A 57,671-nucleotide genomic window follows, 5' to 3' on the forward strand; every position below is an offset into this window, starting at 1 on the left:
AGACACCTCTTTCCTCGATTGGTTGGATTCTAATCGGTTCCTTTATTTGATATTTTTTCATTCGCTTAAATGCCAGCTGTGTGAAGTACATTGCAATAAAGGAGAGACCACTTCCTAAAAATAAAAATGACAGACCTGGAATAACCAGACATACAAATAAAAAACTCCAAATCGTCATAAGCATCCAAAAGGTTTGTAAAGGAAATAATGTCCCAATTTGAATCGCAGCTTTTATTTGTTGATAGATTTTTCTTTTAGCTGATACCAGTAGGCCAAAAACATATAACAAAACTACGATACCTAGAATAAAGACGGTTGCACTACTACTTAAAATGACATAATAGATAAAACCACTAAAATTCTGTACTAATGAAAAATCAATGTAAAGAGCAATTCCGCTTAATAGGACGAAGCTTCCAATTATATTGCTTTGAATAAAATATTGCTTATATGCACCCCAATATTCTTTCCACACTACAAAATCGTCCTCACGATCTATCCATTTTTTATTGATCGCAAACATGGCTGTAATGGCTGGAAAGATTCCTGCTATAATCCCACCTATTATAGTAAAAATAAACGCTAAAATGTTGAGATAGGCCAATCGATATATCCAATCACATAGCCTAAAAATTCCACTAGTTGTATGGAATTGCATGTCGTTCACCTTCTTTCCTACCATTCATTTTAAGCGTTTTCAACAAGGGGTTATAGCTCTATTTTTACTTTTATCATGTGCATTTTTACTTATATAGCTAAAACACACTAGGAATTCCTTAAAAGGATCCTAGTGTGTTTTCCTTACTTTTTCTTTAATTCTGCTATTGCATCATCTAATGAGCTCCTTGCTTCAGCCACATCTAAAATAGTAGATTGAGGATTTTTTAATACCCTTTTGGCTTGTAACAATGCTTTATGGAATATCTTCCAGCTTTGTTTCGTATATTTTTTACGATTTTTATCTTTGTGAGTATCGTAAAGCTCTTGTAATTCTGCTTTATCGACTTCGATCTTATTTTTACCTGTGATGATATCCATACCATCAAAGGTAAATTCGCCTGCTTTTATATAAACTTTTGCAGAATGCTCCTGATCCTTTAAACCCCTAATGGAATAAGAGGTTTGACGATCACCTTTTGCCTGTATTCGATAATCATCATCAACTAAAACACCATCAATATAAACATCAACTATGGAATCCGAGGTAGCACCAAACAAATTGAATCCAGAGCCATTAAAATGAAAGATCATACTACTATTACTTATTTTATCTGAACCATCTGATATAGGGTCATTGGTTTCTACTTCTGCTTTTGTAAAACTAGTCCAGCCATCCTTAGCAACTACTCGTAATGTGTGTTCTCTTTCCTCTAGATTTTCAGCAGACCACACCATTTTTTCCATACTGCTATTGTTTAAGTAGTTCCCTTCAGCAACTAATTTACCGTCCAAATAAATATCTGCTTTTCCATTGTTTGGATTTGCCTCACCGTATAATCGAATGCCATGACCTTTGAACTTAATTTCAAATGCTTCGCCATCCGAACCCCATGCATTATTGCTATTGGATGACCAATCACCCTGATAATACACCTTGTTTAAGTCCCCTTGTTGCTTAGCAATATCTTGATGCGTGATCGTCACTCCATTCCAGACAGGAATCTCTGTACCTGCGCGCATGAGTGTACGATTAAAATGGCCGTACCCTGATTGTAAAAACTCCCAGTCTCCAATATAGCTAATTGGATTCCATTTATCTTTTTGACTTAATGCTTCTTCCTCTGAATTCATTTTCTTACCTTGTGCATTATCATATTTTTCAGAGGTATAGGTATATCTTTTCAATTTATCGATATGCAAATTATCAAATAATGTCTGATAATATCCTGAACCAATGGCTACTCTACCAGCCATTACCGTTGCATCCTCATCTATAAAGCTATCAATTTCTTTACCATCTAAGTAAAGCGTAAAATTATTCTCTTTTGCCTCAAAAGCTAAATGATGCCATTCTTTATTATTAAAGCCTTTCAGGGTACCACTTTTTTCAATATTTCCTAATTTCCATAATTCATATCGACCATCTGCATAGATACGAGCATTATAAGGTGCAGAGGAATCGGACCATGCTGATTTCACCTGGCGTAAACCAATCAACACATAGTTTTCTCTACCTTCTACTTGCTGTGTATCGGTATCCAATAAAAAGTCAAAGGAGGCCTTATAATTTACCCAACGGAAATCCCCTAATACGGTATGTGGATTGACGTCAGCTGCTGATCCGTCTTCTCCTCCCCAGACGGACCATTCTGCTCCAATCATATCTGGAGTAATTTTTTGCATGAGCATATTTCCATGTGGTTCTGCATTTGGAATATCACGGTTAAGTTTTGTCTCTTTAGTAACCACTTCAAATGCACCGATTTGATCAGTTGTATACCTAGGAGTACCCCCTCGACGTTCTACATAATCTCTACCTTTTTCATCAATGGAATAATCGTCATATTCAAAATTATCCTTATAAGGTAAAGGCATGATGGTATCTTCGGTTAAATCTACTGGATTAGATTGATAGGTGAAATCACTAACCTCTGATTCCTTATCTAATGTAGATATCGTGACAATCGAATATGGCTTGACCTCTACTTCATAGGTGCCCTCTTTTGGTGTGATAACATCTATATTTTGAAGCCAATTTTCATCATAACTTTCATCCTTATCTGGTCCGCGTGTTTCCCAAACGTATACAGGGGCGTTTTGCTTATTACTTAAATTCTTTGTCTGAATCTTGTATTTACGTGTTAGATTCGTGTTGTTGGCAAATACAGTTGTATAATCATCTGTCTTCGGATCCTTTAAAGTTAAATAGTTATGGGTACTTGTATCAACATCTACCCCTCCATCAAAAAATTCACCATCACTATATGTCGCGTCCTCGACGTACATCCAACGTTCATTTTCCTTTGTTGATGGGTCGTCTTGTTCAACAAAATTCATGACATGACGGACCCCCGTTATACCACCATCTACTTCATAAAAGCCTGACCATGGATCAAATGCGCTGATCAGGTGCTTGGGATTGTATTGGGCACCTTGATAAAAAGCTGCTACAGCAGGTTGAAAATCAAAGGATACCGCATTCAGTGGATAATTTCCTGCTCCGGTCCAGGAGTAAACGGAAATGATACGAGATGTTACGTCTATAATCCCAGCCCTTCCTCCAAGCCCATGATATTGTGGCTCCATGTTATCTCGGTATCGAGCATTAATCATTGGGGCAATTCCTTCCGAAACCCATAATTCCTTTGGTTGTTTACCTTCTGCTATTAATTGCTCTTGCAACTGATTTAATTCACCAGATCCAGTTAATCCATAGTGGCTACTAATCACATCAATTTCATCGATTAAATCAGGCTCGTCAAGTAATACTTGACTAATTGAAGATGTGTCACGATAACCATCTGCCGCTACTAATTTTAAATGCTTATAATCTGATTCATAGTTTGGCTCTTGTTTAATCTTTGAGGTAAAATATTTCAACCATTCTACTTCTACTCTTCCGTTTCCATTAATAGCTCTTTCATTCTGTGAGATTCCAATATAGTCTAGTTTAAAGCCATATTCTTCATATACTGCATCTATCGTTTGTTTATACCATTGATAGCGATTTTCAAAATTGCCATCTTTGGCACCATTCCAAGTCCAACGTGGCTCACCCCATCGTAAGATTTCAGTCGTTATATTAGGATTAATCGATTTCGCATCTGCAGCAAATTGAAATCCTGCTCCTCTTCTGACATTTGCTGGTTCGTTCTCCTTTCGTTTTGTTGCAGGTTCGGTTCCTGACGAAGAATTCACATCTGCACCTAATTCAATCTTTACATGAGCAAGCCCAGCACCTGTATCTGGATTAAATAAGTGATTCATTATTTCCCAATACTTATCTGGATGTTCTTCTTTATAATCCAATAGTAATCGTGATGTATTGTTGGCAGTGACGACACCAAAGCCTTTGAAGCGATGGTAATCATTGACCTTTTCTCCATCGATCGTAATTGTTTGGACATCTTGATCTGCTTTCACATCATCCTTCTCGAACACGGTAACAGCAATAATGATAATCATGATAGAAGCGAATACCCAGATTCGTTTCTTATTCCTTCTCCCCATCAAATCTCCCTTTCTATTCGCATAATTGCATACGCCTACAAGTAAAGTTTATAACTCTAGCTATTCCTTCCATTGCTCTATTAATTTTTCGCTATATTTTTTTAAATCCTCTTGTGCCTCACTCGATATATTGTCAGCATTATTATTCAAATGCTTAAGGAAATCCTCTAGACTTTTGATTGCTTGGTTCCACTTGTTTTTTTCATAATGCTTTTCTGCTACTGTTAATCGATTATTTAATATTTTGTAGCTTGGTTTGGCTATTTCTTCTGATTTTACGTAATCACTTAATGCCATTCTCAATGAATCGATGGAAATCATTTCTTCTCTTTCAACTGCTAGCCATGCTAGAACCGGATCACTTCCACCTACTTTACTAACACTAATTTGTACGTCATCAGCCTGTTCTAATTCAAATTGAAGTCTTTCTTGGTGGGCTTTTGTGTCTTTATTTGTTGTGAATTCTACCGAATCTAGCACATGACCAGTAGAATCTATGGCAGAGAACTTCATATTTCGTGTAGCACCCCACCATTCCTTGTAACCTGAAATAACTGTATATTTCCCCGGCTCTAAATTTATTTTGTAATCGATACTTTTATCGGCATGTGCCCACCAGCCACTATCATAAATATTGGTAGAGTCGGAAGTGCGAGAACCAATATCTGTCCCAATGATTCCTGTATAACCCCAATTGCCATCATACTCTTGATCAGGGACATTATTGATAAGCTGATCACCTAATCTTTTCTTAACAGCCTGAAAAAAAGGATCCTCTGTTGCAGCACCATGAATAAAATAATTGGTGCCCTGATTAATTACATCTACGGTTGCAGTTACTTCAAAACCATCAGCCATCGTCCCTGTAATCTTTTCTGAGTGATAAGGGGTAAAATCTATATCATTTGTTAGCCAATTAACTGATTCTGTCACCGTTTCACCAATCGCATTCTTTACTTCAAGTGTTTCTGGTAAACCTGAAGCACCTTCATCGGCAGTGACGGCGAATTCGGTTGGACCAACCACAGATACAATCGTATCTGGTTCTATAAGATTATACGTTTCTGTTAATATACCGCTCGACTCTTCCCCGTCTACATAAGAAACCGCCTTTAGCGTTGTCTCGCCATAGGTTAGTGCAATCGGTTCCTCATATAATGTACTGTTCTCCGTTGGTTCAGAACCGTCCGTCGTATAGTAGATACGGGCATTACTATCTGGACTAGTGAGTGTAATAGATTGTTCCGATGGATAGGTTTCCCCTTCCTTATTAACTACAGGTAATGCAGCAATTTCTCTATCTAGATTATTCGCATAAACCTGCATCTCTAGTAACCCATTTTCCCAGCTAGCCGTAGAATTATCATTATGGGCATTTTTTACGGCTGTCACATCTATCTTTACATAACGATATTTACCTTCTAACTGGTTGCTTTTAAAACCAGTCATTTTATTCTGGGATTCGTCCGCAAGCAACGTCCAATCTTTATTATTATTGCTACCTTGTACTGTATATTGATAGTATGCCTCTGAACCATTGAATTGCTTGAAGCTAAAGTCAACACGGGCTAAATCATACACTTTTTCTAAATCAATCGTTGCAGACCATGGTACTTTATTTTGTTGATAATATTTCGTGTCTGGACTCCAAGTATCTGGTTCAAAATAATGACCATCATTTATATAACGTAGTAACTTTCCTTCAATAACATTATCTTCCCCAAAGACAGGCTTACCTTCTGATACATTCGTTACATTAGGATGGACAAATTTCCCTGTATCAGAATCCATATACCAGCCAGGTTCAAATTCCATTGTCATTGTCTTTGTTTCATGATTTATTTCAAGTGGTAGCCAAACATAGGTGGAGAATCCGATCGAATCAGGCTTCCAACGATCTCCCATATAAACATATTGAGAGCTGCCATCTTTGGCTTTTACCTCCATAATATTTGTTGGTTGACTATAAAAAGTCGTATTATTTCCTACTGGTTGAAGCTTAGCCCAACCTTCGGGGTTACTAATATCTGTTGTGTAGGAATACATTGCCTGGTTTGGATACCATCCAGATTGTCCTGAGGTGATGATATAATAAATGCCATTTGCTTTAATTAAAGCTGGGGCCTCTCTTCTTTGACCTGTAAATAATAAATAAGATTCATCCACTACCACATTAGTACTATCTTCCGTAAGTGGATAAACTCTCATGTTCTCATGATCTTGTGTACTAATTAAATATCCTTCTCCCGTATCTGGATCTTGGAATACATTGAAATCACGTGAAGTAAAACCACCAGGTCTGAAATTATGATGGATCGTATAATGTCCGTCAATAGTATCCGAAGAAGCGATCAGCAACCGGGAAGCAGTATAATTTTCTCCATTTTCCCAATGGGCAAATAAGACAAATTTTTCGCTATCTTCATCGTAAATAAGCTTCGGACGTTCCATATTAAAATTACCTGTTTCTGGATCCACTAGACCAGGTGATTCATCTGTGTTTTCTCCTGGATTTGTTTCATCTGAAAGAATCGTTTTAACGAATTTCCAATTTAATAAATCCTTTGAACGATAAAGATTAGCTCCATGTGTATCGTGTGTATTATCAGATTTGTCTTCGCCAATCCAGTAATACCAGCCATCATATTCAAGAAAACCTCCACCATGTGCTTGAATATGATTTCCATCCGTATCATTCCAAATTTCCCCTACCGGAACACCTTGGTAATTAGTAGTAGCTGAGGAAGTAGCTAAGCTTGCTGCAATAGATATGGGGACAATTCCGCTAAACATTAGCATTAAAACCGTAGACAAAAATATTTTTTTTGCTTTTAAGTCTTTCATTTTCCACTCCTCCTCTTGTTTTTGAATCATTAAGTGGTTACACACTTTAGGTATGGGGCTAGCCATCGCACTAGCCCCAGCTTGATTTAAGCTAGTCTCAGTGAATGGCTTTCTATTTTTTTTCTAATTCGGCTACTATTTCGTCAACATAATGGCTAATCTCTTGAATGATACTCTCAGAAACATGCTTCCGATTTTTGTTGCTCGTTAAATGTTTTTGAAAATTTTCTAGACTCTTAATGGTTTGCTTCAACTTATTATCCCGATAATGTTTTTCCGCTTGCCTAAGTCTATTACTCATTACTTTTACCATAGGTCCAGAGATTTCTCCTGATTCGACATTACTGTTAAATAAGGCTGTTAACCCTGCAATCGTCCCTTTTCCATCATCGGGGTTTTGCTTTACAGTAAAATGTACTTGATACGTATTGGTATTCTCTTGGTCTTCGGAAGTAACGATTATCGATGCTTTCCCTGGGACAGAGTCTGGTAAAACTACTTCATATGTCGCAAACAAATCTGTAGGTGTTACGATAATAGATGGGATGTCGGTTTCTTTTTCCACTTCTAATTCATAAGTGAATTGGTCTGATCGGAAGCCTTCTAGCTTTTCCTCGTTAACTAAAATATTAGTTAATGTGGCATCCTCGCCTATTATAGGACTATCCCCTACGCCCATTACCTCCATTTCAACGACAGCAATACACGTTTCAGGCATTGCCTTTAGCTGTGCTCTAATCTTTGATGTGGTTATTTCATCAAAGGTTATCGTTTTTTCATCCTTATCTTCTATGATTGCGTCCGAATTTTTGATTTTTGTCCAGTCGGAGCCATTCCAATATTCTAGATATAAGGATTCTGGTGGTCTTGTTCCACCTTCATCGTCGTAAAAGGTAAATCTCACTTCGGAAATTGCTTCTGTCTTACCAAAGTCTATTTGTATCCAGTCCTTTTCACGCCATTCATTTGGATCCCAATTTGTCCACCTATTACTGGAGTAATCTCCATCATTAATTCGATCCACATCATCCCATTGACCTGTAAAAGAGGCACTAGCAGCCGGGTACTCCTCGACATTTTCTTGGAGTGCTATATTTTCGATAGCAGCCTCCCTTACTTGTACTTTAGCGATTACCTTTTGGGTGCTACCAGTGACGAGACCATGTACCGTAAATTGTCCAAGTTCATCATATTTGGATTGATCTATTTCCTCCCAATCTACAGGAACATTAATTTTTTCCCCAATTGCTAGCTGTGCTTCAACAAAGGATGGTAAGGAGGGTGCATTACCGATAACTGTTTTTAATTTTGGTTCTATCACATTTACTATCTCACTTACATATACGATAGCCTTTGCTTTTAAATCTGTTCCCGCAACCTTACCTTCCACGGTAAATTTCCCTTCCTTTTCATATTGGTCAGAAGATATCTCCTCCCAGATTACTTTTTCCTCCACAATATCTCCATTACCATAATGTGCGATTACTGCTTCAGGTAAGCGTGGAGCTTTGTTAATACTTGTCCAAATTGTGGTGTCTTCTAATTTAGTAATGCCTGCCTCAAAAATTCTCCATGCCTGATTTGCACCTGCATTAGCCTTCCAAACACCTGCTGAGGCTCCTTCTTCTTTTGATTGGCCACCTATTTCTAGTAACGTTCTGCTTTCTACATTGATAAACATATATTCCTCTTTACCAGTAGTAGAGATAATCCATTGCTGAGCCCCCGTTCCACTATCCTCAGCTAGTATGACTTTTCCGTCTTGGTGGGTTAACACTTGATTTGTTTCCTTATTCACGATTCGGTATTTTTCCATCGTCGTATAGCTATCCGTTATCTTTTCAATTTTCCATTCCTGACTAACCTTTCCTCGTTCTGTTGAGTACTGAACAGCTTTTTCCTTTTCTACATCTAATACCTTTTGACTGTGCTTATTTTCTAGTTTAAACACTTTATTATCTGATAAGTATACTTCCTCCTTCTTCACCCCAGAGACACCAGAAATAACAAATGTTGTAACCGACTTTGGTGCTACAGATGTGATAAGCTGATCATTTTCAACCTGTATTGTTTCTCCTTGTGTGAGATTACTGTCAGCTGACGTAGTATATGGCACGGCAGAAGCTGACTGTTTTACCACATCAAATCCTGAGAGGTCGATGTCGATCTTTTCAGCGTTTTCGGTATGATTGGTATAAACGACAACCGCTTCCTGATTTTCCTTATTAATGGCTGCTAGTGTATTGTTATTATCTGTATTAATAACGTTATAGCCTGGTCGAATAAACTTCGAATAATTTGCCATCGTGTAATATTTTTTATTTTTGTGCCATTCTAGCTCGTCAAAATTATCAGGGTCAAAGTCCACTTGAATGAGACCCCAATTCGAATTTTCATTGTCTTCATTCATGTTTATTTGGTCTTCAATAGCTTGCCAAAGCACCCAAGCTCGTGGCTCTAAATTCATAATATCCGATGCAATACGTTCTGATAACTCCAATCCTGGTTCGATATGATCAAAATCCTGTGGGACACTTCCTCCTAAGTCCACTTCTGACATCCATAGACGCTTCTTCTCGCCCTTGGCTAGATCACGGACAGCGGTTCTTTCACCAGGCCAGTATGTGTGTACATTCATCTGACCTACATTTTCCTTTGTCGTTACATCGTATTGCTCCCAATTCTGTCTGAATTTTTGTGGATTTGTTTCATCCATTGCAGATACGACAGTTCCTAATTGTAGCTCCTTTAGTTGTTCACTTACTTCCTTAATGATTTTCGCCTGGGATTCTGGTGACCAATTCGATCCTTCCTGTCTACCTAAGGCACCCCAATAGCCTGTATTAGGCTCATTAACAGGGGATAATGTATGAATATCTATACCTTTTTCTTCTTCTAAATATTGGACTACTCGAGTCAAATAAATGGCGAATTCTTCAAATTTATCTCGTTGGAGGTTATCCTCCCAGGAATCAAAGTTTCCTGAAGTGTACCCACTATTCGTCATAAAATATGGCGGAGAATTAGAAAACGCTTCAAATAAATTAGCTCCTCTTTTCTTTGCGGCTTCTAACCACCATTGTTGATTTTGGTCTTTATCCCAGTCCCAATGATCGGGGTTATTTGGATCCCACCAATCATCTGGTTCTTCCCAATCGTCTCCTGCATTTTCTGGTGGGCTATATTCTGCTGGTCGATTCCAATATCCTGGTACGGCACCACCAAGACGCATATATGGCTCTGTTTCTGGTGAATCCTCTCCACCGATGTTATAACGTGCAATATTAAAGTTTAAACCATCCTCTCCAAATAGCGCATCTGCTAGTTCATTTTTTATGTGATCAGGCCAGCCTCCTGTGATGTTAGCAAACCATACCAATGCCGTCCCCCAGCCTTCAAAGGATTTATGCTGATAACTAGGATCTAATTTGATCATCGTTTTCACCTCCCCCTCTTCTTTAATGGGGCTTTGCTGTGCGTTTATACGAATAGGGTGCTGAATGATACTTAACAGCAATAGAAAAATACCTCCTAAAGCGATTGTTTTTCTTAATGATAATTTCAACTTAATTCATCCTTTCTGCATTCATTACACTAAGCACTCTTCCCTTCTACTTGCTCAAGCTTTCGAAAAATATTAGAAGCAATATACATCGTCACTAAACTTGTCATACTTCCTGAAAAAAATGGGATTAATCCAGGTAATAAAAGAAATAATAGACAGATTAATAGAATCGAAAAAGCTAAAGCTAACATGTGAAATGGATGACTGATAACGATCATGGCAGAGTATTTAAGGTAGTGAAAAATAGATAGCTTAGCGTGACTAAATAAAGGAAATGACATACAGATAATCAATATGAAGTAACAAGTCGTAACGAGAGTAATCACCTGAAATAAATCACCTATCACCCCCTCTAACCCGCTTATTAACAGATAGTAGACAGATAAAAGATAAACAAGGATTAAATGTGTGTATACTAATAAATTTGCTTGAAAGAAATTTTTCTTAAAATTGTGCCAAAAAACTTGAAAAACTGGCACCTCTTCCTTTTCTAAGATCCATTTTCTGCTCACGGAAAACATCGCCAAAGTTGCAGGCCCAAATCCGAGAAACACCAATCCAATAAGAGTAAATAAGAACCATAGAATATTTAGATAGGTTAGCTTCATCACCCATTCACAACAATTGTACAATCCATTCAAATTAACCTTCTTCATTTCGCCCACCCCTATTATCCTTTTAAAGACCCACCGATCTTAATACCTGATAAGATATACTTTTGTAAAAATAAGAACAAAAGGAGTGGTGGTATCAATGCAGTTAAAGAAGCAGCGAACAAGATTCCATAATCCGTTATACCGTCTCTTTCCCCCTGCAATGAGTATAGCCCTAATTGTAATGGGAATTTATCTGGGTCACTTAAATAAATCAAAGGACCGAGAAAATCATTCCAGTGGAAATTAAAGGTCATAATCCCTATTGTTACCATAATAGGCAAGCAGAGTGGGGCAATAATTTTCAATAAAATCTGAAAGGAATTTGCCCCATCCATGTAAGCTGATTCATCTAGCTCCTTAGGTAAAGTCTTGATGAACTGTCGAATCAAAAATATATTAAACGGAACACCAAAGGCACTTGGTACAATTAAAGGCAAATAAGTATTCACCCACCCTAATTCAGAGAATAATAGGAATTGGGGAACGAGTGTAACTTGTTCAGGAATCATCATGGTAGCCAAAACGATTAAAAATAGTGGTCCATTTAATGGTGATTTAAATCTAGCAAAACCATAAGCAACAAAGAAAGAAGAGGCAAGAACAAAAATAATATTAAATGCGACAATGATCATACTGTTCCATGCATAGGAAACCATTGGAAAACTTGATAACATATTGATATAGTTCTGCCACATGAATGTCTCCGGAATCCATTGAATAGGAACAGTAAAAATTTCCCCATTAGGTTTTAAGGATCCTGATAATGTCCAAACAAGTGGGAGCATAAATACGATGGTACCACCAATTAAAAGAATGTACTTTATCATTAACAGAACTAGTCTGCTTTTATGCTGTTTGTTCGTGTCCCTCATCGGAACTGCGACTTGACCATTATTCATAATCGTAATACACCCACCTTTTGGATAAATATAAATTCAAGATGGTAATCATTAATATAATGACAAACATAATCCAAGCTAATGCAGATGCATAGCCCATTTGAAAATATTCAAATGCATGGTGATAGAGGTGAATCATCAAGGTATCGGTCCAAGCAGGATCGAGGCCTGGAATAATCATTGGCTCGATAAACATTTTTAGTGTTCCGATAATTTCCATTGTTGCAACAAACAATACAGCTGGACTAATCGCCGGAAATGTTATGGACCAGAACTTGCGGAATGGAGAAGCTCCATCCATTTCTGCAGCCTCATGTAATTCCTTTGGCACACTAGATAAGGCAGGTAAAAAGATCAGTAAGCTTCCTCCAACACCCCATAGCTTGACAAGCACAACGGTTGGCTTTGCCCAATTCGGATCACTTGACCAACCAGGTCCATCTATCCCGACTAAAGAGAGCATGGCATTAACTAAACCAACATTCTGCCCGTTAACCCCAGGTGCTAACATATAATTCCAAAGCAACAGAATCGCCACACCACCAAAAATGGCTGGTAAATAAAAAGCTGTTCGAAATATCATAATCCCGGGAATTGCTCGTAATAGAAGTAAAGAAATCATTAGCCCAAGAAAAACATGTAAGGGAACTCCTAAAATAGTGTAATAAATCGTATTCCACAATGAGCTCCAAAATCTGTCGTTTGAGACAAGCTCGATATAATTACTTATACCAATCCAAGTATGTGGTGATAAGATATCATATTCGGTGAAGCTTAAATAAAGTGATACGAGCATTGGACCTGCTGTAAAAACTAAAAAACCAAATATCCATGGCGAAACGTATAATAAGAACTGCTTTCGTTCATTTCTCACAGCCATTCCCCCTTCTAGCATGTCAAGATCAAACTTGGTTTAGGATCTTCCTTATCCTAAACCAAGTAGAACAATGGATTAATCCTTCAATTTTTGAAGAAGTGCTTCCACTTCGGATTTCACTCCTGGCATAACCTCTTCAATTGGCTGATCTAAATCAACCATTTTACTCATCCCTTCTTGAACGATTCGATTAATCTCTCCCCATTCTGACGTCACTTGAGGAGGATAAGCTCCTTCAAGGGAAGTGAGCATCATTTCAAAGTTTTCTGGTGCCTTACCACCTAAGTCTAAATATAGATCAGATTCGGCAATTTCTTTATTTGTTGGAGTATCACCATGCTCTTGTGCTAATATTTTTTGCGCCTCTTCCCCTGTCCAGAACTTGATTACCTCCCATGCTGCATCTTTCACCTTCGAGTCCTTCGCCATGTGAAATGCATTAGAAAAGATTGGGGTGGCATCTTGAGAACCGGCTGGGGCTGTCGTCATATCCCAATCGAACTCCTTAATATTTGCTTGGCTGCTTAATATGTGCCATGGTCCATCAATCATCATCGCTATTTTGCCACTCGTCCATAGGTCAATGCCTTCAGGAATCTGTGTGGAACTTGGTGCTATGTCTTTATCCCATGTAACTTCTTTCATGAATTCAATTGCTTTCCGTGATTCAGGGGAATCTAAATGAAAGGCATCTTTTTCCTCATTCAATACTCCTCCACCAAATGATTGTAACGTTTGCGATGTACTTGCCCACCAGCCTCCAATAGGATTCATACCGAAGATACCTTCTTCTGGATTTGCTATTTTCTCACCGGCCTTCACTACATCATCCCATGTCCAATTTTCATTTGGATATTCTAAATCATGTTGATCAAATAAGTCTTTATTATAGAGCATAATGACAGACCCTACGCGTAATGGTAAGCCATACACCTTTCCATCATGTGTATATGCATCAATTGCTACAGGATAAAATTGATCTAAATCCAAACCATCCTCTTCAATGTATGGTGTGAGATCCTCTAACACACCTCTTGAGGCAAATTGATAGGATTCCTCGGCAAATTGAATGACGTCATATGGTGTTTTCGCAGACATCATAACTGTTTGCTTCTGTGAGTATTCTTCACCATCTGGAAGGTTAACTAACTCTACCTCTATTTCTGGATGGACTTTTTTAAATTCCTCGTTTATTGCTTCCATCCTTTTTTTATCAAAATCCCCTCCCCAATAACTAAATGTTACCTTTGTAGTATCACTATCTGTTTCAGAAGAGGATGGATCAGCATTACCGTTACAACCAACCGCAATAAGCATGAGAAATATAAGCATGAACAACAAATAAAGACGTTTCATCGAAGCACCCCTTTTTGGATATAATTTCGCCAAGTCTTTTATAAACTTGTAGCAATTAAATGACTATACCTCCTCCTCTCAATTGATAACGCTTACATTATTTCATAGTTATTTAGCGGTTTTTACGCTTATATTGACTTTCTTTACTATTATTTTTACAAGTCCCACTTGCTAGCTGTTTAAAAACGGAAAAAGGACTGCCGTATGAATGGCAGTCCTCCGTGTCTATAGTTATTCATTTGTTACATGTACATCCATTTGTGGATATGGGATCGAGATGTTTTCTTGATCAAACCTTGTTTTTACTTGTTCCAAAATGTCGAAATGTACGTCCCAATAATCTTCTGCATTTACCCAAACCCTTACTGTATATTCCACCGCACTATCACCATGTGCAGATAGACGAATAAATGGTTCTGGATCCTGTAATATCGCTTGGTGACTATGTACCACGCTCTCTAATGTTTGAATAACATGCTTCGTATCTGCTTCATATCCAACTCCGAACTTAAAATCGACCCGACGCGTACTGTTTACTGAATAATTGACAATACCTGCGTTTGATAAATTACCATTTGGAATAAAGATCACTTTATTATCTGGTGTAATCAATTCTGTATATAAGATTTGAATCGCCTTTACTGTTCCATTATATCCTGCTCCCTCAATGTAATCACCTACTCGGAATGGGCGAACGGTAAGTAATAATACACCACCGGCCAAGTTAGCTAATGAGCCTTGGAACGCTAAACCAATTGCTAAACCTGCCGCACCAATCACTGCAACAAATGAAGCAGTCGGATATCCTAAGATATTAACGACAGATATAAGCAGTAAAATTTTTAAAATTGCACTAACTAATGATTGCAGAAATGGCTTTAAACTTTCATCTAATTTAGAGCGTTCTAATTGTTTTCCTACAATCCGAACAATGAATTTAATCACAATTAGTCCGACAATAAGTGTAATAAGTGCAAATAAAATAATCCTTCCATATTCAATGACTACATTCATCCAATCCATTCTCTCCATCTCCTTTACTATTGGATTTCCTACCATTATTATATAGAATTCGGTTGATGTCCAATCTTTTTGGCTATTTTAACTCGAAAATTGTGAAAAGATTGATACTTTTGACGAAATATAGCAATTCAATAAAAAATCCCCCACCCTTTTTAAGACAAAGGAATGAGGGATTTTGTCATTATTCATTATTTCACTACAATTGGTCCTACCAAAAACTCTGGACTACTACCAATTGCTAGTCTACAAACATTTTCATAGCTAACCGCTTGATGATTCCTTAATAACTGTTTGACAACAGAAAAACTTGGATCTTGCTTCAGCTTATTGATTTCATCCTGATAAATGGAAAGCACATAGCTTTCCTCTGGTTCAGGGGTAAAATCCTGACAATCTTCATCCAATAGAAAACAACCAAAATATTGTAGTCCGTATTGCAATTGTCTTGTTAATTTAATTGCATTGATAAGTTGTTGATATTGTACTGGATAATTTTTTTGTAAATCGTTAATGGATCCTTTAGCATCCTTCAATTCTTGAAAACTAGAAGTAACAATCATGATTTCTTCCTCCATCCTATTAGTCCCAAGGTTTATCAATTAAGAGCTTCGCCACTAATGCATTGTTTTGTTCTCTTTTTAGGTTTCTAATTTTTACACGTTCACTGCCTGTTTCATATAGGTATTTCTCTTCTTCTGTTTCTGGTATTACTTGTGGAACTTTCACTGGCTTTCTATTTTCATCTAATGCAACAAACGTTAAAAAGGCAGTTGCTGCAAAGCGCCTATTACCTGTTTCTAAATCCTCTGCAATGACTTTACAAAATATTTCCATTGAGCTTTTACCAGTATAAGTGACAAATGATTCAATACAAACTGAATCTGATTGAAAAATCGGTGCGATAAAATTCACTGAATCGGTTGAAGCAGTAACACATTCCTTAATGCGAGAATGCCTTCTTGCCGATAAAGTGGCACAGGCATCCATTTTTTTCATCAGAACTCCACCGAATAAGGAGTTATAATTATTTAAATCATTTATAAGAACTTGATCTGTTTGGACAACACGAGTATCTTTCATTTTCTTTGATTCCATTTTACTCATCCCCTATTTTTATCCTTCTATCCTCGCTCCATTTATGATTATAACGCCAACTATTTCAATAAGTACAATGCCGATCACTTATCATCTATATAACAAAATCGTATGGAAGCGAACACAAAAAAATCTGTTATTGAATCGAAGGATTCAATAACAGATTTATACGAGCTTATTTTTGGCAAAGCTGATGAATTTTTTATTTGTTTGCGAAAGGTAAGCATCTTTTTTCCAAACGAAGGCCAAATTCCATTCCATCAACGATTCTGTAATCGGAATGGTCTTCACATCACTTGTTAAATCATTACTTGTACTCTCTGGTAATAAGGTTATCCCAACTTTGGAGGCAACCATTTCTTCGATAAAATCGAGCTGTGAGGTTTCAGAAGTAATCCTCGGCTGAAAGCCTACTTGTTTACAAGCATTTAGTATAATATTTCTTAATTCAAAATCTTGGTTAAACATAATAAATGCCTCATCCTGCAACTCTGATAAGGTAATGTTATCTTTATTAGCTAGCGGGTGAGTAGAAGGAACTACTGCTCTTAATGATTCATTGACAAAGGTAAAGAAATCGAAGGACTGATGATGATCTGTCAGCACGACGACGCCACAATCTAATTCTCCATTAATAATTTTTTCTTCAATCATTTTCGATCCGTTTTCTTCAATTTCAAAAGTAATGGCGGGGTACTCTGTATGAAAAGCACCTATTAATTTTGAAAAAAAGAAGGAGTTCACGACGGTCGGAAGTCCGATGCGGATATGACCAGTATTTAAAGTATGAAGCTCTTCTAGGTCTCTCTCCAAATCCTCTATTTTTTGAGCTATTTCTTCTGCATGATGGAGTAAAACCTCTCCAGCATCCGTTAGTAAGAGTTTTTTCCGGGTACGGACGAAGAGGGAAGTATTTAGTTCGTCTTCTAAAGATTTAATAATTCGACTCAAGGCTGGTTGAGTTATGTAAAGATTATCGGCTGCCTGTGTAAAGCTTCTAGTCTTGGTTACCTCTAAAAAATACTGCAAATGTTTAATATCCATTCTTCATCCTCCTTCGTTTATTTTAAACGAAAGGAAACAGCTTGAAAAGGGGAAGAAAACAGGCTATCTACTGAATTCATCCCTACCATAGAAAAAAAGCCACCAAATGGTAGCTTTCCCTCACTTCTCAAACCAGTTATTTGCGATTGTTTGCTTATACCAGTAATAGCTGTCTTTTTTCGTTCGCTCTAATGTACGATAATTAACATGGACAATTCCGAATCTCATCGTATAGCCTTCAGCCCATTCAAAGTTATCCATTAAGGACCACGTAATATAACCTTTAACATTCACACCTGATGCAATCGCACGACTTAATGCCGTTAAATGCTGCTGTAAATAATGAATTCGCCCACTATCTCTCACTCGACCGTTCTCAGGCTCATCATTGTAGCAGGAGCCGTTTTCTGTAATATAAATAGGAATGTCACCATAGCTGTCTTTAATTCGCATTAACACATTATAAAAGCCTTCAGGAAAAATCGGCCAACCAATATCTGTACGATCATAATTCATTTCAACCAATTCCCAGTCTAAAAGACCTTCATTTTCCTTATAACGAGCGATATGTCCTGTGTAATAATTGATCCCTAGGAAATCAACTGGCTGATGAATATCTTCCATATCACCATCTTGTATTTCTAGCTCCACTCCTTTTTTCTTAAACCAATCAAGCATGAACTTCGGATATGTTCCTTTGAACACAGGATCCATAAACCACTCAATATACCAGCCTATTTCTCGGTTACATGCATCAATATCCTCTTGGCGAGTACTATATGGCTCAAGCCAAGTCGTATTCGGTGCAAATCCAATCTGTCCTTCAATGCCGATCTCACGGAATTTTTTCACTGTACGTCCATGTGCGACAAGTAGATGATGAGATATTTGTGTAGCAAGCTGCAAATCTTCATTTCCTGGTGCATGTACTCCGATATAATTCGAAAGAAACGAAATACACCATGGTTCATTTAAAGTAAGCCAATGTTTGATTTTGCCATCGAATTCCTTAAACATCAGCTCTGCATAATTTACGAATGCATCAATGGTTTCTCGATTATTCCAACCACCATTGTCCTGTAATGCCTGTGGTAGATCCCAGTGATATAATGTACACATTGGTTCAATACCATTTTCCAACAATTTATCAACTAAACGATGGTAATAGTCCAGTCCTTTTTGATTCACTTCCCCTGTGCCATTTGGGAAAATTCGTGGCCAAGCTACTGAAAATCGGTAAACATCAATACCTAACTCTTTCATTAATTCCACATCTTCTTCATATCGATGATAGCTATCACATGCTATGTCTCCATTGTCCCCATTTACTACTCTTCCAGGAGTCTTTGAAAATGTATCCCAAATCGAAATTCCACGTCCATCCTCATTTGTTGCACCTTCGATCTGATAGGATGCTGTCGCTGTTCCCCATTTCATACCTTTTGGAAATTGAATAATTGCCATAATGCTATTCCTCCCTATTTATATAATGAACAAATTGCTAAAACATATCTTGCATGCTTTGGCAAATGCTCAGGATCCAACCGATAATATTAGTAGACTTCCTCCACTGATTATTGAAGAGGCTTATCAGATGTTAGTATCCGATTGCTCTCAAAATCTCTTAAGGAAACCGATTTCCTATATAGGAAGGGAAAGTGACGTTTTAACCAATGCATCTACTAGAATCTGTCTAGAAAACTACACTTTATAGCCACTAAGCCCTTAAACATTATTAATAAAATGACTTGAATAGGATACCGGTTTCATTATATCATATTCACCTTAAAAAAGGCACAATATTTTAAATCGCTTTCAAAAACTTTCTTCATCTAAAGAAATAGTTTCTAATTTTCTACCGCTTTCATCCACTGTTGAGCGACTAAAAGGTTACCTGCACTATTTAAATGCACCCCATCTGTTGTTAGTCTATAATCACTGTTTGTATGTAGATATTTCATAAAAGCTTGATGTGTAGGCACTAATATGGCGTGATATTCTTCTGCTAATCTATTCACAATATCCACATATGGTTTTAGCATCTTATTCCCTTCGGATAATAGACTTTCTTCAATAATAGTTGGTTCCATTAAGATCAGTGATGCGTTTGTATGATTCTTTACTTGTTTTAATAGATGACGATAAATAGCTTCAAACCTGTCTGGATAAATCTGTTCTAATTCTGGTTGATCGAGCTGACGCCAAACATCGTTAATTCCAATGGAGATGGATACAGTATCTGGATTCAGCTCCAATATATCCTGATCCCAACGACTCTTTAAATCATTGATTCGGTTTCCACCAACTCCCCGATTCACTATCTCTATCTTACTATCAGGCTTAGTTATTTTAAAATAATCATGGATCACACGAACATATCCCTTACCTATCCCCTCTGGATCCTCGTGCCTTCCCCACTCAGTAATACTATCCCCTATCAAAATGATTCTCCCACCTAGGTTCAATCAAAGCCCCTCCTTCATCAAGATAAGATTCCCACCAGTAATAAACTACTGATGGGTTGTTATATTGTGTTTACTATACCACTTTTTCACAATATTTTCTGCCTTTTTCCCATATATATCAAAATCGAGATCTTTTTTTGCCTCCTCTTTTGGGTAAAGCTTTGCTTTCCAATCCCACCAGAAGAAGCCTGCAAACCAAGGCTTATTCCAAAATACTTGAAAGACAGATTCATAGAAATTTGCCTGCTCCTCTTCGCTAAAGGGCAGATCCTTATGTTCAAAATCCCAAGGCATTGTAGCACAACCGAATGCACTTCGACAGCCTATTTCCATAAATAAAATTGGTTTATGAAAGGTTTGATGCAGCTTTTCTAATTTAATCGCTATCTTTTGCCATTCCTGGACCATATTTCCTACAGAATCACCAGGCGTTTTCGCAACGGGGTAATAGGCACTCGTTCCGATGATATCTACTGCATCAAACCACTCCACGCCATCTTCCTTCCCGTGGTTGGCGTTATAAATAATGGGGCCATGATAAATTGCACGAACTTGTTCAATCAGCTGCCGCCAATAAGCTGTTTGTCCTTCTGTTTGAATCATCTCACAACCAATGCAGAACATCTCACATTCTAGCTCTGTTGCTAATTCGGCGTAGTGGATTAGAAAACTCTGATACGATCGGAACCATTTTTCCCATTTATCTGTCGCTTCCTCTGGAAATCCAATTCTTGCTCTCCAGATGCCATCACGACAATTGACTACTGGCTTCAGACAAACCTTCAATCCTAGTTTTTTGGCTTGCTCGACTGCAAATTGAATATCTCTGTCTGTCATCGTATGACTATAATCAAACTGAATATCCGTTGAACAGTACGTATCCTGTAATGCAAAGAAGGATAAAGCAATCCATTCACTACCTATTTCTTTTAATTTTTGTAAAGAGTCGATAGCTTCCTTTGTCCTATAAGCGCCACGTGAGGTGTTCCAGCCATAGGTCATTCCCTTAACAAACAATTCTTTCATATTATTACCGCCATTCTACTACTAGTCTTGTGTGATATGGTAAATACTTCGAACTTTGAGACCTTTCGTGATCTGCTCAACTGTTGCAGGCGCTGACATTGAATGTTTATCAATGGTTACCGTTTTTGGCTCATTTGCGGATAAATCGAAATAATTGTCAGAAAGAGGGCCATCCTGCTCTAATAAAAGCTCGACATATTTGGTGTAAGCACTCGCATTTACTTCCATCACGAATTGTTCTTCATTTTCGGAAACCTTTACTTCAAGCTCTGGATTCAAAAACTCAAAATGCTTTGGCTTTGTAAAAATAACAGAAGCATCACTATAATAGGCATCATCTATATATAGAATGGCTTCCAGATAGCAATCTCGCTTTCGCTCCTCTGTCAATATTTCCGAAAAATCGAGTGATTGACACGATTTGGCTGTTAATGCGTCTATTCGTTCAGTCACACTTCCTTCTTGTAAAATCTGTGATTGATGATCACGAAGTCTCCAGCTAATACGGCAATGAATTGGCTGTAATTGATCATTCGTCACATAAATTTTTACATCCTCGCCGCCCTCTTCTAATGATAATAAAATCGGATCATAGAATTTTTTGGCGAAGTAATGGAGTGCCTTCCATCTTCCGTAATAATCCATACTAGACCATGAAGCAACTGGCCAGCAGTCATTTAACTGCCAATATAAAGATCCCATACATCGTCCTAGATTTCGGCGCCAATGCTCTACTCCATATTTAATGGCTTCTGCCTGTAACAGCTGGGAAGTATAAAGCAAAGCATCAAAATCTTTCGGATAAAGGAAATTTTCTGATAGATAAAATAAAATCTTCCCATTTGCCGCATCATTTTTTTGATGCTTTTCCATTACCCTTGAGAAAATATTACGATCTTCTGCCTCTGTAAATGCTTCCACTGTTTTTATTGAAGGGAATGATTGAAAACCAAATTCAGAGCAAAAACGGAAATGATACTTGCGATACTCGGTAAATGGCTTCTCGCCATGCCAGACTTCCCAATAGTGTACATCTCCAACATCTGGATTCTTCGGATTGTCAAAGCCTCCACCAGATGACGGTGAAGAGGACCAATAAAAGGTTTGCGGGTCATGCTCTTTCACAATATCAGGTAAGATGATTTCAAATAGCTTAATATAATCTCTGCGCCAATCCGATCGTTTTGGCCAACCCCAAAATTCCATTGCTTCTTCAACCTCATTATTGCCACACCAAATTCCAAGAGAAGCATGATGACGAATTCGTTTTATTTGATCGATCGCTTCCTCGCGAATGTTTTGTTCAAATTCCTCTGTTAGTCGATAAACACTGCATGCATACATAAAATCCTGCCAAACAATCAGTCCATACTTGTCACATAAATCATAAAAATAATCTTCTGGATAGTGTCCCCCACCCCAAACACGTATCATATTAAAGTTCGCTGCAACGCTATCCTTTATTAGCTGTTCAGTTCTTTCTTTGGAGGTTCTTGGTAACAAATTATCCTCTGGTATGTAGTTTGCTCCCTTCATAAAAATTGGATAGCCGTTGACAACAAACTCAAAGGATTTACCCCATTGATCTTCTTCATGCCTTACGGTTATGGTTCTTAGACCAATGGAGTATTTTCTTCTATCTAATTGTTCACTTTGTTTTTTAAGAATGATTTCTACTTGATATAATGGCTGTTCTCCATATCCAGCAGGCCACCATAGCTGTGGATTTTCAAGCGTAAAAGAAAGTTTCTCTTTCCTTGTATGATTGTGGACTACTTGCTCTGACTGATTACCATCTGGAGAAGTAATTTTAGCGATTAGGGACAGATCTGGATCGACTTTTTCTTGGATTTCAGTTACTACATCTACCTGCACATACTTTTCATGGTGCTCTTGTTCAATATATACATCCTCTATTCTGTTCTCATTCCACATAACCATTTCAACATCACGCCAAATTCCAAGGTCAGGAATCTTTGGTCCCCAGTCCCATCCGAACATACTATGTGCTTTTCTTAAGTGAGGATAGCCTTCCAGGGCATGGTCTACACCTACTAATGGATCTTCTTGCTGTTTCTTCTCAATATAATGAATAGGTGAATAGAGCATAACTTCTATTGTATTGCGTCCTTTTTTTAGAAAATGTTTCACCTCTAATCGATAAATTCGATGCATGTTTTCAGTGTGAAGGAGCTTATGACCATTTAAGAAAATGTCTGCAACAGTATCTATTCCATGAAAATAGAGAGAGATATTTTCATAGTTTAACAGGTCTTCCTTTATTTCAAAATCCTTTTCGAATACATAATCTTTTTTAGCTATTTCGATTGCTTGTTCCTCATTATCTCGATAAAAAGGATCATCAATTACTCCTTTATCTAACAATGTGTTCATCACCGATGCTGGTAAGTCGATCGAGTACGAGCTTTTCTCTTCTAATCCCTTCATTCTCCAATTCTGATTGAAATTAATCGTTTTCATGGTTCACCTCTTCTTAGGTTTATATTTGATATTGCTGATCTCTTACTCCAGCTTATGTTTTGATCTCTCCCCCTTTTATTAAGTTAACGTTTAGGTTTACGATAACTTAATAATAACTTGTGAACGGTTACTAGTCAATAGATGTAAAAAGAATAATCCCTTACTTTTTGCATTACAAAAAGCCCCGGTAATACGAACCTCTCTTCATGTTTGATATAAAAGTGCTGATATGTTTTATCGACTGCAATTCCATATCGAGTAGAGGGGAAAGTTAAATAACTATCCGCCCCTCTCACACCACCGTACGTACGGTTCCTTATACGGCGGTTCAATTTATATCACAGTGTGTACTTTTAAGTAGTAGTCTAAGACAAAGGGTATACCCCTTTGCTTGAGACGTTTGTTAGATAAAGCTCTTTGAACCACCTTCGATAGCCCAATGAAACGATACCCTCTTCGACAGTAAGTTAAGCCTTTTGATTCCTCTTCGGGAATGCCAAGCTGGATAAGAGATTTTATTCTCTTCTTGTTGTTCTTCCATTGCTTCCAGATGATTACTCGAAGTCGGGAGCGAAGTTTTGCGTCTACCGCTCCAAGTGCTTTCTTCATGTTGGCTATCTTGAAGTAGTTGACCCAACCTAGAATGACCTGTTTTAACTTGACGATTCTGTCATCTAGTGAGATGCCCAGATTTCGTTTCGTTAACTTTCGCAGTTTCCTTTGAAATTTCTGAATCGATTTTTCATGTGGTCTTGGTTGGAACTTTTCCTTATTAAAATCATAGTAGAAACCGAATCCTAGAAATTTTGTTTCACCAGGACGGGAGATTCTACTCTTTTCCACATTTACCTTTAATCCCAATTTCTTCTCGATAAATTTTGTAATGGAAGTGAGCACTCTATTCGCTGCTTTTTCGCTTCTTATGAAAATGAGACTATCATCTGCGTATCTGACGAAACGCAGTCCTCTTGCTTCTAGTTCCTTATCCAACTCGTTCAACATAATGTTGCTTAGGAGTGGGCTAAGATTGCCTCCCTGTGATGTTCCAACTGGCGTATCTTCATATTTACCATGGACCATTACTCCACTTACGAGATATTTCCGTATAAGGGAAATCACATCTCCATCTTTTATCGTATGGGAGATGATTCTCATCAGCTTGTCGTGATGAACCGTATCAAAGAATCGCTCTAAGTCAATATCTACTAACCATTCATATCCATCATTTATATATTCTAGCGCTTGAATAATTGCCATTTCACAGCTTCTTCTAGGTCGGAAACCATAGCTGTATTCACTGAATTGTTTTTCAAATATGGGGTTAAGTTTTTGACTGATTGCTTGTTATACCACTCTGTCGACAACCGTTGGGATACCTAGTTTGCGCATTTTTCCATTTTTCTTTTGGAATCTCGACTCGCAATGCTGGCGAAGGTTGGTATTTTCTTTTCCGGATTTGAGCACGAAGTTCATCCTTCTGTTCTTTCAGATATTCCTTTAATTCTTCTACACTCACTCCGTCTACTCCACTTGCACCTTTATTGCGATACACGCGCTTATAAGCTTGATTCATATTTTGATTGCTTAAGATTTCTTCTAAAAGCTCCACACTCGTTTCTTCCTTTCCGTTAACGTGACGATCAGACACTTCTCTTTTGAGTATCCTCTGAGATACGCTCATACTTTCCTCATTAACACATTCTGAAATATATCTGCCGTGCGTTCATGGCGTAGAAACACTATAAATTGTTCAGCCCTTCATGATTTCATCACTACTATGGCTTCGGCTGACTTCTCACGGTAAACCTTTTTCGACCAGCTTTCTTTATAGGGGACTCCTCAGCTGTCCGTGAGACCTCCCAGGGTAAGGCAACTATCTTTCCTCTTTTACTCGTCTGATTTACTCTATAGGATTACGCACATCTTTTGGACTTTGACTTGTTATGGAGCCTTATCCGCCTATAAAGCCTTGGTATCAGATTTCTGTTCGTCGAGCCAAGATTTTGATACACGCTTCCTTCAGCCCTTACCTCACGATAAGTACCTTGCGCTTCTCTAGTGGTTGGTTGATGTGTACCCCCACAGTGGACTTTCACCACCTAGATAGTCGCCATGCCTGGCGCACATAAAAAAGACCCAGGCTTCCACCTTGGTCCATAATCAGTAAATATACGTTTTTATTCGCTTAGCCTTTTGACAGAATCTCGATAAATAATTTTACCTTTTACTGCAACTCTTCCGAACGCTGCCGTTTCATCATCCATCTTCTCGCAAATAAATTTCACCGCATTTTTCGCCATTTCATCAATATCTACTTCCACTGTTGTTAAGTTAGGGGATGTTAATGTCGCATAAATATCATTATCAAATCCGACAACCGAACAATCCTCAGGAATTTTAAACCCATTTTTTTGTAGTCTTTCCATTAATAAATGGGCAACCTGATCACAGTTACAAACGAACGCAGTTGGTAATGCTTCTGGTAAATCGAATTCAATAAAGCTTCCGCGGTCATCACGATCACTTATTACATACTCTTGTTTCAAGTGAATTTTGTGTTCTAATAACGATTTATAATAACCGAGAAAACGATCTTGAATACTGCTTGTGGAGAACAAATTACCGACATAAGCAATTTCGCGATGCCCTGCCTGAATCAAATAGTTCGTCAATTCATAGGCACCATAAAAGTTATCGGTAATTACGGCGTCTACGTCCGCATTCTCATCATAAAAATCTAAAAACACGAGTGGCATATCCACACTCTGCATCAACTCAATATATTCCTTAGAAGGTTGACCGAGTAGAATAAAACCATCCACTCTCCTTTCATGATATATCCTTGGAAGCTTTAAACCTTCTTCATCGTCAGATGGCAAAATATGAATAATGCCATAATAGCCTCTTTCTTCTAATTTTTGTGCAATCGACTGATAAACCTTTAAGTAAAAGGATTGTGTCATACCAGTAAAACGTTCCGGAATGATCACACATACGTTATAAGATTTCCCATCCTTCATTGATTTTGCCATGGTATTATAACGATAACCCATTTTGTCTGCTAAGGCTTTAATCTTTTCTTTTAATTCATCACTTACCCCGTCTTTATCATTTAACGCCTTTGAAACGGTAACACTACTTACCTTCAGTTTTTCTGCAATATCCTTCATTGTCACATTTGTCTTCAATTTATCCACCCCAACCTTATCATTCAAACTGAACAATCCCCTTGTAAGAATTATCTTACCATTGATTCAGCCTCATTACTTAATTATTTTACTTAATTATTACTTATTTTGGTTTGTCAGTAAAGTACCTGGTCTTATCCTACATCCTCCGACACTCTTTCAATAAATTCTAAACAAAATTTTCCGTTATGATAAAAGGTTTTCCATGGTTTACCGATTTCCAATTGCGATCAAGCTCTTCCACATAAACATTATGGAAAGGATTGAAGCCATTATCTTCGATGAGTTCATAAATCCCCACTCTAATCTAGTTGCATAATAATGTCTTGTCAATTTTTTATTAAAATAAAAATACAATCGCCGAGATTCATCGCACAATACCCGTATAAAGTCACTATAGGAACAGTTGATCCCACAATGAATAAAAGGAGATTACACTCTACAAAGTGGACCTGTCTAAAGATTACAATTTAAAGTGTCTTATCTCACATTGATAAATCTTGAACGCACAAATGTGAATCAAGTCTAGTCTTTAAGTTCGATTGATTTATTATAAGCTCAGGATTCCATTTTATCTCTTTAAAACGTTGACGAAACTTTTACTCACGGTACCTAACCTATTAAGTAATAATTATCTTAAATTCAATTTTTCCATTCTAGTAATAATACATCTATCACCTTTGATATCATGCATATTATCTAATATATTAATAGGTAAACGTTAACCTTTAAGGGGGATTAAATTGTCCATAACTATTAATGAAAGTCATGTAGAATTTCACCTTTACAATGATTAAATTAGTTATATTTTCCGCGTATTAGAAAAGGGCCATCAGCTGGAGCCTTTATATTATGGTAAGTGAATACATCACCGAGATTCTTTTGAGCATTTAATTTAGCGTGAAATACGGCCTTCCTGTAACATGTTTGAAGATGATCACTCATGTGATCATGAGAGAAGATAGAAGTCATATTACTAATTTTGTCTATCAGGCTTATCGTGTTATAAAGGGTAAATGATTCATTTACAAGGGGCGCGGGCAAGAGAAGGCCATCTCGAAAAGAAAAGATTATCCAAAAGGGTTCAATCCATTTATATCGAACTTTATAGATACTTTCATGTATCTTCCCATCAATACTGATCGACATCAAGTCACCCTTTTTATTCAACATTTATGAATATAAGTTATGACACCTTCCGATATGCTGGTTTTATCACATTTATAAAACGGTATCAATACTCTAGAGTTGTGACACCAAGTAGAACTGTTGTAGTTTTCAAGACATAAATAAAGCCGATTTCCAAATTGATAAATCGACTTCTTCTTTCACTAAAGCACCCGTTAGCATAATTAAGCCTATCTTTTATTTATTTCCTTCCATTCATTCTCTAAAATACTCATTTCCCACAAACTCCAGTATTCGTCACCAATCTTTCTTGAGTCTCTGTGTAACCCTTCTTTTATAAATCCCGTTTTTTCATAACAAGCAATTGCTGAAGCGTTAAAATCAAATACACCAAGACTAACTCTATGTAATTTAAGTTCATCAAATGCAACTTTGAGGATTTCGTTCATCATTTGTAGACCAATTCCTTTACCTCTTACATTTTTATCTCCTACTAACACTTTTCCCACTCTTGCCGACTTGTTGCTTCGGTCAATATTACCCAATGATATATGTCCAATTACATATCCAGTTTCCTTTTCTATAATACTGTATATAAAAATAGGAGAATTATCAGTGTTCGCATCTTTAAGATAATTCTCCAACTGTTGTTCAGTTAATGGGAAACTAAAATTAGGACCTCCCCATTGGAGTAAAAATTCTGGTGTTTCAATCCAATTTATAAGTTGTTGAAAATCTGAACGTTCAAAAAATCTTAATTTAATCATAAAAAACGTTTTCCTCGTTTCTATATTTAATATTTGAATTGAAGCTATTAACAGTGTACCTCTTGTTCAGGATTCGCACCCGTTACTTTAAGTACACTAATTCACAAACTATTTGTTTAAATAAGTTCTACGTCAAATTTCCTTTTTCTTTTTTTGAAATATATTCTAAAATATAAGATTATAATTATTTTATTTACATAAATTTAAAGGTTCATCATCCCATACCTGCACTTCAATATATCTTTCAGGTCCATATTTTCCGTCTTTATTCCATTCTTGAGGGAATCCATATAGTTTTATTATCTTTGAAATTTCTTCAAGAGTATAGACTTGACCTCTATACGGCTTCCCATCCTGAAACCTCATCGCTGGAATGGAATCACCATATGTAAAACTTATTGATTTTGAATTAAAACTTTTTATTGGAATTTTTACTTCCATTCCATTCTGGAACCATTCCTTTACCCACGCACATTCCCCTAATATAAAATAGTGCGGAAATCCTTTCTTGGGTTCGCCACCTTTTTTTATAAATAATTCTCTTATTTTTTGTTCTAATTCCCTACGTATTATTAAATAATTTTCTGGTCGTTTGGCAGCAAATGTATTATTTTCTTTTTGAAGTTTTTTTAGAATTTTTTCAGCGTCATCTATATCAAGTTCGGATAGATTAATTAAGGGACCGGTATTGCGTTCATAGTAATGATAAAGAAAGGTTGCTTCTTCATATAAATCCATGAGTTTCCTCCTTACATAGACCATGTTTACAATATATTCATAAAAAACTTGTCCTTGTTCAAATAAACTATTTCATTACTTCAATAAATCAGTAGACAGAGCACTTTGCTTTCTTGAAGAAACGCACCCTTTAGCTTAACAATCATTTTTCAGATATTGGCATATATTTTGTAAAATAAGTGCGAGTATTAGTAATATAGATAAAATAATCGGTAACATTTTAATTCCCCTTTTTTATGGCAGTTGTGTGCCACTTTTCCTTTTCTAAGAATACGTTTTGTAACGAATTGAGTTTCATTTCTTACTGCATTTACATCTGCGTTTGTCAAGAAGCGAATAACATAATTGAACACTCGCACCCAACAGTTGAATAGCAAACTTGCACCTACTTATTAAGTTCATCTAATAATTGTATTATCTCTTGGTTCTGTTTAACTTGAATTTCACTATTTAATTTGATTTTGTAAATCCACATCAATAACAAAACTACCGCAATAGGTAAACCGATATATACAAACAAAATCCAAATAAATGCTAAACCACCCATTACAATCTCCCCTTTAACGAAATGGCTGTATCCCTTATTGAAGATAAGCATCCGTTAGCACAAGAAACGATTATCTATTTCTTTATTAGATTCCCATCTTCATCATAATATTTATAATTTCTAAAGCTATATTCACTTTCATCGGATTGTGGTAAATCAGTCCAAGTAACTGATGCTTTATTTGGAATAAATTCTTGTTCCACTATTTTTCCATTGACACTTACTTGCATTTTAGCAACCTTGCTTTCATCATTGGTCACAAACATAAATTGGAGATTTTCTGTATTAGATGTTTTAGGAATGAAAGAACTAAATTTTTCATTTTGCTTTTCTTCTATATATTCCCATTCGTAATTGCCCTCTGAATTTTTTATAAATTGGATATAAGCTGGACTACCATTTGATAGAAACCCCACCACTCTAACATCATTAAGATCTTTAATAATCAGAATATCAATTGACTTACTTTCATACCCATCAATAGATTTGATAACTTTTACTATCGATTCTTTATTGTTACCGTATACTTTTTGTGTGTTGTTAAAATAGAAAACTGTAATCATAAGAACAAGGAAAATCGCGGGTATAATGAACACCATATTTTTCCTCTTTAGCAAAAAAACCCCCTCTACGAAGTTGTCTTTTTTAAACAATCCTGCCACTTCTTTACCTCAACAAAGAAAAGCGATTACTCTTGTTAAGCATTCGCACCCGTTAATGCAATAAGATTTTACCAATATTGTTTATTCAGACGAATTATTAACTAAGAGATATTCCTTATTATTATCTCCAACAAATTGTAATCCTTTTATGTAAGGTTCAAAGGTTGTAATCTCTTCCTTTGAAAGCCCCTTTGAATCAAATATAATTTCTCCGTTAATTTCAATAGTATCTTTGTTATATTTTATATCTTGCTTTTTTGTTTCAATAAGTCTATCTTTTATATTCATTGAGGGAATTACATTAACAGTATCAACAACACTTACATCATCTTCATTTGCAATTGTAATTTCATACGTCAATTTTTGTTTGTGTTCAGACTCAACAGTTCCAATTGAAACTTCACTATTTATTATTCTTTGTTCTCTATCGTTTTCGCTTGTACTTGAACAGCCTGTTAATATAATAAAACTTGCTAATAAAAAAACTATAACTTTTTTCATATAAACCTTTCTCAATCCTTTCTTGAAGAAAACTGCTTCGTTAGTTTAAGTATATTTCTTCACGATCTTCTTTTATCCTACCATAACTCTCTATTTGTTTTTTTAATTTTCTAACCAATTCATATTTATGAATGACTCATTACTCTTAAGTTATGACACTTTTAAAATTGTATTTATTTATTGCGACCTCTATTTGTTGTAGCTTTGAAATAAAGTTTGATAATTTATAATAAAGATTGATCATTTTAAATAAAGTCCGATATTTTTTAAATATGTTTGATACAATTAATGTGATGAATTGTTCCAGAATCGGGCCAAATTATTGAAGACTGGATTTGATATAACCCTGAATATTTTTTGCATTATTCATAATTAATTTAGTATTTTTTAGCAGCTATTAATATAGTAGGTTTTTTCCTCACATCAATAAAGATCTAATTTATTTAATTGGTTGTAAAGCTTGTAGCTATAAGAGTACGGTTATTGACAAAAAATACAAGCAGGAGTCCTACCAACCGCGTTTTGTTGGTAGGACCCCAAGCATGAATAAACACCCCAACAACTGGTATAGTTGAATTGACTAGAATCACATAACCATACAGAATAGATGCTTTCTATATGATACTTCTATCTTAGAATAGTATATTTTGTAAACTAAAAAAGCCTGATGAAGGCAAAAGTAAAGAAGTGTCTTCATCAGACTAAATAATTATATTAACTACTAATTAGTTCACTAGTTTCAAAGTTAAACCAGAATAAATATCTATAAATTTTATTCTATTAATCAGTAAGAAAAGGCTTCCTTAAAAAAATATCTATTAGGAAACTTGAATTTAATAGGCTAAGAACAAGAACCTATTATTGCAGAAATACCAAAAAAGTCTAATAATGCTTCTTTTGTACTAGAGCCAACTCTTGCTGATACTTTATTAACCGCTTTCTTTAATGCTGCTTTTCTGCTTAGGTTATCTTTTCGGTATTTATCATAGAAATATTTTACTGATTTAACAAATTTAACTGTACCACCAAACTGATCAATAAATTTTTTTACTTTTAAAATTTTTGTCAAAGGAATGCCATTTGAAACTATTGCCATACCTATAGCACCAACGCAAGCAAAGACATTAAAGTTTAACTGGTTACCAAAAGGATCAAATTTCAACACACCATTAACAACTTTTGTTTCAACACCTGACTCTTGTTCGACCCATTCAGCTATTGCTGAGTCATCTCCACTGTTAACTAATTCAGCTGGTATATTTTCTATCGCCGACAAAATATCTAAAACGAAAGGATCAACTTGATCCCCATCATGTTCGCCATCTAAGTTGAGTTCTAAAATGTCTAAGTTGGAATTAGGATTTGGTACCTGATTTTCTTGTGCAAAAACTGAACCTGTTGGACCAATAGCTGAAACTAGGAGCGCAGCTACTAACAAAGTTACAAGACACTTCTTCAAATTAATTTTCAAATAAATTCCTCCTTTGTAAACTACTAGCTAATAGTTTATTATATTATATATATTAAATCAAGGAGGAATTTAGATATGATTGGTAATATTAAGAAAATTTTACCTTTAGTAGGTGTTATCTTTATGGGAACAGTAGCGTTATTAAATATTTTTAGTGATAACGAGTATATGGTCTCCATAGTTAGTGTAATTTTATTTTTTATACTATTAATACTATTTTTTATTAGTAAAAAAACTTCATAATTTATATGTCTCATAGAAAGTAAATAAGGTAACATTGGATCTACGTAAATATTTTAGACACAAATAAGTTAAGTTTTTATTGATTCTTTTTTGCTACCGCGCTTCGCTTGCTACCCTACATGTTTTGTGAGGTTCTTGGTTTTTAGAACGTCACAAAACATGTAGGTAAATAAAGAATATGCTGAGGGAAATCAACTGGCGCGCACACAATTGTCTTCCATTTCTTGTGGTGTTTTGTAATCTATGCTGCCGTGAATTCTTTTACGGTTATACCAACCTTCAATGTATTGAAATAAAGCTATTCTAGCCGATTTTTCATCGATATATTGAATTTGATTCACTTCTTCCTTCTTTAAAATAGCGTGAAAGGATTCTATGCAAGCATTGTCATATGGACTTCCTTTATAGCTAAAAGAGTGTACCATGTTAAGTTGTTCAATCACTTTGGCAAATTTATCACTTGTGTACTGACTACCTAGATCAGAATGGAAAATAAGACCTTCATCTGGTTGTTGTGTTTCATAGGCGTTTTTCAAGGCTGTAATAATTAATTCAGTTGTCATGGTGCGTCCAAAAGAGAAACCAACAATTTTCTTAGTATGTAAATCCATGACAGATGCAAGGTAGCACCAGCCATATTTAAACGTGTATATATACGTAATATCTCCAACCCACTTTTCGTTAATTGTATGGGTTGAAAAGTCCCTTTGTAAGATGTTTTCACGCTCGACAACCTTTTCTTTACTTGGCGTTGGACGGAACTTTTTCACTGTAATAGATTTAATATCAGCTTTTTTCATCAATCGCTGTACACGTTTAAGGCTTACCCGGTACCCTTCCTTCACCAAAAGGTGATGGATTTTAGGAGCACCATATCGTAGTTTACTTTCCTGATGAATTTCTATAATTCTTTCAGTTAATTGGCGATTCTCTTGCTCGCGATTAGAGATCGATTTAGTTAATGATTTATAATACGTACTTTCTAGGTACACCAAGCACTTCACACAATGTGTGAATGGGATAATTGTCTTTCTGTTGGTCGATTAGGTCAGTTATCTCAGCGTCACTTATTTTTTCGCAAATATGGCCATAGCCTTTTTTAAGATTTCATTTTCCTGTTGTAGCTTAAGCATTTGCTATTGAAGTTTTGCATAGTCATCCGGGGTTATGGAAGATCCAACTTCCAATTCCATAGGATTTAATTTTTTAATCCATGCATAGATAGTTACTTCAGATACGCCATATTCGCTGCTTAAATCTCTAACCGATTGACCGGAATGATATAAATCAACAACCATTTTTCGAAAGTCATCATTATAACGTTTGCCGTTTTTGTGATTTGTCATTGGACACATCCCCCTAAGATTGATTGTAATTACTTAACTAAGATGTGTCCATGAAACTATACTAACATTAGTAGGATAAAAGAAGATCTGAAGAATTTTACTTAAACTAGCGGGGCAGTTTAATACAACAAGGAATATAGGGGTGAAAGTAAAAGATTTGGGATGAGGAGGGAACATTATGCCAATTTTTTCTGTAATTGCATTTTCGGCATTGTTTATTGCAATAGTGTCAATATTTTTTGCTATCAGAGGTAAGTATCAATTTTACTGGGTCTCAGCAGTTGGAATTTATGTTTTTAGCTTTTTAGCAGGCTTTTCGATTGGACAAATGACAGTTGGTTTGACCTTTATACCTTTAACTTTGGCTATTGGATATTCTTTCGGTTGGATAAAAAATAAAATGCACAGCATCATTTTTCTTTAATTGGATTCCTTATGGTGATTTATGTAGGTAACTTGTTATTCTATCCGTTGTTTCCACTTTTTAATTAACGGGTTCTTTAGTGAAAGAAGAAGTCGATTATCAATTTCGAAATCGGCTTTATTTATGTCATAACAGTTCTACTTGGTGTCACAACTCGCCAGATTGTTGAATAAAAAACAAGTAGCGAGAGAATATTCTCAGCCTCTAGTCTGATTAAAAATAATTCCTAAAGATTATATTCAAGTGGATATAGAATGTTTATAATGATTATGATCATCTGTGTTAGTAATCTTTAACAAATAGTTAATTTACCTGCAACAATAAGACAAGCTAAATAAATAGATTTGCTGTTAAAATCATTCAAGAAATACATTAGCCTTTCTTTTTTTCCTCTATTATCAATTCTATTAGTAGCGCACTTAAAGGTATACCCATTAATAATATCTCCATCATATTGTTCCCTTAAATATTCCTTTACTATATTAAATTTCGGATTCACTTTTCAGGAATATAATAATGGTGATAATGGTAAAGATCAACCTTATATCTTCAAAGAACTCAATTATAATATCGGAATAGTAATGCTCATAGGAGTCAGTACGGTTTTCTTACTTAGGATTTTATAATAATCTACAAAAAACCTTCCATAAATCCCATTAATTCCCAATTTAACCACAAGAAAAATGCGACCTTAGATCACCTTCTTTAAGTATTGCCACCCGTTAATAAAAAATGACCAATATTTTTATAATATATTTATATTGTAAAATAAAGTTTTTTATAATATAATCATATTATAAAAAGGAGGTCTTCTTATGCCTAAAAAAGTGGATATAGTTGAGAGAAGAAATCAGATTGCGCAAGCTACTTGGCAAGTAATATTGAAAAAAGGGATAGATAAAGCTTCGATTCAGAATATTGCAGCTGAAGCAAACATGTCGGTTGGACTTATTCAGCATAATTTTTCATCCAAAGCTCAGCTAATTCATTATGCGATGAAATTAGTATTAGATCGAATGGAACAGCGTGCAATGGGCCGTCTAAATGCTTTTACTGGAACAAAAGAGAATAAGTTAAGGAGATTAATGAAATTTCTTATACCGACAAGTCACGAGGAAATGATGGAAGCAAGGGTATGGATTGCCTTTTTAGGTAATTCCTTTAACGATCCTAAACTTCTTGAATTAAAGGAAGAAATGGACCGCTATTCTCGAAAATTAATAACGATCATTTTAGAGCTTATGACGGAGCTAGGATATCTTGGTCACCAGCATAATCGAGACTTGGAGCTTGAATTTCTCTACGCTTTTATAGATGGTCTTGTCATTCATGCCATTCAGGCCCCTCAACAATATACGAATGAAAAAATGGATCAATTGATTGAGCATTATTTACAAGAAAAAATGGGGAATCATGCAGATGGATAAAGTTACTCTTATCATCCCATTGCTTATTGGTATCCTAATCTTCCGTCAGTTTATCCCAAAGGAAGTCAATCGTTTTGATTTTATTGGCTTGCCCATATTAGGATTGTATAAAACCTACTCCAGTTTACCCAGTACATTAAATGCTGAAATATTAGCAGAATTAATTTGTCTACTTATATGGGCGGCCATTATCGGAATCTATCAAGCAAAGAAAACAAAGGTTGTTTACCATTATGACAAATTAAGTACTGTTGGAGGAATCCATTATATTGTTCTTTGGATTGTCATGCTTATTGGAAGAATAATTATATTATTTGCCTTTCACTATACTGATTTCATGAGTGCAATTCAATCGGGAGGAGAGCAGTTTAAAAACGATATATTTTATTTAGTATCCCAGTCAGGTGATTGGCTAATTTGGTCTACAATTGCTGCCTCTTCTATACTATATAGCTTAACCTTGTATAAGGACCATCCAGAAATAAAGGAATTTTTCCATACACAGATAAAACAGAAAGAATAACGTATGATTAGAGAGGAGCAAGTAGGATGAGTTATCATCACCAAAAGCGCATTCGTTTATTAGATATTTTTCGAGGTATTGCCATATTAGGTACGTTGGGGACAAATATTTGGATTTTTGCCTATTTAGGCGATATAAGCTATATATTTACATTTGATCATTATGAATGGTGGAGTTCTATCGATCACTTTATTCGTATCTTGTCACTTTCTCTCGTCAATGGGAAGCTTCTGGGATTATTGGCCATCATGTTTGGCATTGGTCTAGAGTTAAAGTATCAGCAGTCATTACGAAAGGGTCGTCCGTGGCCAGGTGTATATTTATGGACCTCTTTATTCTTGTTAATCGAAGGCTTTCTTCATTTTACATTTGTGATGGAATACGATATTTTGATGGCCTATGCCATTGCAGCAATAATTGTCGCATTCATTGTTAAAGCCGGTATGAAATACATCAAGAGATCCTTGATCCTTATCGGAGTTATTCATTTACTGTTCATTTTACTCCTCTTTTTAGCAGGGCTTACTCAACAAATATCAGGAAATTTCTTAGGGGATATGCAGGAGACTACCTATCTATATGAAAACAAATCATGGCTAGATCAGATTCAATACAGATTATCGAACTTTCTCTCTTTGAGAGGGGAGGCAATATTTACTATTCCATTAAATGTGTTTTTGTTTTTAACTGGGGTTCTTCTCATGAGGAAAGGAGCTTTCGCCAATGATGCAAAAGGTAGATATATCCGCAGGAAAATGCTCCAGATTGGCTTATGTGTCGGTTTACCTTTAAACTTGTTGCTTTTTGTACCTGGAGGATTATTTGATTTTCCTGTTCGCTATTTATTTGCACCGATCCTTTCCATTGGGTATATGGGTCTTATCGCATTTATGGTAGAAAAAAAGGAATCGCTACATGTATGGGGAATTCTCGAAAAGGTTGGTAAAGCTTCGCTAAGCTGTTATGTAATGCAGAACATTCTCTGTTCGATTATTTTTTATGGATGGGGCTTAGGCGTAGCTCCTTTAGAAGACTCATTCATCATACTACTCATTTTATGCCTAGTGAGTGTTGTTCAAGTATTATTTGTTATTCTTTGGCTCAAATTTTATAAGCATGGACCGATGGAGGCAGGGCGCAAATTTATGACACGTCTTGTTATGCCAATTAACTCAAAGTAACTAAAGAAGAGGCACAATCAAAACTGTGCCTCTTCTTAACTAATCTAGTTTTTTTATTCCGTGAATCTAAATAAGGCACCAAGAAAACTGGGAACAAGATAAGATAGAATGGCGATAACGATCCCTAATAATATTAGTAGTATTTTCCTCTTATAGATTCCGATATGTACGATCATAACTCCTAGTACATATCCTAAAAATACATAGACTCCCATGGCTCTTAAAATGGTAAACGCTCCTATCATGACAAATAAGACAAGACTTAGTATATATCTTTTCAACTTTATCTTCCTTCTCAAAAATTTTTTATTCTCGAATGATGTCCTTCTGTTTCAGAACAGCTAAAATAACATTCTTAGCCTCTGATCCAGTTCCATCAATGTTTGTGGCAAATACCCATTTCTCTTTAGTTGTTTTAATAAAACCAATATACCAGCCTAAACCTAAATCGGAAAGCCTTGTACCTGTTTTTCCGTGAAGAGTATACTCATCTTGCTCATCCTCTATCATCATTCGTTTAACCGTCTTTTGATGTTTTTCTGCAAAGGGAAGCTGTTCCTTAACTAATTTTTCGATAAAATCTATTTGCTCTCTTGCCGTAATCTTTAAACTACTGTCCAGCCAAAATGTATCAATTCCTCCAGAAATATCTTGATTTCCGTAGTCTAAGAGATTCATATAACTTTGCATTTGTTTTTTACCGATATCGCGAGCCATATGTTGATAATACCAGATAACAGAATGTCTCATCCCTGAAGCAAGGGTATGATCGCGATTCCAATCTTCAAATTCTCTAATGGTCCCGTCCCATCGCTTCACCTCGTATTCATCTCGGACGGTTGATGTTTGTAGCCCAATTAAAGCATTAGGTACTTTAAAGGTCGATTCTGGTGTGAATTTTTCTTTGCTTCTCTCTTGATTGTAGACGTAGGTTTTATCTTTTTTTAGATTTTTCAGAATGATCGTCCCATCCTTTCCATTTAGTAGCTTCTCAACACCATGGAGTTCCTTTTCTTTATTTCCTTTTGCGTCTGCTCCCATTTGCCCTACCGTGAACACAATCAGAAGTGTGAGTAAGACGACTAAACCAATACGCAACTTTCTCATATTATCCCTCCTAAAAATTATATTATTTGATAGAAAAAGCATTGTTACTAACTTATACTATAATCATCGCACAAGAAATTAGAAAGCTATATTTTATTCATCTGTACCCATACAATGGAGGAGGATAAAGAAGTGGAAAGGAAATATAAAGAGACGATTCAGGAAATCGAGAAAAGGATGAAGGAAGGACGGCTCAAGCCTGGTGATCGACTACCTTCCATCCGTCAATTATCCAAGGAGTTACAATGTAGCGTGAATACCGTTATAAAGGCCTATGATGAGTTGGAAAAGATGCACAGGATCTATTCCGTACCGAAAAGTGGTTATTTTATGGTGGGGAGCAATCAATCAAAATCTCCCTCCTCCTTAGAAAAAATAGACTTTTCTGCTGCCGGTCCTGACCTAAGTCAAATGCCTTATCGAGATTTTCAACATTGCATGAACCAGGCAATTGAACGGTATAAAGAGGAGATGTTTCATTATTCAGAGCCATTAGGACTTGCTTCCTTGCGTAAACAGCTTTCTAAACAACTACAGGATGTTCAAGTTTTTGCACCACCGGAGCGTATTTGTGTCGTATCTGGCTCTCAGCAAGCATTAGACCTTCTGCTTTCTATCCCTTTTCCGAATGGGAAAGAAGAGATTTGTACAGAGCAACCCACTCATCCAAGCTTTATCCAATCTCTCACCAATCGAAAGCTTTTAGTCCATGGGATTGAAAGGACAAAAAACGGCATTGATTGGAACTATTTAGAGAAGATTTTCCAAGAGAAAGATACCAAGTTATTCTACACCGTGTCGAGATTTCAAAATCCAACTGGTTATTCTTATACTAACGATGAAAAGAAAAAAATCGTGGAGCTTGCACAAAAATATGATGTCTACATCATCGAAGATGATTATATGGGAGACCTTGACACAACAAGAAAAGCTGACCCGATGTATGCCTATGATCCATCTGGAAGAGTTATTTATACAAAAAGCTTTTCCAAAGTGCTTTTGCCTGGATTAAGACTCGGTGTGGCTGTGTTACCCGAGGCACTACTCGATAGCTTTGCCAATGCTAAATTTGCAGCAGATGTACATACCCCTGTCATCACTCAAGGTGCACTAGAAATATATTTACAAAGTGGGATGTACCAAGCACACATTGAAAAACTCAGACAACAATATAAACATAAAGGCATCCTGCTTCGAGATGCTTATGAAAAATACCTTCCTAAGGAGGCAAGCTTTACTAGCGGAGACTCTGGTTTTTATTCAACCATTGAGCTACCAAAACGTATAAAAGGCAAACAGCTTGTTGACTACCTTTTTCATAAATATGTACTTGTCCAAGACGCCGCAACGATGTACCTACCAACATATCGTCAAGAAAATCGTATCCGACTAAGTGTATCTCAGGTTAATGACAAGAACATCCCAATCGGCATTGAAAAAATTAGTCAGGCAATACAGGAATTGCTTGTGAAGAAATGGTAACTAGTAATTTTTAAAGTAGTGCGTGTTTGGTATGTTGCTAGAATACTGCGTGTTTTTCAAGATATAACCGTTTATCTTGGTGATCTTACTTGGCTTGTGCAACATGGCCAAGATATTTTCTAATTATACAAAAACAAAAGATTGTAGAGCATCAATACTCTACAATCTTTTTCTCGTTATTCCTCTGCTGCTTTCTTTCCTTTTCTAGATCGAACCAGAGCAAATAGAATTGCTAATAATAATGCAGCGACTCCTGCGATACTAACAGAAAATAGTGGTTTATTTTCATAGAATTTTGTTAATACACTTTTTTCTGTTATTTCAAAAGGTAAGCTTCGCGTTACTTCATTACCTGCTTCGTCGTATGCAGTAACTTCTACATTATATTTATTAATTTCTGAAAAATGGTATTGGACGACTTCGTTGCCATCTTGTTCACTAACATCTCCATCATATGCTTCACCATTTACGGTAATGGATTTTATTTTATCTTGTGGATTATCTAATTGAATAGATAAATCAACTGCTTCTACATATTCTTTGTTTTCTTCAGCTCCATCAAATATGACCTCAGGCTCTGTTTGATCAATGATAAATTCAATTGTTAATTGCTGAATATTACCAGCTTGATCTCTTACCTCGAAGTAGAGAACATGTTTTCCTTCGGATTCAATTGGATCACCTAATTCATAAGGCTCTCCGTTTAGAGTAAGAGCAATAATATCATATGCAGTCATATCATCAATCAGCAACTCAGGAATGACGACATCATTTAGATATTTACCAGAAATTTCTTCATTAAAAACGATCTTTGGTGCTGTCTTATCGATCGTAAATACGATCGTTCTTTCGGAAACATTATCCGCTAAATCGGTGATCAATGCTTTTAGCACATAATCTCTTTCTTCCGTTAGCTGTAAACCATTTTTAAAGGCTGCACCGTTTAATGTGACAGAAGTTCTCTTCTCATCTAAATGCTTATCTGAGTATTCAACCTGTGGTCTAATATCCTTATTGAAAAAGCCTTCAATAATACCTGTAATACTTAATTTAGGCTTCGTCGTATCAAGAGTAAAGCCTACATTTAATGTTGTTTCATTTCCAGCTTTATCCTGTGCAACCACTTCATAACCATATTTCATTTCTTTAGAAGCTAGTGGCACATTACCAGCAATATTACCTCCATTATTCAAACGAACAGATACAATCTTATCTTCCTCGTTATCCAGTTGGAAAATAGGCTGGAACACATGATTTATATAAGATCCATCGACCAATTCCTTATTATCTCCACCCATTATTGGTGTGATGACTGGTTTTGTTTTATCAATAGTAAAGGATAGTGTTGCCGTATCGCCATTATTTGCTTTATCTACAGATTCTACAAAAATCTCGTAATCCCCTTCTTGAGTGAAACGATGTGCAAAGCTAGCGATGGAATTTTGGTAACGATTATTTGTAATCGCAAAACCACCTACCGGATAGTTTTGTCCATTTCTTGTTACACGAATTGTGTTCAAGTCAAAGTTCACATCTTTTATCGTTACACCTACTGGTACATCTGTATTGTAATATTCGCCATCCTCTACCCCTGTAATATCAATCACTGGTTTTTTCGAATCAATAACAAAGCCTTTTTGTGCGGTTCTTGCTTTATTACCAGCATCATCTGTAGCATTCATTCTCACATGATAGGCACCATCTTGGCTGAAGCTATAACGCAACTTCGATAAGAAATTACTAGTTCGCCATGATGCTCCTCTATTTCCTTCGACTGCATTAGTGATATCTTGTCCATCCTTCGTTACTTGGAACTGAACAGTATTTCTTGCAAAATTAGTTTCTTCAATTGTAAATTCAGCGCTTCTTCCATTGTTGTAATATTGGCCATCCTTCACATTATTAATCGCAAGGGCTGGTGCAGTTTTATCCACCGTGAAATCTTTCGTTTGAGTTTCTCCTTTGTTCCCCGCCATATCGGTTGATTTAATCTGAACTCGATACGTGCCTTCACTAGTAAAGTTATACTCCCAATCCATCGTACGTCTTGAGAAGCTCGGTGCTTTTCCAGTGTTATATGCTTCCATTTTTCCGGTTGAATGATTTAATTTATAGATTTTTAGCTCTGTCTTTTTTTGACTAACATTGGCATCATCAACATCTACTTTTACTTTTTTGCTAGTGCGATAATGCTGATTATCTGTAACACCGGTAATGGAAATCTGAGGCTTCACCGTATCAATTGTAAAGATATCGACTTTAGCATCTGCTTCGTTACCAGCTTTGTCTGTTGCTGATACCTCTACTTTGTATTTTCCATCTTTTTCAAAACGGAATGCTAACTTGCTAGTTTCACCATTATTCTTCCAATTATCAAATCCATCATTATATGGGACAAAATTACCTTGTGCATTTTCTCGGTAAATTTTGATAGTTACGTCATTGTTAAAATAATTATGTTCGTTAACTGTAACTACCTCTGTTTTGTGCTCTTTATTAAATGGTGCCAAATCCGTTAGTGTAATAACAGGTTTAGTATTGTCTACTGTGAAAGAAATACTTTCTTTTGTTTCTTGTTTTGCTTTATCTTTAGCTACAACTTCGATAGTGTAGTCACCATCGTCCTTAAATAAATCTTTCTTCAAAATATATTGGTAATGTCCTTCGGGTTTTTCTTTCCACGTACCAGACTCGTTATCATTGTAAGTTTTTTTCTTACCATTGTTGTCCACTACTGTAATCGTTATTGATTTATTCTTCACATTCTTCTCTGTTAATTTAATTGGTATTAGTTTTGTGATGTCTTTATCTTTAATATCACTCCATTTTACAAATGAAGGCATCGAATGATCGATAGAAATTACTGGACTTGTTTTGTCGATTGTGAAACTTTTTTCCATAACTGCCTCATTCTTTGCTTCATCACTAGCTATTAAGGTGATAACATAATCCCCTTCGTCACTAAAGGTAATGCTATCATTAAAGTTTTCTGATCCAGTTTTGCTGAGATCGTCTAAAGTCTTACTATCCTTTGTTATATTCAAGTCATATTCAGTGATATTCGTATCATTAACAGCAAGTGTAACTTCTTTATTGACCGTGTAATGTGTTCCATTGTCAATACCATTTATCGAAACACTAGGTAATGTCTCGTCAATGGTAAAGATCTTATGAATCTTTTCAGACTTATTACCTGCTTTATCAGTCGCACTAAACGTAACCTGATAATCACCATCTTGATCGAAATTATAAATTAGACTTGATTGCTTCCCTTTGTTTCGCCATTTAGAACCATTATCACCTTCTACTTGATCGGTGAAGTCTTTTCCATCTTTTAACACTTCAAATTCTACGCTATTTTCCTGATAGTTCAATTCATCTACACTGAAGGTTACCTTTTGTGCTTTGGAATAATACTCCTGATTCTTCAGGCTATCAACCGAAACAACTGGTGGTGTTTCATCAATCGTAAAAACAACCTCTTGAGTTTTCGCTTTACGTCCAGCTAAATCAGTTGCTTCTAAAATGATCTGATAAGTTCCTTCTTCTTCAAACTTATACTTCCATTCCGCTTCTTTCTTATCAAAAACTAACTCAGTATCAATTCCTAAAGCTTCAAATTGATCAGATTCTTCACTCCATTTATTCACTTCTAGATTGGTAAGATCTTCATCAATATTGTTGTCTTTAACGCTTACTGTAACTGGCTTAGAATCGCTATAATGGTGATCATCTTCGACACCACTAATCAATGACTCTGGCTGTGCAGAATCCAAAGTAAAAATAGCTTCCACTTCTTTCGCTTTGTTACCCGCTTTATCAGTTGCAGATACTCTGAGTCGATAAGTTCCATCCTCTTCGATAGGGAATTTAGCATTTGATGTTACACCAGTATTTTCCCATTCATCAAATTTATCAGACTTATAAGGGTGATATTCACCTTCACTATCTTCTCTTTCCACCGTAATCTTAACATTGTTGTCTTGATAATTATGTTCCTCTACCGTGACTTCCTGGGTGAATGCTTCGTCATTGTAACGATCTACATCTGAAAGCTTGATTACAGGTGCAGTATCATCGATTGTAAAGGTACGACTCTTTTCAGTTGAGCGGCCAGCATCATCTGTTGCCCTTACAGAAATCGTATACTTTCCTTCTTTTTCAAACAGCTTATTCTCTAATGTAAAATGCTTTGCTTTTTCTTTAGTCTCCCAATCGCTAGGTTTATCATACACCCATGACTTTTCCTTACCGTTATTATCAGCAAATTGAACTTGTACGTGATAATCATCTAAGTATGCATCCGAAACACTTATAGGGAAAATATTTGCAATCCCATGCTTTGTCACAAATGATGATTTAACATGTTGATTTTCGCCAATCTTCATATCTTGATTTGATGTATTTAAAACTACTTTTGGATCCGTTTTATCGATAATAAACTTACGATTTATTATTTCCTTAGTTCCGTTAATATGTTGAGTTTCAATATTTAAATCATATTGACCTTCCCCAAATTCCTCATTAATCCAGAAGAACCAACCAACGCCTTTTAAATCATCACTATTTAAATAGATTTCTTGTTCTCCCGTTAATGGGTCTGTTTTCGTGACAGTAAAAAACTCTCCGCCAAGTTTAAAATCCCAAAAATTTATGCCAAGAAGTATATCGTTTTGATAATAGGCTTGTAAACTCCCATGGTTGGTTTTATCGGTTATGTTTACTAGATTACTACTTGTTAATAGTGTAAACGTCTTGTTTATCTTAATTTCATTTCCCGCTTTATCAACAAGCGTTCCAGATAGTGTATATTCACCCTCATCCTCTACCTTATAGGTTGCTGTAGCTTTCCCGTTTTTGTAGGATAATGGCACATCAATACTTACCTCATTGTCAAAATAAACATGCTTAACTGTAATGGTACTTGCCGCCACATCCAAGTTTGGCTCTAGTACGTTAAGTAAAACAGAAAATGGTTGTTGATAGACTTTATCATCCTCTATATCTTGACCGTCATCATTTGTAATCGTTACTTCAGGATTCGCATCGTCCACTGTTACATTAAATGTCTGTAATGCATGCTCTTTACCACCAAGCTTGTCCGTTAATTTTGCTTCGATGGTGTAACGACCATTTTCGGTAAAGGTGTGATCAACAGTTGCTGTTTTACCACTTACTGTCATATCCTTTTCGTCAATGGTAGTACCAGCTTTTTTAATCACTAAATTAGCAGAATCAATAGCTATACCATTTTTGACAGTAAAATTAAATTCTCTTGCATGAAGAACGGAGCCACTTTTCACCGTGTCACCACTTGAAGTTTTCACACTCCACTCTGGTTCTTCCTGATGAATATGAAAGGTAAGTGTTTCTTCGGCAGAGAGACCTGCTTTATCCTTTGCATTAATGGTAAGGCTATAGTCTCCATCTTCCTTAAAGCTAACCTTTGCCTTATTCCCATCCCAATTGATAGATGGTTCCACTGCTTGTCCATTATGTTTCCATGTAATGCTTTTACTAGCTATGTTTTGCTCGACAATATTGACAGATAAAGTTTTTGAAGCATGGTATACTGCTTGATCATCAATACCAGAATAATTAATCACTGGTTCAGTCGTATCCTTTTTCACAGAAAATTCAATTGGATTTTTATCTGCTGGGATCTCCCAATTGTTTGTCCCATTAATATTCAATTGAAAATCAACTTCACCATCTGTTATGGCATTTGTATCGACAGACACATTGTATATACCGTTAAATACTCCTGAGTCATCTTTTACTTTTTGAACAGTTATGGCTTCTTTTTTGTAACTTGACTCTACATCAAACGGTTGTTCACCCGTCTCACCATCAGCTAGCTTACTATAATAGGAGCTTAAATCTACCTTAAAAGAAATACTGTCATTTGTTACCCATTCCTTATCAAAAGAACTCTCTTCACTTAAATCCCATGTTTCACTTCCAAAGACTATTTTCATATTCAATTCACTCGAAGAAAAGACACTAGAAGTAAAGATAAATGCAGTTAAGACAGATAATGTTAAAATAGAAAATAAAAGATACCACTTACTATTACTCTTCCTTTTGCTACTTCTCACCTTTTTCCCTCCTTATGTTCGGATGCTTGATGGACAACGACTATGTCTTCATCCATCTCAAAAAATGGATCTTTCTCTTCATCCATTAGTTCTGTTTCATTTAATAACGCTGTTTCGTTTAATAGAGTCGTTTCCTCCAACAGAGCAGTTTCTTGATCAGCATCCTCTAATAATTCCGTTTGTGTGTGGGCATGTTGCTGCTGTTGTTGAGGCTCTATCTTCATTTCTTTACTACTTTCACTTGTATGATTAAGCTTTTTTAAGCGGATGCTACTAGAGGTATGGCCCTTTCCATCACCAATTTGAAAGGTTGCGTTATCGAGTTTTCGTTTTTTTCTACTAAAACGAACTCCTATTAAATCTTCTATTACATGACGGATATCAAGCTTGATAAATAACCAAATTGCGATAGGAAGGGTGATGAGTGCACCAATAATTCCTCCATATAGCATGATTTGATACGTTAGTTCCATATCACCCCTCCTAAATGACTGAAATGTTTTGAAGTCTACGTTTTAGCTTTTCAAGACCCTTATCATCACGAACGTTTTCAATCTTCGTTAATTGCTGATAGTATTGTTTTACCTGCTTGAAATTTCTTTTTCCTTCTGACTTTCCTTGTTCTATATCTATCAATAAATTAATAAGCTTTAAATAGGCATGATCAGATTGTGGATATTCCTTAATCGTATCTTGATATTGCGTAATAGCGAGCGAGTCCTCACCCATATCATCATAAATATTCCCAATCGTTATCATGATATCTTCTTGATCTGGCACGCCTTCCAACAAGAGCTCTTCATACGCATCCATTGCTTTTGTAAAATCCTCGCGGGCATTCGCTGTATTGCTAGACAATAAACCTCTACTATAGAAGGCTTGAGCAAGTTTACGCTCAAAGTCTTGCGCGAATCTTGTTGTAATATCTGGATTGCCTAATATTTCGACAATTGATTGCGCCTTTTCTAATATGTCAATCGCTTTCGTATTGGCATCCTCAATCTGTCCTTTGTAGGAGAGATAAATATTGGCGAGCACATTATAATTTTCGATTTTTCTCGTATTATTAGCTTGGGAGTCATTATATTGTTCAAAGCTTTCCAATTCTTCGGCAAACACTCCATAATCAATATTGAGCTGCCCCATTGTTTTTGCTAATATCTCATAATACTTAGCATCTGGTAATTCTTCTTGATCAATCTTTGTAAAATATTGCTCCGCTTTCTTGTAATCTCTTAAATTATCAAAATATGTCATTCCGACCTGAAACAATACCTCATCATTTTTATCGATACCACCATAGCCTTCTTCGATATAGCCTTCTATATTGGAAAGTCCAAATTCAGTTTGATCTCTATTGATATAATAGTTTAGTAGTCTTATATAAGCATCTGCTCTATCTCGATCAAGTTTTATTGCCTCTGTAAGTTTAGAAGCTGCTTCTGTTTCCCCATCATCATAAAAGGTTTCGTTTGCTCTTTCTAATAAAGTTTTGTATTCCTGATACTGTTCTGTCTTCATGCCAGAGTAGCCAAAAACGGCAGTTCCTGTAAAAACAAAAAACAAAACTGTAGGTGCTAGAAAATAAGAGAGTCTTTTTACTAAAAACTTTTTATAGCCTTGGGTAAGCTTGTCTATATTCATTAAATCGACATATAATTGCTCTACTTGCTGATATCTTTCTTCTGGCTCCACCTGAGTACATCGCTGTATAATGTATTCCAATCCTTCTGGCAGGGTGGAATCCCATGTTCGGATTGGTCTGATTTCAAAAGGAGGCTCGCTTAAGCTTTTACCAGTCACTAAATGATAGAGGGTAACACCTAAACTGTAGATATCGGTGCGGTTATCTGTTTGCTTACCAGCAATTTGCTCGGGAGCAGCATATGCTTTTGTTCCCAAATTCGTCGTATCTGTGGAACTTTCTGACTTATACTCTCTGGCGATCCCGAAATCGATCAGTTTCACCTTTCCATCCGGGGTAAGCATAATATTGTCTGGCTTCATATCTCGATAAATGATCGGATTGGGTTTTCGGTTATGTAAATAGGCTAATACATCACTTAATTGCTTCGCCCACTCCACCACTTCCTCGGCAGATACGCGATGTTCCCGCTCTAGCTTTTCTTTTAAGGACTCGCCTTCGATGTAATCCATCACAACATAAATACCATTTTTGGTCTCAATAATGTCATAGATTCGCGGTAAGGCTGGATGCTCTAACTTTTTTAACATATTGGCCTCAATGACAAGACTGTTGATTAAAATTTCATGATTGCTGTTACTTCTCTTTCGGATATCCTTGACTACTAACGATTTCTTCAATCGACTATCCATTGCCAAATAGACGATACTCATTCCACCACGGCCAATTTCCTTTAATATCTCGTAACGTCCATCCACGATTGAGCCTATCTGTAACAAATTTCTCCCTCCTTTCACACAATATTGACAAGAACTGCTGTAATATCATCTGTTTCTTCTCGATCTCTCAAATTTTGCACAAGAGACATGATGGCAGACTCCATATTTTCCTTCGAAAACGTAGAATAAGTAGTTATTCTATCCTTTATCTCTCGTTCTGTTAGTTTTTGATAGAAACCATCTGTACAGAGTAGCAGAAGCTCGCCACCTGTCAGCAGTCCACTCGTTTTAACAACTTCTATTGTTGATTGAATACCTATACACTGAAGTAGTACATGCTTCTTCGGATGTGACTTTGCCTCTTCCAAGGTAATCATGCCTCGTTCCACTTCTCGTGCAACTAACGTTTGATCCTTTGTAAGCTGATAAATATCATCACTTAATAAATAGGCCCTACTGTCACCAACTTGAAAGGTATAATAGCTTTGATTAATAATGAAAATTGCCGTTAACGTGGAGCCCATTTTTAGCTGGTGCTGTTCGCCATATTGTATTAACTGCTGATTGAGGTGTTCAATTTTATTCGTTAGGTGAAGCGGAATGTCCTCCTGATCGGATTGCAGTAAAATGGGAAGGGTTTGTTCGAACCAGTTCGCTAATCCCTCGACTAGCATTTTACTTGCTATTTCCCCTTCACTAAGTCCGCCCATACCATCACAAACGACAAATAAACCAACCTGACCATTTTTTGTTCTTGCTGTTTTTATCATTAAGGCATCTTGATTTGCCTGTTTCGCTAAACCTTGTTCCGTTTTGTATGCTGTAATAAAAGGCACCAATTCGCCATCCTTTCCTTTTAATATTTTGGCGTTACAATGGATACCGTGATATTATCTGTAGCCCCTCTTTGATCCGCATCCTTAACCAGACAATCAGCAAATGACTGAAAGGTTTGATCAGATCCTTGCAAAGCCCTAAAGCCTTCTAATAATGCCTGTTTCGGATAAATATTATAAAAGCCATCACTACATAAAAAGAATGTATCCTGTTTGGAAAAACTTCCTTCCGTCATAAAAGGAGAAAAATCCTCTGTTATTCCCAAACATTGGAGTAATAGGTTTTTCTTAGGATGCTTTTCTGCTTCTTCTTCTGTTAAGAGATTCTTTTTAACCTGATCCATTACCCAAGAATGATCCTCTGTTAATTGGACTAATTGATAGTTTTCTTCCTGCTCTTGCTCAGGGTTTTCTGAGATTTGATAAATTCTGCTATCCCCAATATGGGTGATAAAGTATTGATTCTTATACAAGAACAGGATAGATGCGGTTGTTCCCATTTTGTTGCCTAGCTTCTCACCTTCAGAAATAAGCGTCGCATTCGCTTTCTGCAACAATTTGTCTATTTCGCTTGCTATTTTCGTAAAAGGATAAGGCAATGCTAGCATTGGAGGTACTTTTTTTCGAAACCATTTATCAATCATTGTCACAATGGTTTCACTAGCGACATCACCCGCGTCATATCCGCCCATACCATCTGCTACAACGGTAACTAGCATTTCATTTCCTTTACGATCCCTAATGGTGTTGATATAGACATTATCTTCATTTGATTGTCGGACTGAACCTGTATGTGTGGAGATACCATAAAACCAATTTTGTTTCCTTTTTCTCATAAGCATTATCCTTTGTGGAAGGTGTACGAGATTTTTGCAAGTTTAATTGTATCTCCATCATTTAAGGAATAAGGTTTATAGGCTACTAGTTTCTCCCCATTTAACTTTGTTCCATTTTTCGATCCAAGGTCCTTTACTGCAAATGAAGTACCATCTGTGTTGATTTCAATATGTGTTCTGGAAACGCCAACCGTATCTTCAAAATAGCTCACGGAGGATTGATTTCTACCGATGATAAATGAATCTCCTGTGATGTTAATTCTTTCCGTTTGCCCATTACGAGAGATCTCCAAATAGGCTAAAGTGCTTACTTGCTCATCTTGATCTTCTAGCATTGCTGTTGCCTCTGGTTGTGACAATAGCGTAGTTTCTTGATGTAAATTTTGAAAATAATTTTCACTATTTACCGCTCTTGCCATTGGCTGTTCCATCGGCTTCGGTGCTTCTAGTTCCTGTTCGTCGATTTTTCTTGGACTAAAACCTTGCTTACGTTTTGATTGTTTGGGCTTTGTATCCATTTCTTCTTCTATATCTTCAGCTTCATTACTCCCTTTTCCATATACCGCCAAGAAATAATATCCAGCTGCAACTACCGCAATGGATAAACCAGAACAAATATATAGCATTCCCTCACTAGGTATACTTGTATAAAGCTTCCATATAATAGCGAAAGCAAGGAATCCAAGACAGAGAATAACTATGAGACTTGGTCCTTCTTTCTCTTCCTGTTGATTTTTTACTGGTTTCTTTTCCTTTTGTTTGGCTGCCGCTTTTTTCACCGGCGTTTTCTTGGTTGGTTTTTTCTGAATAGGCTCTTCTTTCGGTTCAGGTTTTTTCTCTATTTTCTCTTGTCGAGGTGTTTGTGGAGAAGAATATTGAATTTTCTTTATTTCACTTGGTTGAGCTGCGACAGGTGTCGGAGCTGGTGTTACTAGTTGTTTACTGTTTTTTCTCAATATATTCAATTTATTCAAGAGATCCTTTAATTGGAAATCGGATCCATTAAAATAGCTCGTAAGTTGTTGAACCCCATCCCCAGACAATGATTTCACATATCCGACCAATTGGAAAAATAATTCTCTAAATTCTGCATGTAAATCAGGCTTCTGATCTAGTTGCTTTAAAGGAATATAGGCTAAGTAAACTTCTTTTACATCATTCTCCACAAAAATAAAGCTATCTTTTAATACAAAATGCTGTTCGTTGAGCATAAACTCTTTACTGGCTTCTATAGTGGAGCCAATTCGATAAAGCAACTCATATAGTTCACTCATCGTTAACGATCTTTCTCTTACATATTGGGAGAGCATTTTTTTCGAGGAAATATCATAATAAAACTTCACATTAAAGTCTATCTCCTGCACCTCAAGTGGCAACACATGATCTATCGTATTAGAACTCATCATGTTCACTTGAATTTTGGCTAGCTCATCACTTTGTATCGAAGGATCTTCTCGATGGATTGTCATAAAATGGCCATTTTGTTGTTCAAAGTCACATGTTAAGCCATATATCGTTTCATTCATTTATTATCTCCTCTCTCTAACTTGTAGAAAGTTTCTTTTTCTCTTGCCTATTAATTTGCCTCCTCAGGGGTGAATTCCCACGTTACGGAAGTAGCCAAATTGTCTAATGCACCGTAGTTAAGGACTAACCGATAAAATTCTGATTCACTTGTATCAAATACGAATTCTCCTTCAGCTGTGTCTCCAGGAGCAATCTCATCAGGTAATTGTTTTACAGAATCGAAAAATTCATTGCCTTGCAAAAGGTCTTGGTCATCAAAAAGATCGGCCCAATAAACATCTTCACCTCTTAAAGGTTCCTCTCCTACGTTTTTGACACTAAAATCAACGACTATAAAAACATCATTCATTAATTTTTCTCCATGAAAATCCTCTAGTAACTTAAAGGAATGTAAGGTCATCTCATAATCGCCAAAATTACTTTCTACTTTTCCCGTCTCCCCTATTTTGAGAATATCTTCATTACTAGTAGATAAGGAATCCTCTTGATCAGTTGAAGATGTACTTGAATCTTCGTTATTCTTTTTTTCTGATGATACTTCTTTTGTATTATCTACATTGGCCCCCTCGTCAACCGAACTACACCCTACTAATAATCCTGCTACTATGATTGCTATAATAATCCACTTTAACTTTGACATTCAAATTCCTCCATTTCTAGTTGAGCCAATTTGTATACTTTTTTAAAAATAATACATTGTCAACACTATCCCTGGTACAACAGCATACATAAAGGGATATTGTTTAATTTTCAGCTCTAGAAAAGCTTCCATGGAAAGCTTTGGTTCCTTCTTAAATATTGTTAACACCCATCGATAAATATAGAAAATAAACTTCTTTATTACTCTAAACTTGAAAAAAATGATAATAATTAGACTTATTAGACCGGCAAAAATGATAGAATAAAGAATTCCATATAGAGAAAATTCCATTCCCATAATTGCTCCAACACCAGCAAATAGTTTGACATCACCTGCGGCTAATGCCTTAAAGAGGTATAATAATAATAAGACTAAGACGCTTACCACTAAGCCAAGTAATGAGAAAAGCAAACCACCAATTAATCCTGTAATAACATGATAAGCCAACCCGACAATTACCCCTGAAACGGTTAACCAATTAGGAATTTTATTGAAGCGAACATCCATAATGAAAGCAATCAAAATATAAAGAATTAATAGATAAAACTGTAATGACATATAGATAATTTCCTTTCTATGATCCGATCCATGCTTTTTCTTTCGCATGTTTTTCTATAATGAATGTTTTCTCAATAAAGGGAATTGGTAAATCTAACTCATATTGAGTGGTTAATTCGACATATTTGTCTCCACCACTCGCAAACACATTTGGTAGCTTTGCTGTAGTAACCTTGACATTATCTGCTTCTACAATGTTCATCTCATCCTCGGTCTGGAGATAGTGCTTAACAATCGGATTAAGTACAGCTGCACTTGCTGAATCGAGAGTTTGTCCTACTTTTTCTTTGATGCTATTATAGGTGTCTTCGCCAAGACTATCTTTTACGGACTGCTCAATCAAATCTAAGTTCTCTGAAACACCAGCTTCAAGTTCCCTATATATTTCATTTCCTTGTGCCAGTGTATGCACCTCATCTACTAGAACCTGTGCAGGATACAATTGTGTAGCGATTTGTTTTGCTGTTTCCGATGTTGCTCGATTAATTGCAATGTCTACTAAAGCGAATTTGATCATATAAATAAGAAATACTAAGAAAAGGATAAAGAATGGCATCACAATTGCTGCTTCCAATGTTATACTTCCATCCTCTTTTCGTAAAAATCGCTTCATTCTGTCACCTCCCGGCTGAGTATAGGATATCCTTATACTAATAAGCTTGATTAAATCATGATAAAATAAAGGTTTCTATATTAGACTTCCTTTTATTTTTACGTTAAGTCACTAGTGATAAGAGGAAGTCATTTAACGTGAAAATAAAAGGATCAGAGTGATGATAAATCGTTAGTCATCACTCCCTCCAATATTACTCAGCGCTCGATTGTTCATCTTTAAAGAGTAGGAAATAGTCATCAAAGAAATGAACTCTATAGTAATCAGATTCGTTTACATCATAAACAATATCTCCTGTACTTATTCCACCTTCTTTTGGTGTTAATTCTAACTCTAGTTCTTCCCTTTCGTTTTGGACGGAATCACCTTCACTATCCTCAAGGTGTGATTGTATAAACATTGCTTCATAATTATATTCATCTATTAAATTTTCAATAGTAATATTGACTAATAGGAATCTATCGTTTTCTGGTTTAACTCCATTTAGTTCTTCTACAAATTCAAATGAATTCACAGTTAGTTTTACGTGATCATGTGTTATATCGTTTCTTTCAAATTCTGTAGTATCTCCTACTCCTAAATCATCGGGATAACGCTCCAATACGCCATCTTTTGACTCTTGAGAAAACTCTTCATCACTCTCTTCTTTTTCCGAATTTTCTTCCATATCACCTGTATTCTCGTTTTCCTCTGGCTCTTCATTCACTTCTTCAACAGGCTCATTATTTTCTTGCTCATTCTCATTAGCTGTTTGTTCTGTTCCTTCATCAGAGTTGCATCCAATTAATACTACAGCTATTAGTAAAGCTATCATGATTAACCTTAAGTTCTTCATCATTCACTTCTCTCCTTCTCTATTATTTTAGAAAGGTGTTTTATTTTCAGCTTTAATTACTTCATATTGAAATAATCAAAAATAAGAATAAAATACGGATAATGGAGTGATGGAATGTTTATCCACCACTCCGTTAAGATTAATTTGATGCTTCGTCTGCACTGAATTCCCAGGTTAATTCTGTCGCAAATGCACCCAATGCATGGTTATAAATCAATTCGTATGAATTAGATTCTGGTACAGAAAACAGAAATTGTCCTTCCATTGATTTACCAGGCTCTATCGTACCATCAATAAATTCTATTGACTCATTATGAAAATCATTCTCACTCCTAGTCTCGTCCTCAGTAAATAAGGAAGCCGTGTATAAGTCTGTTCCATTTAATGCTTGATCACCTGTATTATCCACTCTCGCTTCAACCAAAATATAAACTTCATCTGCATCATTCGGCTTTTTACCATCTAAATCATTTAAAACCTGGAATGATTCAAAGGTGATTTCGTAATTACCTATTGTGCTTTCCACTACTCCTGTTTCGCCTAATCCCAGAACATCGCTATTATTATCAGCAGAAACCTCCTTACTATCTGATTCCTCACTTTCATTTTCGTCATTACTATCATTTACTTCCTCAGAATTTTCATTACTTCGCTCTGAAGTTGCCTCATCTTCTTCAGGTTGCTGCTCATTATTGCCATCTGAACTACAACCAATTAATAAAATACCTAGCAATAATGCAATGGTAATTAATTTAAACTTTGACATAATCATTCTCCTTTTCGTTCTATTTAATGTGTTTTATATTTCAAAACTTGTCTTACAATCAGTAAAACAAATTTTAATTAATAAGAGAAATGAGCATCACTTTTGAATACAAATCGTCCATCTTCTGACTGTCCATCAAGTGCACCAACTAAATTAAGCGTATTTGCAATTTGTGGCACAAATATTAAATTAGCAGAGGTCTCTGCTGTTCCTTCAACATAGGTTTGACGATCTATCAGACTTACGCCAGTGTTTTTTTCAATTACTGCCATAATTCTTCTTAATCGTGCATCTCCACTCGGATTCATAAAAAGGAATAGCCGCAGGTAATCATGATAAAACATCGGCAAAGCATCTTCACTAGTTAACCTATTACTTAGTATAGGTGTACTTTCCCCTTTTGCTACTTGTTCAGTATCAACAATGGATTCTTTAAGTGAATAGGATAAAGCAGCAATGAAAACAGCTAATGGATGACCAGCAGCACGTACAACTGGTTCAGCAAAGGCTGCAATAAATCGTAATGCGAATCTAATAGCAAATAATTGACCTAAGGCCAAAGAATAATTGGCTCCTGAAGCATGTTGGCCATATAAAATATATTCTACTTCCCTGTTTTCGAACAGATAATCAGCCTTATTCTGAATACCTGTTGGCACCGCACTTTCAAAATGCAATAATATATATTCATTAACATACACTCTATCTCTTGCGTTTTTTAAAATACTTCCAATTCCCGAAAATATACTATCGACAATATCCATGGCATTACCCGCACTATCTCCTGCATTATCACCAATTTCAATTTCTTGAATCTCGCCTTCGGATCCTTGGGCATAGGCATTATATTGGTTAACAAATTGCTTTAATTCTTCATAAATTTGCTGATCGTCTGCTATTGATGCAAGATCATTCAGCATATCTTCTGCTTGATTATTACTATCCTCCGCCTGTTGTTCTTGTTGATCTGTTACGGCCTCGTCTGTTTCTTTAAATTCTTTTCGATCATCTTCTAATGTTCCAGAGCCTGAATCAATGTCCTCAATACTTGGATTAAGTGCAGCTAAAGCATCTTTTTTTATTTGCTGCAAGGCAGATTTACTCGATAAATCTATATCTGTTTCAATTGCTTCAAATAAACCTGGAACGTCCTTCATTCGTGTAATAGCTTTATCAATCGGTTCTTTTATAGAATTAAAAAACGCAGAATCGTAAGGATATTCCTCTAATTTTGCACTATTTTCTCTAATAGCTTCTTCTAAATTATCTACAGAGCTCGCTCCATCTGGAGGTCCTTCAGCAATATCCTCTGCATTTCCATAGTCATTAGACGCATCTGCATTTGCTTCATCAATAGTATTTTGAATATCCTCATTAAGATCTTTTGCTTTTTGTATTCGACTACTAATATCCTCTAGATTACTTATGATTCGAGTTGCAAGTGTATGCATTTCTGATGCTTTGTTTTCTGCTTGCTCTTTAAATGTCTTGCTGTCTTTTTCTTCTTCTTTTATTTTTTCTTTATTATCAGTAACTGTTTCTCCGCTAGATTTAATACTCTTCTCCATATCTTCAATTTCTTTTTCCAGTTCTTCGATTTCTTCCTCTAACTCCTTTTTCGTTTTAGGAGGATCAAGCTTTTTACCATCTTCTAGCTTCTCTAGATCGTCTTCTAGCTCTATTAATTCTTTTTTCTTATTTTTCAATTTGGTTTCCAAGGTACTTTTATTCGTATTACTATTATCTATTTCAGTTTGTAAATCTGCTATTCTATCAGCAGAACCACTATATGTATTATAATGATGAATCACATCCGTGAAATAGTTTACGTTAGGATATGTACTGAACTGAGTATGAGTCAAATTCTTTTTGAAGGTTGCTACATCTGATTTCAATTTCTCAAAAATGCTTTCAACCTTATCTAAATGCTCTTCTCTTTCTTCAAAATCCTCTTGAATTTTCTCAGCTGTATCGATAAAAGCTGACGTTTCCTTCATCGCTTTTGTAACAAAGGTAAACTTTTCAATTAATTTTTTTACTACCTCAACTGGTGCTTTATATTTCATTTCTTCTAAGATCTGATGCTCTAATATATCAGGATCTGCCAGAGGTCTGGAGAATTCTACACTAGCACTCTCTAGCTTAGGATCAATAAAGGTAAAAGCCTCATCATTGGAAGTTGGTTCTAGATTTGTTTTTACAATATCCTCAAATTCAGACTCATAGGCTGCCCCATCGATACCGAACAATCCGTATTCTCGAAGGTCATTATCATAACCAGCTAATGCTGATCGAGCTGCACTTTGTACAGCATATTCTGATTGTTGTTCAGCTGCTAGGATGCGAGCATAATCAATCAGTA

Annotated in this window: 44 protein-coding genes and 1 pseudogene (2 of these 45 only partly in view); 5 read left to right on the forward strand and 40 right to left on the reverse strand. The window is 36.0% G+C overall.

Going from position 1 to position 57,671, the window contains the following annotated elements; translation table 11 throughout:
• From DLJ74_RS05395 to DLJ74_RS20880, 26 genes and pseudogenes are all read right to left on the reverse strand, one after another.
• Window positions 1-658, reverse strand: partial view of a YesL family protein gene (locus DLJ74_RS05395; protein WP_109983654.1) — the 5' portion only. Its footprint begins 14 nt before the window's first position; only the first 658 of its 672 coding nucleotides appear in the window; its start codon is at window positions 656-658; its stop codon lies beyond the left edge, outside the window.
• A gap of 143 nt (window positions 659-801) precedes the next feature.
• The gene (locus DLJ74_RS05400; protein WP_109983655.1) at window positions 802-4,170 is read right to left on the reverse strand and encodes a glycoside hydrolase family 30 protein; all 3,369 of its coding nucleotides are present in this window, start codon (window positions 4,168-4,170) and stop codon (window positions 802-804) included.
• A 60-nt stretch (window positions 4,171-4,230) separates the two neighbouring features.
• Entirely contained in the window at window positions 4,231-7,014 is a 2,784-nt protein-coding gene (locus DLJ74_RS05405) for an FIMAH domain-containing protein (RefSeq protein WP_181397435.1), read from the reverse strand.
• 112 nt (window positions 7,015-7,126) lie between these two features.
• Entirely contained in the window at window positions 7,127-10,579 is a 3,453-nt protein-coding gene (locus DLJ74_RS05410; protein WP_109983657.1) for a glycoside hydrolase, read from the reverse strand.
• Window positions 10,580-10,608: 29 nt separating this feature from the next.
• Window positions 10,609-11,235, reverse strand: coding sequence for a YesL family protein (locus DLJ74_RS05415; RefSeq protein ID WP_109983658.1), 627 nt, complete (start codon window positions 11,233-11,235; stop codon window positions 10,609-10,611).
• Window positions 11,236-11,249: 14 nt separating this feature from the next.
• The gene (locus DLJ74_RS05420; RefSeq protein WP_109983659.1) at window positions 11,250-12,134 is read right to left on the reverse strand and encodes a carbohydrate ABC transporter permease; all 885 of its coding nucleotides are present in this window, start codon (window positions 12,132-12,134) and stop codon (window positions 11,250-11,252) included.
• Window positions 12,127-13,008: a carbohydrate ABC transporter permease gene (locus tag DLJ74_RS05425; protein WP_219987217.1), complete on the reverse strand. Its 882-nt coding sequence runs from the start codon at window positions 13,006-13,008 to the stop codon at window positions 12,127-12,129. The genes DLJ74_RS05420 and DLJ74_RS05425 overlap by 8 nt, the downstream gene beginning before the upstream one ends.
• Window positions 13,009-13,086: 78 nt before the next feature.
• Window positions 13,087-14,367 (reverse strand): ABC transporter substrate-binding protein, encoded by a 1,281-nt coding sequence (locus tag DLJ74_RS05430; RefSeq protein WP_109983661.1) that lies wholly within the window; start codon window positions 14,365-14,367, stop codon window positions 13,087-13,089.
• Window positions 14,368-14,598: 231 nt separating this feature from the next.
• Window positions 14,599-15,390: a mechanosensitive ion channel family protein gene (locus DLJ74_RS05435; RefSeq protein WP_054787235.1), complete on the reverse strand. Its 792-nt coding sequence runs from the start codon at window positions 15,388-15,390 to the stop codon at window positions 14,599-14,601.
• Window positions 15,391-15,578: 188 nt separating this feature from the next.
• On the reverse strand, window positions 15,579-15,950 hold the full coding sequence (locus DLJ74_RS05440; protein WP_109983662.1) for a hypothetical protein: 372 nt from the start codon (window positions 15,948-15,950) through the stop codon (window positions 15,579-15,581).
• A 19-nt stretch (window positions 15,951-15,969) separates the two neighbouring features.
• Window positions 15,970-16,485 (reverse strand): acyl-CoA thioesterase, encoded by a 516-nt coding sequence (locus DLJ74_RS05445; RefSeq protein ID WP_054859792.1) that lies wholly within the window; start codon window positions 16,483-16,485, stop codon window positions 15,970-15,972.
• 165 nt (window positions 16,486-16,650) lie between these two features.
• Window positions 16,651-17,529 carry a LysR family transcriptional regulator gene (locus DLJ74_RS05450; protein ID WP_109983663.1) on the reverse strand — a complete coding sequence of 293 codons (879 nt, stop codon included), beginning with the start codon at window positions 17,527-17,529 and terminating at the stop codon, window positions 16,651-16,653.
• Window positions 17,530-17,649: 120 nt separating this feature from the next.
• Window positions 17,650-18,993, reverse strand: a complete 1,344-nt coding sequence (locus DLJ74_RS05455) for a GH1 family beta-glucosidase (RefSeq protein WP_109983664.1) — start codon at window positions 18,991-18,993, stop codon at window positions 17,650-17,652.
• A gap of 383 nt (window positions 18,994-19,376) precedes the next feature.
• Entirely contained in the window at window positions 19,377-19,994 is a 618-nt protein-coding gene (locus DLJ74_RS05460) for an SGNH/GDSL hydrolase family protein (RefSeq protein WP_109983665.1), read from the reverse strand.
• A gap of 45 nt (window positions 19,995-20,039) precedes the next feature.
• Window positions 20,040-21,020, reverse strand: coding sequence for a glycoside hydrolase family 113 (locus tag DLJ74_RS05465; protein ID WP_181397436.1), 981 nt, complete (start codon window positions 21,018-21,020; stop codon window positions 20,040-20,042).
• Between the two features lie 21 nt (window positions 21,021-21,041).
• Window positions 21,042-23,501 (reverse strand): beta-mannosidase, encoded by a 2,460-nt coding sequence (locus tag DLJ74_RS05470; protein WP_109983666.1) that lies wholly within the window; start codon window positions 23,499-23,501, stop codon window positions 21,042-21,044.
• Between the two features lie 333 nt (window positions 23,502-23,834).
• Window positions 23,835-25,110: pseudogene (ltrA, locus tag DLJ74_RS05475) on the reverse strand (group II intron reverse transcriptase/maturase).
• 568 nt (window positions 25,111-25,678) lie between these two features.
• The gene (locus DLJ74_RS05480) at window positions 25,679-26,689 is read right to left on the reverse strand and encodes a substrate-binding domain-containing protein (protein ID WP_109983858.1); all 1,011 of its coding nucleotides are present in this window, start codon (window positions 26,687-26,689) and stop codon (window positions 25,679-25,681) included.
• Window positions 26,690-28,047: 1,358 nt separating this feature from the next.
• Complete coding sequence (locus DLJ74_RS05490; protein ID WP_109983668.1) at window positions 28,048-28,584, reverse strand: GNAT family N-acetyltransferase; 537 nt, start codon at window positions 28,582-28,584, stop codon at window positions 28,048-28,050.
• Window positions 28,585-28,773: 189 nt separating this feature from the next.
• Complete coding sequence (locus DLJ74_RS05495; protein ID WP_109983669.1) at window positions 28,774-29,322, reverse strand: hypothetical protein; 549 nt, start codon at window positions 29,320-29,322, stop codon at window positions 28,774-28,776.
• A gap of 385 nt (window positions 29,323-29,707) precedes the next feature.
• Window positions 29,708-29,869 (reverse strand): hypothetical protein, encoded by a 162-nt coding sequence (locus DLJ74_RS20370; protein ID WP_181397437.1) that lies wholly within the window; start codon window positions 29,867-29,869, stop codon window positions 29,708-29,710.
• Between the two features lie 74 nt (window positions 29,870-29,943).
• The gene (locus tag DLJ74_RS05500) at window positions 29,944-30,531 is read right to left on the reverse strand and encodes a hypothetical protein (protein WP_146202425.1); all 588 of its coding nucleotides are present in this window, start codon (window positions 30,529-30,531) and stop codon (window positions 29,944-29,946) included.
• A gap of 81 nt (window positions 30,532-30,612) precedes the next feature.
• Window positions 30,613-31,032 carry a hypothetical protein gene (locus DLJ74_RS05505; RefSeq protein WP_109983671.1) on the reverse strand — a complete coding sequence of 140 codons (420 nt, stop codon included), beginning with the start codon at window positions 31,030-31,032 and terminating at the stop codon, window positions 30,613-30,615.
• An 841-nt stretch (window positions 31,033-31,873) separates the two neighbouring features.
• Window positions 31,874-32,503: a hypothetical protein gene (locus DLJ74_RS05510; protein WP_109983672.1), complete on the reverse strand. Its 630-nt coding sequence runs from the start codon at window positions 32,501-32,503 to the stop codon at window positions 31,874-31,876.
• 434 nt (window positions 32,504-32,937) lie between these two features.
• A complete protein-coding gene (locus DLJ74_RS05515) occupies window positions 32,938-33,771 on the reverse strand; it encodes an IS3 family transposase (RefSeq protein ID WP_342767726.1) in 834 nt (277 codons plus the stop codon).
• 111 nt (window positions 33,772-33,882) lie between these two features.
• Window positions 33,883-34,092: a transposase gene (locus DLJ74_RS20880; RefSeq protein WP_281269902.1), complete on the reverse strand. Its 210-nt coding sequence runs from the start codon at window positions 34,090-34,092 to the stop codon at window positions 33,883-33,885.
• A gap of 178 nt (window positions 34,093-34,270) precedes the next feature.
• Between DLJ74_RS20880 and DLJ74_RS05520 the strand changes: the two genes are divergently transcribed.
• The 4 genes from DLJ74_RS05520 to DLJ74_RS05535 all read left to right on the forward strand — a co-directional run bounded on the left by DLJ74_RS05520 (window position 34,271) and on the right by DLJ74_RS05535 (window position 37,647).
• Complete coding sequence (locus DLJ74_RS05520; RefSeq protein ID WP_245902264.1) at window positions 34,271-34,516, forward strand: hypothetical protein; 246 nt, start codon at window positions 34,271-34,273, stop codon at window positions 34,514-34,516.
• An 815-nt stretch (window positions 34,517-35,331) separates the two neighbouring features.
• Window positions 35,332-35,943: a TetR/AcrR family transcriptional regulator gene (locus tag DLJ74_RS05525; protein ID WP_109983673.1), complete on the forward strand. Its 612-nt coding sequence runs from the start codon at window positions 35,332-35,334 to the stop codon at window positions 35,941-35,943.
• Complete coding sequence (locus DLJ74_RS05530) at window positions 35,936-36,466, forward strand: hypothetical protein (RefSeq protein WP_109983674.1); 531 nt, start codon at window positions 35,936-35,938, stop codon at window positions 36,464-36,466. The genes DLJ74_RS05525 and DLJ74_RS05530 overlap by 8 nt, the downstream gene beginning before the upstream one ends.
• A gap of 26 nt (window positions 36,467-36,492) precedes the next feature.
• Window positions 36,493-37,647, forward strand: coding sequence for a DUF418 domain-containing protein (locus tag DLJ74_RS05535; protein ID WP_109983675.1), 1,155 nt, complete (start codon window positions 36,493-36,495; stop codon window positions 37,645-37,647).
• Between the two features lie 53 nt (window positions 37,648-37,700).
• Here the strand turns inward: DLJ74_RS05535 and DLJ74_RS05540 are convergent, their stop codons facing one another.
• Complete coding sequence (locus DLJ74_RS05540; protein ID WP_109983676.1) at window positions 37,701-37,928, reverse strand: hypothetical protein; 228 nt, start codon at window positions 37,926-37,928, stop codon at window positions 37,701-37,703.
• Window positions 37,929-37,953: 25 nt separating this feature from the next.
• On the reverse strand, window positions 37,954-38,754 hold the full coding sequence (gene blaOXA, locus DLJ74_RS05545; RefSeq protein ID WP_109983677.1) for a class D beta-lactamase: 801 nt from the start codon (window positions 38,752-38,754) through the stop codon (window positions 37,954-37,956).
• 132 nt (window positions 38,755-38,886) lie between these two features.
• On the opposite strand from blaOXA, the gene DLJ74_RS05550 reads away from it, so the two are divergent.
• Window positions 38,887-40,236, forward strand: a complete 1,350-nt coding sequence (locus DLJ74_RS05550) for an aminotransferase-like domain-containing protein (RefSeq protein ID WP_245902265.1) — start codon at window positions 38,887-38,889, stop codon at window positions 40,234-40,236.
• A 176-nt stretch (window positions 40,237-40,412) separates the two neighbouring features.
• On the opposite strand, the gene DLJ74_RS05555 is transcribed toward DLJ74_RS05550, so the two are convergent.
• The 12 genes from DLJ74_RS05555 to DLJ74_RS05610 all read right to left on the reverse strand — a co-directional run.
• Window positions 40,413-46,334, reverse strand: a complete 5,922-nt coding sequence (locus tag DLJ74_RS05555) for an Ig-like domain-containing protein (RefSeq protein WP_109983679.1) — start codon at window positions 46,332-46,334, stop codon at window positions 40,413-40,415.
• Window positions 46,331-46,807 carry a hypothetical protein gene (locus DLJ74_RS05560; protein WP_109983680.1) on the reverse strand — a complete coding sequence of 159 codons (477 nt, stop codon included), beginning with the start codon at window positions 46,805-46,807 and terminating at the stop codon, window positions 46,331-46,333. Before DLJ74_RS05560 ends, DLJ74_RS05555 begins: the two co-directional genes overlap by 4 nt.
• A gap of 10 nt (window positions 46,808-46,817) precedes the next feature.
• Window positions 46,818-48,758 (reverse strand): serine/threonine-protein kinase, encoded by a 1,941-nt coding sequence (locus tag DLJ74_RS05565; RefSeq protein ID WP_109983681.1) that lies wholly within the window; start codon window positions 48,756-48,758, stop codon window positions 46,818-46,820.
• A gap of 14 nt (window positions 48,759-48,772) precedes the next feature.
• Entirely contained in the window at window positions 48,773-49,534 is a 762-nt protein-coding gene (locus tag DLJ74_RS05570) for a PP2C family protein-serine/threonine phosphatase (protein ID WP_109983682.1), read from the reverse strand.
• Window positions 49,535-49,554: 20 nt separating this feature from the next.
• On the reverse strand, window positions 49,555-50,370 hold the full coding sequence (locus tag DLJ74_RS05575; RefSeq protein ID WP_181397438.1) for a PP2C family protein-serine/threonine phosphatase: 816 nt from the start codon (window positions 50,368-50,370) through the stop codon (window positions 49,555-49,557).
• Between the two features lie 5 nt (window positions 50,371-50,375).
• Window positions 50,376-51,896: a DUF6382 domain-containing protein gene (locus DLJ74_RS05580; protein ID WP_109983684.1), complete on the reverse strand. Its 1,521-nt coding sequence runs from the start codon at window positions 51,894-51,896 to the stop codon at window positions 50,376-50,378.
• A 50-nt stretch (window positions 51,897-51,946) separates the two neighbouring features.
• Window positions 51,947-52,537, reverse strand: coding sequence for a DUF4352 domain-containing protein (locus tag DLJ74_RS05585; protein WP_054859774.1), 591 nt, complete (start codon window positions 52,535-52,537; stop codon window positions 51,947-51,949).
• Window positions 52,538-52,579: 42 nt separating this feature from the next.
• A complete protein-coding gene (locus tag DLJ74_RS05590) occupies window positions 52,580-53,095 on the reverse strand; it encodes a prepilin peptidase (protein ID WP_181397439.1) in 516 nt (171 codons plus the stop codon).
• A gap of 16 nt (window positions 53,096-53,111) precedes the next feature.
• Entirely contained in the window at window positions 53,112-53,708 is a 597-nt protein-coding gene (locus DLJ74_RS05595; RefSeq protein ID WP_109983686.1) for a TadE/TadG family type IV pilus assembly protein, read from the reverse strand.
• A 193-nt stretch (window positions 53,709-53,901) separates the two neighbouring features.
• Window positions 53,902-54,546 carry a DUF4352 domain-containing protein gene (locus DLJ74_RS05600; RefSeq protein ID WP_109983687.1) on the reverse strand — a complete coding sequence of 215 codons (645 nt, stop codon included), beginning with the start codon at window positions 54,544-54,546 and terminating at the stop codon, window positions 53,902-53,904.
• 136 nt (window positions 54,547-54,682) lie between these two features.
• Window positions 54,683-55,309 carry a DUF4352 domain-containing protein gene (locus DLJ74_RS05605; RefSeq protein WP_054859771.1) on the reverse strand — a complete coding sequence of 209 codons (627 nt, stop codon included), beginning with the start codon at window positions 55,307-55,309 and terminating at the stop codon, window positions 54,683-54,685.
• 77 nt (window positions 55,310-55,386) lie between these two features.
• On the reverse strand, window positions 55,387-57,671 hold the 3' portion of the coding sequence (locus DLJ74_RS05610) for a DUF5702 domain-containing protein (RefSeq protein WP_109983689.1). The gene runs 97 nt beyond the window's last position; 2,285 of the gene's 2,382 nt are visible here — the last part of the coding sequence; the start codon falls outside the window, past its right edge — the gene reads right to left on this strand; its stop codon occupies window positions 55,387-55,389.

This window comes from Gracilibacillus dipsosauri (genome assembly GCF_003176895.1).
Classification (GTDB): domain Bacteria; phylum Bacillota; class Bacilli; order Bacillales; family Amphibacillaceae; genus Gracilibacillus; species Gracilibacillus dipsosauri.

Excerpts from the sequence above, each read along its gene's own strand:
- DLJ74_RS05400 (WP_109983655.1), bottom strand. The coding sequence starts at position 4,170 with ATGGGGAGAAGGAATAAGAAACGAATCTGGGTATTCGCTTCTATCATG.
- DLJ74_RS05405 (WP_181397435.1), bottom strand. The coding sequence starts at position 7,014 with ATGAAAGACTTAAAAGCAAAAAAAATATTTTTGTCTACGGTTTTAATG.
- DLJ74_RS05415 (WP_109983658.1), bottom strand. The coding sequence starts at position 11,235 with ATGAAGAAGGTTAATTTGAATGGATTGTACAATTGTTGTGAATGGGTG.
- DLJ74_RS05420 (WP_109983659.1), bottom strand. The coding sequence starts at position 12,134 with ATGAATAATGGTCAAGTCGCAGTTCCGATGAGGGACACGAACAAACAG.
- DLJ74_RS05430 (WP_109983661.1), bottom strand. The coding sequence starts at position 14,367 with ATGAAACGTCTTTATTTGTTGTTCATGCTTATATTTCTCATGCTTATT.
- DLJ74_RS05435 (WP_054787235.1), bottom strand. The coding sequence starts at position 15,390 with ATGGATTGGATGAATGTAGTCATTGAATATGGAAGGATTATTTTATTT.
- DLJ74_RS05440 (WP_109983662.1), bottom strand. The coding sequence starts at position 15,950 with ATGATTGTTACTTCTAGTTTTCAAGAATTGAAGGATGCTAAAGGATCC.
- DLJ74_RS05445 (WP_054859792.1), bottom strand. The coding sequence starts at position 16,485 with ATGGAATCAAAGAAAATGAAAGATACTCGTGTTGTCCAAACAGATCAA.
- DLJ74_RS05450 (WP_109983663.1), bottom strand. The coding sequence starts at position 17,529 with ATGGATATTAAACATTTGCAGTATTTTTTAGAGGTAACCAAGACTAGA.
- DLJ74_RS05455 (WP_109983664.1), bottom strand. The coding sequence starts at position 18,993 with ATGGCAATTATTCAATTTCCAAAAGGTATGAAATGGGGAACAGCGACA.
- DLJ74_RS05465 (WP_181397436.1), bottom strand. The coding sequence starts at position 21,020 with ATGAAAGAATTGTTTGTTAAGGGAATGACCTATGGCTGGAACACCTCA.
- DLJ74_RS05470 (WP_109983666.1), bottom strand. The coding sequence starts at position 23,501 with ATGAAAACGATTAATTTCAATCAGAATTGGAGAATGAAGGGATTAGAA.
- DLJ74_RS05490 (WP_109983668.1), bottom strand. The coding sequence starts at position 28,584 with ATGATTAAATTAAGATTTTTTGAACGTTCAGATTTTCAACAACTTATA.
- DLJ74_RS05495 (WP_109983669.1), bottom strand. The coding sequence starts at position 29,322 with ATGGATTTATATGAAGAAGCAACCTTTCTTTATCATTACTATGAACGC.
- DLJ74_RS20370 (WP_181397437.1), bottom strand. The coding sequence starts at position 29,869 with ATGGGTGGTTTAGCATTTATTTGGATTTTGTTTGTATATATCGGTTTA.
- DLJ74_RS05505 (WP_109983671.1), bottom strand. The coding sequence starts at position 31,032 with ATGAAAAAAGTTATAGTTTTTTTATTAGCAAGTTTTATTATATTAACA.
- DLJ74_RS20880 (WP_281269902.1), bottom strand. The coding sequence starts at position 34,092 with ATGACAAATCACAAAAACGGCAAACGTTATAATGATGACTTTCGAAAA.
- DLJ74_RS05520 (WP_245902264.1), top strand. The coding sequence starts at position 34,271 with ATGCCAATTTTTTCTGTAATTGCATTTTCGGCATTGTTTATTGCAATA.
- DLJ74_RS05525 (WP_109983673.1), top strand. The coding sequence starts at position 35,332 with ATGCCTAAAAAAGTGGATATAGTTGAGAGAAGAAATCAGATTGCGCAA.
- DLJ74_RS05530 (WP_109983674.1), top strand. The coding sequence starts at position 35,936 with ATGGATAAAGTTACTCTTATCATCCCATTGCTTATTGGTATCCTAATC.
- DLJ74_RS05535 (WP_109983675.1), top strand. The coding sequence starts at position 36,493 with ATGAGTTATCATCACCAAAAGCGCATTCGTTTATTAGATATTTTTCGA.
- blaOXA (WP_109983677.1), bottom strand. The coding sequence starts at position 38,754 with ATGAGAAAGTTGCGTATTGGTTTAGTCGTCTTACTCACACTTCTGATT.
- DLJ74_RS05560 (WP_109983680.1), bottom strand. The coding sequence starts at position 46,807 with ATGGAACTAACGTATCAAATCATGCTATATGGAGGAATTATTGGTGCA.
- DLJ74_RS05575 (WP_181397438.1), bottom strand. The coding sequence starts at position 50,370 with ATGAGAAAAAGGAAACAAAATTGGTTTTATGGTATCTCCACACATACA.
- DLJ74_RS05580 (WP_109983684.1), bottom strand. The coding sequence starts at position 51,896 with ATGAATGAAACGATATATGGCTTAACATGTGACTTTGAACAACAAAAT.
- DLJ74_RS05585 (WP_054859774.1), bottom strand. The coding sequence starts at position 52,537 with ATGTCAAAGTTAAAGTGGATTATTATAGCAATCATAGTAGCAGGATTA.
- DLJ74_RS05590 (WP_181397439.1), bottom strand. The coding sequence starts at position 53,095 with ATGTCATTACAGTTTTATCTATTAATTCTTTATATTTTGATTGCTTTC.
- DLJ74_RS05595 (WP_109983686.1), bottom strand. The coding sequence starts at position 53,708 with ATGAAGCGATTTTTACGAAAAGAGGATGGAAGTATAACATTGGAAGCA.
- DLJ74_RS05600 (WP_109983687.1), bottom strand. The coding sequence starts at position 54,546 with ATGATGAAGAACTTAAGGTTAATCATGATAGCTTTACTAATAGCTGTA.
- DLJ74_RS05605 (WP_054859771.1), bottom strand. The coding sequence starts at position 55,309 with ATGTCAAAGTTTAAATTAATTACCATTGCATTATTGCTAGGTATTTTA.